The organism is Staphylococcus sp. GDY8P72P (assembly GCF_016890655.1).
In the GTDB taxonomy this organism is placed as follows: domain Bacteria; phylum Bacillota; class Bacilli; order Staphylococcales; family Staphylococcaceae; genus Staphylococcus; species Staphylococcus arlettae.
Map to the genome: position 1 here is coordinate 1 of NZ_JAFEQJ010000024.1, position 50,873 is coordinate 50,873.

Here is a 50,873-nt window from a genome sequence, read left to right on the forward strand (position 1 = left end):
CCGAGAGGTCTCTTTTTTTATGTTGAAAAATATACAAACTAGACCGTAAGGTCTTTATTATAAAAGTAGAAAGTTACGAGGTAAAAAGGTATACAATTGCTGGAGCAATTGCATAAGTAGTACTAATGCATTGCATGCAAAGTACTACTTTAAATGCATTACATGTAAAGTACTACTAATCTTATTTTACAAAGGCATTAATCAATGCATCTGTATGACTTTGGAGTGCTGCTTTTGGTATACCTCCAAATCCAATGATAAATTTGGGTTGTGTCTCTTTTGGATTATATTGGTTCATTGGAACGACCTTTACTTGGTGATCAGACGCTTGTTTTAAGCATTCTTCTAATGTGCTACCGTTAGTAATAGTTAAGGTAAAATGCATTCCTGTTAATGCGCCTTCAATTTGTAATTGGTTTGCATAGGGTTTCAGTCGTTCTAAAATAAATTTGAGCTTATCACTATAAACAGTTCTCATTTTATTAAGGTGACGTTCAAAGCTGCCAGAGTGCATGAAATTCGCTACTAATTGTTGTAAATGCATTGGTACGGTATTACCTTCTTTGTACGGAAGTTGCTGATATCGTGTGAGTAATGGGTTAGGTAGAACGACATATGCAATTCGACAACTCGGATATAAAGATTTCGAGAAAGTACTAATATATATCACTTTATCTTTAGTATCTAGACTTTGTAAGGCCGGAATAGGTTTCCCGGAAAAACGAAACTCAGAATCATAATCATCTTCAATAATATAACGATTGTCATCTTTTTGAGCCCAATGAATCAGTTGGGTTCTTTTTTTTAGGTTCATGACATAACCAGTTGGAAACTGATGGGATGGCGTAACATAGGCAACATGATGCTTACTTTGTTTAAATGCGTCAATATCAATTCCAGTAGGTGTAACAGGAACTTGTAAATAAGGTATTTGTTTTTTATCCAACACTTGCTTAATTGGAGGATAACTAGGTTGTTCTATAATAAATGATTGATCATCTAAGATATCCGTTAATAAATTAATGAGTTGTTCAGTCGATGAACCGATAATAATTTGATTTGGATGGCTGGTCACGCCACGGCTATTAAATAAATAATGTGCTATTTCTTGTCTTAATTCTTTTAAGCCTTGTGAATCACGATGTTGTAGCAAAGCACGTTGATCATCTTCAAAGATATCACGCGCATGTCGTCTAAATTGTTGCATTGGAAAATATTCAGCGTCAATTTCTGCCATATTAAAAGCGTATTTGTGATGTATAGTCTCTTCGTTTTTTTCTTGATTATCGACATGGGGAGGTTGTGGTGTATCATTTTTATAAATAACAGGTAAAGATTCAATATCTGACACATAATAACCAGAACGCGGTTTAGCATAAATAAACCCTTCATCTAATAAAATTTGATAGGCATGTTCGATAGTAGTATTACTGACTGACAAATGTGCACCTAAAGCACGTTTAGAAGGGAATTTATCATCAGCATGATATTGACCTTCAATGATTTGTTGTTTTAAAGTTTCATAAAGATTGAGGTAAAGCGGTTGTTTCGGCATATAACTGACCCCTTAATTTTATTGAGAATTGTACCTTTTTAAATACCAGTTTATCTCTTAAAATGAATTTAATCAACTATGAAAAGGGGTAAGTAATATGTCAAAAATTACTGGATCAGATAGAGTAAAACGAGGGATGGCTGAAATGCAAAAAGGCGGCGTTATTATGGACGTTGTTAATGCAGAACAAGCTAGAATTGCTGAAGAAGCAGGCGCAGTTGCTGTAATGGCTTTAGAACGTGTGCCTTCTGATATTAGAGCTGCTGGTGGCGTAGCACGAATGGCTAATCCAAAAATTGTAGAAGAAGTAATGGAAGCAGTGTCTATCCCTGTAATGGCTAAAGCACGTATTGGTCATATTACAGAAGCACGTGTTTTAGAATCAATGGGCGTAGATTACATTGATGAATCTGAAGTGTTAACACCTGCAGATGAAGAATATCATTTATTAAAAGATCAATTCACAGTACCATTTGTTTGTGGTTGTCGTAACTTAGGAGAAGCAGCTCGCCGTATTGGTGAAGGTTCTGCGATGTTACGTACTAAAGGTGAACCAGGTACTGGTAATATAGTGGAAGCAGTTAGACATATTCGTCAAGTTAATTCAGAAGTAAGTCGTTTAACTGTAATGAATGATGATGAAATCATGACTGAAGCTAAGAATATTGGTGCACCATATGAAGTATTAAAATCAATTAAAGACAATGGACGTTTACCAGTTGTAAACTTTGCAGCGGGTGGTGTAGCAACACCTCAAGATGCTGCTTTAATGATGGAGTTAGGCGCTGATGGTGTCTTTGTTGGTTCAGGTATTTTTAAATCAGAAGACCCTGAAAAATTCGCAAAAGCCATTGTTCAAGCGACAACACATTATCAAGATTATGAATTAATTGGTCGTTTATCAAAAGAGCTAGGTACTGCTATGAAAGGTTTAGATATAAATCAACTTTCTTTAGAAGAACGTATGCAAGAGCGTGGTTGGTAATATGAAAATTGGCGTACTGGCATTACAAGGTGCAGTTAGAGAACATATTCGTCACATCGAACTGAGTGGACATGAAGGTGTAGCCATAAAACGTGTAGATCAATTAGATGAGATAGACGGTTTAATACTACCTGGTGGTGAGTCGACAACATTGCGTCGTCTAATGGACTTGTATGGATTTAAAGAAGCACTACAACAATCAACATTGCCAATGTTTGGTACTTGTGCAGGTTTAATTGTCTTAGCTAACGATATTGTTGGTGAAAGTGGTTATTTAAACAAGTTGAACATTTCAGTACAACGTAATTCATTTGGGCGTCAGGTAGATAGCTTTGAAGCTGAATTGGATATTCGTGGGATTGCTAAAGATATTGAGGGTGTGTTTATTCGAGCACCACATATTGAATCAGTGCAAGCAGGCGTAAACGTACTGTGTACAGTAGGTGAGAAAATTGTAGCGGTACAAGAAGGGCAGTATTTAGGAGTATCTTTCCATCCAGAATTGACGGATGATTACCGAGTAACACAATATTTCATTGACCATATTGTGCAAGGACAACAAACACACCAAGTATGACAAAATGTATTTAAGTCCATACAAAACTTTATATCATAGTGAAATAACATGTTAGAAGAGTATAAATAAAAAAGGACCTAGAACATTGCAATATGTTCTAGGTCCTTACATTTTTTATGCTGCTGAATATTTTTTATAAAGAACAAATGATGTCGTAGCTCCTGCAACTAATACAGATGTTAAAGATGCCACTTGTTTAATTATTTTCTTTTTACGTTTGGATGAAAATTCCAATTCCCTTTGTACTTGAATTTCAAAATCTTCTCGTGAATCAAAATTAATTACGTCATGAGCCATTTTCATGGAACATCTCCCCTTAATATATAATAATCAGTGCAGTATTTGAGTATTGTGTCAATTTAAAGTACTAATTGTAGTGCTTAATAGCTATAAAACAAAAGCGAAAGTACACGAACTATAGCTGTAAGTTAGAGTGTTACATTGTATAAATTGTGTTACTTCCTTTGAATTAAAATTTGATACTGCACTTCTTGTTCATAGGTATGAATAAATGCACCTACTTATTGAATGATACATGTTTAGATGTAAATTTACAAGTGGCAACTTTTTAATATGCTACACCTATTTAAAATGAAAACACACTCAACGATATTAGGCGATGAGTGTGTTTGTTAGGTTTGTTGTTGAAAAAATTGATTTAAGCTATTTTAAATTGTATCACTAAATAAAGAAGCCTGCGATTGCTGATGAAATGAATGAAACTAATGTAGCACCGAATAATAATTTCAAACCAAAGCGGGCTACCATGTCACCTTTTTCGTTATTTAATGATTTAATTGCACCGGAAATAATTCCGATTGAACTGAAGTTGGCGAAAGATACTAAGAAAACTGAAACGATACCTTTAGCATGCTCACTCATACCTTTAACTTCACTTAAACTTTGCATCGCAACAAATTCATTGGATAGTAGTTTTGTTGCCATAACAGAACCAGATTGTACTGCATCGCTCCAAGGAATACCAGCTAAAAATGCAAATGGCGCAAAGATAAAACCGATAATTGTTTGGAAGTCCCAATCAATTTGTCCACCTGACAAGCCTGAGAAGATACCGGCAACAAGTCCGTTAAGTAAAGCGATTATAGCAATGTACCCTATTAACATTGCACCAACGATTACAGCAACTTTAAATCCGTCTAAGATGTATTCTCCCAATACTTCAAAGAATGACTGTTTTGAAGCTTCACTTTCTTGCACAATTAATTTATCCTCTTTTTCATCCACACGATATGGATTGATGATAGAAGCGATAATAAAACCACCGAATAAGTTTAAGACTACTGCAGTAACAACGTATTTAGGTTCGATTAATGCAAAGTACGCACCAATGATAGACGCTGATACTGTAGACATAGCAGAAGCTGTTAATGTATATAAACGTTGTTTAGGTATGTATGCTAATTCTTTTTTTAGTGATATAAAAACTTCTGATTGTCCCAAAATAGCAGCGGCAACTGCGTTGTATGATTCTAATCGTCCCATGCCATTGATTTTAGAAATAAGAAATCCTAAAACATTAATAATCCATGGTAAAATTTTTGTATATTGTAAGATACCAATTAATGCTGAAATAAACACAATAGGTAATAAAACATTAAAGAAGAATGGAGGGTTTTCAGGATCTATATATTCAAATCCTCCAAATACAAAATTTACCCCTTCTGCTGCTTGTGCTAATAGATAATTAAAACCATTTGAAATACCACTAATAACAGTAATACCAAATTTTGTTTTAAGTAAGATAAAAGCAAAAACTAACTGTATCCCAAGTAACAAACCGACATAATTCCAACGTATATTTTTTCTGTCTGAACTAAACACAACGGCTAGTGCTAAAAATACTACGATACCAATTAAGCCAATAATAATATGCATATTGTTTTTCATCCCTTTAATTTTTTCTTAATATCTATAATACAATAAAAGTAATATAAGTAACATGGATTTTTAAAATTTTTAAATCATATTGGTTGAAAAAGGTCAAAGTTGGTCATATAATATAGTCAAAGAAGGTCAAAAAGAGGTGATAATCATGCACAATATGTCTGACATCATAGAGCAATACATTAAAAAATTATTTGAAGACTCCAATGAAGATGCTGTAGAAATTCAGCGCGCACATATAGCGCAACAATTTGATTGTGTACCTTCGCAACTTAATTATGTCATTAAAACACGTTTTACAAATAAACATGGTTATGAAATTGAAAGTAAACGAGGTGGCGGAGGCTATATTCGAATCACAAAAATTGAAAATAATGACGCAAGCGGATATATTAATCATCTACTCCAAATTATTGGTCCTTCAATATCTCAACAACAAGCGTACTATATTGTAGATGGCTTATTAGAAAAAGGTTATATTAGCGATAGAGAAGCTAAAATGATTAATGCAGTAGTAGATAGAGAAACATTAAAAATGGATGTAATAGCACGTGATATTATTAGAGCTAATATTATGAAAAGACTATTACCGATCATAAATTATTATTAAAAGAGCGAGGTGATTACCGTGTTGTGTGAGAATTGTCATTTAAATGAAGCCGAAGTTAAGGTAGCAGTAAAAGGAAAAGACGGTATTCAAGAAAAATGGGTATGTACCACTTGCGCTAAAGGGAACAACCCTTGGACACAAGATAGTCAAGTAGAACAACAAGATGATATAGAAGGTGCCTTTGTTGTAAAACAAATATTACAACACTTAGCAGCTAAACACGGTATCAATTTTGATGAAATTACGATTAAAGAAGCTAAACGTTGTCCAACATGTCAAATGTCTTTACGTGATATCGCACATGTAGGTAAGTTTGGCTGTGCACAATGTTACGAGACATTTAAAGAAGATATTGTAGATATTGTAAGACGTGTGCAAGGGGGTCAATTTGAACACACAGGTAAAACACCTCATTCGTCCCATAAAAAATTAGCGTTAAAAAAACAAATTGAAGAAAAAACCAACCATTTAACACAGTTAATTGAAGAACAAAACTTTGAAGAAGCTGCTATTGTCAGAGATGAAATCAAAGCATTAAAAGCAGACAGAGATAGCGAGGTGACACGTGATGAGTGATAAAGACTTAAATGCACATATGAGTGATTGGATGCGTGAAGGAACTGATTCACCAGTTATTATGTCATCAAGGATTAGATTGGCACGAAATTTAGAAAAACACGTGCACCCGTTAATGTTTCCATCTGAACAAGAAGGTTATAGAGTAGTTAATGAAGTTCAAGATGCGCTTCCCGAGTTAGCTGTACAACATTTAGATCAAATGGATCAACGCAGTAAATTTAAACTCGTTGCGAAACATCTTATTAGCCCTGAATTAATTAAACAACCAGCGGCAGCAGTGTTATTAAATGAAGATGAATCATTAAGTTTAATGGTCAATGAAGAAGATCACTTACGTATTCAAGCAATGGGCAATGATCTATCATTACAATCATTGTTTGAACAAGCTTCACAAATTGATGATCAGTTAGATGCTAAGTTAGACATCAGTTTTGATGAAACTTTAGGTTATTTAACAACATGTCCTACAAACATTGGTACAGGGATGCGTGCTAGCGTGATGCTACACTTACCTGGGTTATCCATTATGAAAAGGATGAACCGCATTGCACAGACTATTAATCGCTTTGGATTTACAATGCGTGGAATATATGGTGAAGGTTCACAAGTATATGGTCACATCTATCAAGTATCTAACCAATTAACGTTAGGTAAAACAGAAGCGGAAATTATCGATAGTTTAACTGAAGTAGTACAACAAATTATTAATGAAGAATTGCAAATTAGAGAACAGTTAAATCGTCATAATTACGTTGAAACACAAGATAGAGTATATCGTTCGTTAGGAATCTTAAAGTATAGTAGACTGATATCAATGGAAGAAGCTTCGTTTAGATTAAGTGAAGTTAAATTAGGGTTAGATTTAGGATATATCACACTTGAAGATTTTAAGTTCAATGAGCTGATGATTGCCATTCAGTCACCATTTTTAATAGATGATGAAGATGAAAAATCAGTGAATGAAAAAAGAGCTGATATCTTGAGAACATATATAAAATAGGAGGTCTCGTTTTATGTTATTTGGTAGATTAACTGAACGTGCGCAGCGCGTATTAGCACATGCACAAGAAGAAGCAATCCGTTTAAATCATTCAAATATAGGTACTGAGCATTTACTGTTAGGTTTAATGAAAGAACCAGAAGGTATTGCGGCCAAAGTGCTAGAATCATTTGAAATTACTGAAGAAAAAGTAGTCGAAGAAGTGGAAAAACTTATCGGACATGGACAAGAACAAATGGGCGCACTACATTATACACCAAGAGCTAAAAAAGTCATCGAATTATCTATGGATGAGGCGCGTAAGTTACACCATAACTTTGTAGGTACTGAGCACATCTTATTAGGACTTATTCGTGAAAATGAAGGTGTTGCAGCGCGTGTATTTGCAAACTTAGATTTAAATATAACTAAAGCACGTGCACAAGTAGTGAAAGCTTTAGGTAGTCCAGAAATGAACAATAAAAATGCACAGGCAAATAAATCTAATAACACGCCAACATTAGATAGTTTAGCACGAGACTTAACTGTCATCGCTAAAGATGGAACATTAGACCCAGTTATAGGAAGAGACCAAGAAATTACACGTGTCATTGAAGTGTTAAGTAGACGTACTAAAAATAATCCAGTACTTATTGGTGAGCCAGGTGTAGGTAAAACTGCAATTGCTGAAGGCTTAGCTCAAGCAATTGTTAACAATGAAGTACCTGAAACATTGAAAAATAAACGTGTCATGTCATTAGACATGGGTACAGTTGTTGCTGGTACAAAATATCGTGGTGAATTTGAAGAACGCTTGAAAAAAGTTATGGAAGAAATTCATCAAGCAGGTAATGTCATTCTATTTATCGATGAGTTACACACACTTGTAGGTGCAGGTGGCGCAGAAGGTGCTATTGATGCATCCAATATCTTGAAACCAGCTTTAGCTAGAGGCGAATTACAGTGTATTGGTGCAACTACATTAGATGAGTATCGTAAAAACATCGAAAAAGATGCAGCGTTAGAACGTCGTTTCCAACCTGTACAAGTAGATGAACCAACTGTTGAAGATACTGTAGAAATCTTAAAAGGATTACGTGATCGTTATGAAGCGCATCACCGCATCAACATTTCTGACCGAGCAGTTGAAGCGGCAGTACAATTAAGTAATCGTTATGTATCAGATCGTTTCTTACCGGATAAAGCGATTGACTTAATAGATGAAGCAAGTTCAAAAGTTCGACTCAAAAGTCATACAACACCACCAAATCTCAAAGAGATTGAACAACATATTGAACAAGTGAAAAATGAAAAGGATGCAGCTGTACATGCACAAGAGTTCGAAAATGCAGCTAATTTACGCGATAAACAAACAAAATTAGAAAAACAATATGAAGAAGCAACAAACAACTGGAAAAATGCCCAAAATGGCGAAAACACATCATTATTAGAAGAAGATATTGCAGAAGTAATTGCTGGTTGGACAGGTATCCCATTAACTAAAATTAATGAAACTGAATCACAACGCTTGCTTAACTTAGAAGATACGTTGCACGACAGAGTTATTGGACAAAAAGAAGCAGTTAATTCTATCAGTAAAGCTGTTAGACGTGCTAGAGCTGGCTTGAAAGATCCTAAACGTCCAATCGGTAGCTTTATTTTCTTAGGACCTACAGGTGTAGGTAAAACAGAATTAGCACGTGCATTAGCTGAGTCAATGTTTGGTGAAGAAGACGCAATGATTCGTGTTGATATGAGTGAATTCATGGAGAAACATGCTGTGAGTCGTTTAGTCGGAGCACCTCCAGGCTATGTTGGTCACGACGATGGTGGACAATTAACAGAAAAAGTTAGACGTAAGCCATATTCTGTTATTTTATTTGATGAAATTGAAAAAGCACATCCAGATGTCTTTAACATTTTATTACAAGTCCTTGATGATGGACATTTAACAGATACTAAAGGTCGTCGCGTAGATTTCCGTAATACTGTAATTATTATGACTTCAAACGTTGGAGCTCAAGAATTACAAGATCAGAAATTCGCTGGCTTTGGCGGTGCAGAAGAAGGACAAGATTATGAAACAATTCGTAAAACAATGTTGAAAGAATTGAAAAATGCCTTCCGTCCAGAATTCTTAAACCGTGTCGATGACATTATCGTCTTCCACAAATTGGATAAAGATGAATTGAAAGAAATTGTAACAATGATGGTTAATAAACTAACAGAACGTCTGTCAGAACAAGATATTAGCATCAGTGTTACTGATACAGCGAAGGAAAAAATTGCTGAAGAAGGCTATGATCCAGAATATGGTGCTAGACCATTAATCAGAGCTATTCAAAAAACGGTCGAAGATAACTTAAGTGAATTAATTTTAGATGGTAACAAAATCGAAGGTAAAGACGTAGTTATTGATCATGATGGTAAAGAATTTAAGTATGATATCAAAGATCGTGTAAATGAAACAGAAGAACAAGAACAAACAGAAACAACAGAATCTTAAGAGAATTCCGTGTGTAAGTTTGAAGGCTGGGACAAATTAATTATGTCTCAGCCTAATTTTATATTGCCAGTAGATGACTAAACATGCGTTTCAAATCATGCGTGTTTCAATTCGAGTCATCATTGTTGAGGTAGGGCGACGAAATCTTTTTAATAAAATTAGATTTCTGTCCTACTTCTTTTTTATGTAAACGTCGATGTAAGACGCTCAATTATAATACTTAGTTAATTCTGCGTTTGCTTACTTTAGTATTCAGCACACTGATTTATCTATAATATAGATACTATTTAGGCATAATAATAGTGTCTCAATTTATGACAGAATATGATAAAGTAGTAAAATGTGTAAGCGTGACATTGAATAGGAAATGTCATATTAATAACTGTTAGCTTTAAGAAATAATCAATGTAGGATTGACTAGTAAGTTAGATACGGTGATATAAGCCCTATGAATCACTTAATATTTTAATTGTTTTTACAGCAACAGAGGTATAGAATAGATTTGTTCAAGTAAAGTTGGAGGTGCAAATTTGGCCAAAAAGAAAGTGATATTTGAATGTATGGCTTGTGGCTATCAGTCTCCGAAATGGATGGGGAAATGTCCAAATTGTGGTGCGTGGAACCAAATGGAAGAGAGTATAGAGCAACAAGCCTCAAGCCCAAAACATGGCGTGAGAAGTAAGGATACTGCATCAAAAGTGCAGAAATTGAATGAAGTTAATAATGAAACGGCACCTAGAATAGAAAGTAAATCAACAGAGTTTAACAGAGTATTGGGTGGTGGCATAGTCAGTGGTTCGTTAGTACTTATTGGTGGTGATCCCGGAATTGGGAAATCAACGCTATTGTTACAAATATGTGCAGCGTTATCACAAAGCTATAATGTACTTTATATTACGGGGGAAGAATCATTAAATCAAACTAAGCTAAGAGCTGAACGTTTAGATGAAGATTCGAGTCAATTAAATGTATTTGCTGAAACGGATTTAGAGATTATTCATGAGACTGTGAAAAAAATGCAACCTGATTTGATTGTAGTAGACTCGATTCAAACGATATTCCACCCTGAAATTAGTTCGGCACCTGGCTCTGTGTCACAAGTAAGAGAAAGTACGCAAAGTTTGATGAATATTGCTAAGCAAATGAATATTGCGACCTTTATTGTAGGGCATGTAACTAAAGAAGGCCAAATTGCTGGACCGCGATTATTGGAACATATGGTAGATACAGTGTTGTATTTTGAAGGTGATGAACATCATGCCTATCGTATTTTACGTGCGGTCAAAAACCGTTTTGGTTCAACCAATGAAATGGGAATTTTTGAAATGAAACAAAGCGGACTAAAAGGTGTCAAAAACCCTTCAGAGATGTTTTTAGAAGAGCGTTCGACGAATGTGCCAGGTTCAACTATTGTATCAACGATGGAAGGGACAAGACCACTATTGATTGAAGTACAAGCATTAGTTACACCAACGACCTTTAATAACCCGAGACGTATGGCGACAGGTATTGATCATAATAGGCTTAGTTTATTGATGGCAGTGTTAGAGAAAAAAGAGAATTTTTTATTACAACAACAAGATGCATATATTAAAGTTGCTGGTGGTGTACGTCTAACAGAACCTGCTGTTGACTTAGGAATTATAATGGCTACGGCTTCTAGTTTTAAAGATTTAGCTGTTGATGGTCTCGATTGTTTCATCGGAGAAGTTGGACTTACTGGTGAAGTACGTCGTGTATCCAGAATCGAACAACGTGTACAAGAAGCTGCAAAGCTTGGTTTTAAAAGGGTTGTTATCCCTGAAACAAATATTGGAGGCTGGACTTTCCCTGATAATATTCAAGTTATCGGTGTTTCTAGCGTTCATGATGCATTAAAATATGCATTGAAACAATAAATATAAATAAGGAAAATGAATAGTACTGCCACCGATATGTAGTCACTATGGAAAGGAAGTATTATTGAATATGATAAGAGTCATTGTAATCTTGTGCTATGTCATATTAGGTGCAAGTTTGGGCGTCTATTTTATACCAGAAATTATAAATGATACAGGACTAAGTCATTATCCACTATTAAAAAATAGTTATTTTACTGGTCTATTAGGCATAGTTATTTTCTTCCTTTTGTTTGGGTGGTTTATACGAAAAATCGCCTTAGGCTTAAGAGAAGTTGAGCAAACGATTATGCGTCAAAGTGCAATTGAAATCTTATTTGCCACAATTGGTCTAATGATAGGACTATTAATTTCAGTTATGATTTCTTTTATTTTCCAAATAATTGGTAATAATGTATTAAATCATTTTGTACCGATTATTATTACTATTATATTAGGTTATCTTGGTTTCCAATTTGGCTTGAAAAAACGAGATGAAATGTTGTTGTTTTTACCTGAAAACATGGCGCGTTCGATGTCTATTAATGCTAGAAATGCAGTACCTAAAATTATTGATACGAGTGCCATTATCGATGGTCGTATTGTTGATATTATAAAATGTGGTTTTATTGACGGTGAAATATTAATACCACAAGGCGTTATAAATGAGTTGCAAATTATTGCTGATGCCAATGATAGTGTGAAACGAGAAAAAGGACAACGTGGATTAGATATATTAAATGAACTTTATGATACGGATCATCCGACACGCATCATCCATCCTACAAAATCACATAGTGATATTGATGCAATGCTCATTAAATTAGCTCAACATTATAGAGGTCATATTATCACGACTGATTTTAATTTGAACAAAGTATGTCATGTGCAAGGGATACAGGCATTAAATGTGAATGACTTATCTGAAGCAATTAAGCCAACTGTCCATCAAGGTGACCGTTTTAACTTATTATTAACGAAAATGGGCAAAGAAAGTGGACAAGCTGTAGGTTACTTAGATGACGGTACGATGGTCGTAGTAGACAATGCCAAAAAGCATATTGGAGAACATATTGATTTAGAAGTGATTAGTTTATTACAAACTTCATCAGGTCGTATTATTTTCGCCAAAAAAATTAGTGCATAATAAATTATAATCTATGTAATGCCATGTAATTGATAGGGTGTTACATAGATTTTTAATACATAGATATAGGCATGGTGTTATCAATTTATACTGTATCGTGCTACAATAGATAGCGAAAAATGCCTTTAGCTATGTATTGGCGAAGTAAGCTATTACTTCGATAATTATCTATAAATTAGAAAAAAGTGATAAGCAAAATATGCTGAGCTATGGTATTATTAATTAGAAAATATAACAAAGCATATTCATAGTTAATGGTGTGGGTATAGGTATAACAAGTATAAGTTGTTACAGCATGTTTCAACTTTTTTGATGTGCCGTCAATACGCACGCATGTTAATTGATAATATTAAAATGGTAAACAGGAGTGAACATAATGAGTGATCGCGTAAGAGTTAGATATGCCCCTAGTCCAACGGGCTATTTGCATATAGGTAACGCTAGAACAGCTTTATTTAACTATTTATTTGCAAAACATTATGATGGAGACTTTATTATTCGTATTGAAGATACAGATAGTAAACGTAATTTAGAAGATGGCGAATCTTCTCAATTTGATAACTTAAAATGGTTAGGCATTGACTGGGATGAATCAGTAGATAAAGATAAAGGCTATGGACCATACCGCCAATCAGAGCGTGCAGAAATTTATAATCCATTAATTCAACAATTATTAGACGAAGACAAAGCATATAAATGTTATATGACTGAAGAAGAATTAGAAGCTGAACGTGAAGAACAGATAGCAAACAATGAAATGCCACGTTACGGTGGAAAACACGCACATTTAACTGAAGAAGAAAGACAACAATTTGAAGCGGAAGGTCGTAAACCATCAATTCGTTTCAGAGTACCTAAAGATACGACATTTAAGTTTGATGATATGGTTAAAGGTGAAATTTCATTTGATTCCAATAATATAGGTGACTGGGTTATTGTGAAGAAAGATGGCGTGCCAACATATAACTTTGCAGTAGCAGTTGATGACCATTACATGGAAATTTCAGATGTTATTCGTGGCGATGACCACATTTCTAATACACCAAAACAAATTATGATTTATGAAACATTTGGTTGGGAAGTACCACGTTTTGCGCACATGTCATTAATAGTTAATGAAGAACGTAAAAAATTAAGTAAGCGCGATGGTAAAATTTTACAATTTATCGAACAATATCGTGATTTAGGTTATTTACCAGAAGCGTTATTTAACTTTATTACTTTGCTAGGTTGGTCACCAGAGGGCGAGGAAGAAATTTATTCTAAAGAAGAATTTATTAAGATTTTTGATGAACAACGTTTATCTAAATCACCTGCCTTCTTTGATAAACACAAATTAGCTTGGGTAAACAACCAATATATGAAGCAAAAAGATACTGAAACAGTATTTGAATTAGCTTTACCTCATTTAATTAAAGCTAACTTATTACCAGAACAACCAACAGAAGCAGACCTAGATTGGGGACGTAAATTAGTAGCGTTATATCAAAAAGAAATGAGTTACGCTGGAGAAATTGTTCCGTTATCTGAAATATTCTTCCGTGATGAGCAAGCACTAGGTGATGATGAACAAGAAATCATTGCTGGAGAACAAGTGCCAGAATTGATGGAACATTTATATAGCAAATTAGAAGCGTTAGAAGTCTTTGAAGCGACAGAAATTAAAAAAACAATTAAAGAAGTACAAAAAGAAACAGGAATTAAAGGTAAGCAATTATTTATGCCGATTCGTGTTGCGGTTACTGGGCAAATGCATGGACCGGAATTACCTAATACAATTGAAGTATTAGGTAAAGATAAAGTGTTAACAAGATTACAACATTACGTAAAATAAATCTGTGGCACTTAGAAACTTGAAATACAGTACGAGAACCCCTATGATAAGAATTGACAATGCAAAGGATTAGTAAGTAGTAAAAGTGTTCAGAGAGTGTACGGGAGCTGCGAGTACATCACTAATACTATGGAATGCACCTTTGTTGCTAACAATTAAATGATGTAAATGAGTGTATATAAGTGCAATTTTGGGATGAAATATCAAAATTAAACTTATATATAAAGAAGAGTGGGACCGTGCCAAAGCACCTCTAGCATATTGTGTTAGAGGTGCTTTTTTAGTAGGGAGGAAAAAATCTTGTTTAAAGTTTTAAAAAGAGTAAAAGATGATATAAATATGGTTTTTGAACAAGACCCAGCAGCAAAAACGACGTTTGAAGTTGTGACATCATACGCAGGTTTACATGCTGTATGGAGTCATCTCATTGCGCACACATTATATAAAAAGGAAAAATATGTTCTTGCAAGATTAATATCACAAATTACGCGGTTTTTTACTGGTATAGAAATACATCCAGGTGCAAAGATAGGGAGACGTTTATTTATTGATCACGGCATGGGAGTAGTAATTGGTGAGACATGTCGAATTGGAGATAATGTAACTATATATCAAGGTGTGACACTAGGCGGAACTGGAAAAGAGAAAGGCAAAAGACATCCAGACATTGGAGATAACGTACTGATTGCAGCGGGAGCTAAAGTACTAGGTAATATTGAAATTCATTCAGATGTAAATATTGGTGCTAATTCTGTAGTACTAACTTCTGTGCCAAGTTTTTCAACTGTAGTAGGTATACCAGGGCATATAGTAAAACAAGATGGTAAACGTATCGGTAAAACATTCGATCATTTAAATTTACCTGACCCGATTTATGAGCAAATGAAAGAGTTAGAGAAACAACTTGAAAAAACAAGAAATGGAGAGATTCAAGATGATTACATTATATAATACATTAACACGCCAAAAGGAGACTTTTGAGCCTCTTGAACCGGGTAAAGTGAAGATGTATGTATGTGGACCTACAGTTTATAACTATATTCATATAGGGAATGCTCGACCAGCAATTAACTATGATGTAGTACGCAGATACCTTGAATACAAAGGTTATGAGGTAGAATATGTATCTAACTTTACCGATGTAGACGATAAACTCATTAAACGTTCAAACGAATTGAACGAATCAGTACAGTCGATTGCTGATCGCTATATTGAAGCATTTTATGAAGATACGTCAGCATTGAATGTTAAGAAAGCAACGTCGAATCCACGTGTTATGAATCATATGGATGACATTATTCAATTTATTCAAGAATTAGTTGATGAAGGTTATGCTTATGTCAGTGGTGGCGATGTTTATTTTAGAACACGTAAGTTTGAAGATTATGGTAAATTAAGTCATCAATCACTCAATGATTTAAAAGTAGGTGCTCGTATTGAGCAAGGTGAACAGAAAGAAGATGCACTTGATTTTACATTGTGGAAACAAGCAAAACCCGGTGAAATTAGTTGGGAGAGTCCATTTGGAGAGGGACGTCCAGGTTGGCATATCGAATGTTCTGTAATGGCATATAAAGAATTAGGTGCCACAATTGATATTCATGCTGGTGGGACAGATTTACAATTCCCACACCATGAAAATGAAATTGCGCAATCAGAAGCACACAACCATGCACCATTTGCGAATTATTGGATGCACAATGGTTTTATTAACATTGATAATGAAAAAATGAGTAAATCGTTAGGTAACTTTGTGTTAGTACATGACATTATTAAAGAAATTGATCCTGACGTATTACGTTTCTTCATGATTAGCGTACATTATCGTAGCCCAATTAATTACAATATGGAACTTGTAAATGCAGCTAGAAGTGGATTAGAGCGTATACGTAATAGTTATAATGCTGTGTTAGAGCGTGCAGCAATTGCTACAGATATAACAGATCAAAGTGACTATTTAGAGCAAATTGATAGCATATTAACACAATTTGAAACTGTAATGAATGATGATTTTAATACCGCGAATGCTATCACGGCATGGTACGATTTAGTTAAATTAGCAAATAAATTTGTATTGGAAAATACCACTTCACTGGCGGTACTAGAACGTTTTAAAGAAGTGTTCCATATCTTTAGCGATGTGTTAGGCGTGCCATTAGAAGGTGCTTCAACTGATGAATTATTAGATGAAGATGTTGAAGCATTAATAGCAGAACGTGATGCTGCTAGAAAAAATAAAGATTTCGCACGCGCAGACGAAATTCGTGATGACTTAAAAGCACAAAATATTATACTTGAAGATACGCCTCAAGGTGTGAGGTTTAAACGTGGCTAATACTAATCCTAAACTTTTGAACCCATTGACATTAGCGTATATGGGAGATGCTGTGTTAGATCAACACATTAGAACCTATATCGTTTTGAAATTACAAAGTAAGCCCAATCGTTTACATCAGGTGGCAAAACAATATGTTTCTGCTAAAAGCCAAGCACAAACACTAGAATATTTGATTGAGAACACTTGGTTTACAGATGAAGAATTAGAAATAGTACGTCGTGGACGCAATGCTAAAAGTTATACTAAAGCTAAAAATACAGATATACAAACATATAAGAAAAGTTCAGGCTTGGAAGCAGTCATTGGCTTTTTATATTTAGACACACAAGAAGAGCGTCTGACAGCATTATTAGAGGCAATTGTAGAAAGTGTAAATGAAAGGGAGTGACATGTTGGAAGATATCGTTATCGTCGGTCGACATGCGGTAAAAGAAGCTATTACCAGTGGCCATACAATTAATAAAATTTTAATTCAAGATGGAATTAGAAAACAACAAATCAATGAGATATTAAAAAAAGCTAAAAACGAGAAAATCATTGTACAAACCGTTCCTAAATCTAAGATAGACGGTTTGTCAGAATTACCACACCAAGGTGTCGCTGCATTAGTAGCGCCTTATGAGTATACTGATTTTAATGACTTTATAGCGCAACAAGACAACAAAGATACTTTAGCCACAGTGTTGATTTTAGATGGGTTAGAAGATCCACATAATTTAGGATCGATTATTCGTACGGCTGACGCTTCGGGTGTAGATGGGATTATTATACCTAAACGTCGTTCCGTTGCTCTAACACAAACAGTTGTAAAAGCAAGTACAGGTGCTATCCAACATGTGCCGATTATGCGCGTGACAAACTTAGCACAAACGATCGAGTCGTTAAAGGAACATGGCTATTGGGTAGCAGGAGCGGAAGCAGATAACGCAACCGATTATCGTGAGTTGGATGCTGGCATGCCACTTGCTTTAGTTATCGGTAGTGAAGGCCAAGGTATGAGTAGATTAGTGAAAGATAAATGTGATTTTTATATCAAGATTCCTATGGTTGGACACGTCAATAGTTTGAATGCATCTGTAGCAGCAAGTTTACTGATGTACGAAGTTTATCGTAAACGGAATCAGATTGGAGATGCATAATGAAGGAAAGGTACTTAATCATAGATGGATATAATATGATTGGCCAATCTAAAACGTTAAGCAAACTCGCACAGGAAAATCTAGAAGAGGCTCGTGAACAATTATTGATTGCTATTGCAAACTTCAGTGCGGTCGTTGCTGATGAAGTCATTTGTGTATTTGATGCTTACGACCAATCTGGTTTGCAATCTGAGTATGAGTATCATGGTGTTAAAACAGTGTTTACGAAAGAAAAGGAAACAGCTGATAGCTACATCGAAAAGTATGTTTACGATTTGTATAATAAACATACGACACATATTACAGTAGTAACGAGTGACATGAGTGAACAACATGCAATCTTTGGCACAGGCGCCTATCGCATCTCATCGAGAGAAATGTGGCGCGATTTAGAAGAAAACGAAACGACTATTTCTAAGTCATTAGATGGCTTCAATGAAACTAAACCAAGAACACGTATCCCATTATCAAATGAGATATTGCAAGAATTCGAAAAAATTAGGCGTGGTAACCACAAGAAAGACTAATTTTGCCCTCTTGCTTTTTAGTGATCTCGCTTTGTATGATATGAATATTCTAACGGAAAGGAACATATCATGAGAGACCATATGACAACTAAAAAGCAATCTGTAGCCCATGCCACTAATGAACATAATCAAACATTAGTAAACCACATCATTGCACAGGTCACACCTAAGATTAAAGCAAGTTTAAATTGCAGCTCAATTACTAAAGATAGTAAAGATGATTTGTTTCAAGACATTATCCTGAAGCTTTTACTCAATATAGCGTATTTTGACTTTAAGCAAGACACACCAATTGAACATTACATCAATAAAATAGTGAAAACAACAAAAGCAGATTACTTTCGACGACGCGCGTTACAAAATGTGCAACGGCAAGCATTAGTGCAAGAGTTTCGTGTGAATTATGAATCACGTACACAACAGCAAAATATTGAAGTGATTATATTACGTAATGAGTTGAAAACAATATTAAATCAGAGCTTCGAACGACTGACCATATTAGAACGTACTATTATGACTGATATGGTAAATGGCTATAAACCGCATTCTATTGCACAGCGTTTTAATATAGAACACAAAGTAGTCTATAACGGGATTCAAAGAGCAAAACGCAAAATTAAGCGTTATTTACTACTCTGGTGGCAATAAAATGTAGTACACTGAATATGGTGATATGACAACACGTGATACATTTTACAATAGTATTGATGTTTGACAATTGCTATATGACTTATGTATAGTAGATTGGTATTATAATGAATAAGGTGAGGTTTATTGAAAAAAGTACCGTTGAATTGTGAAGAATGTGGCAGCCGAAATTACAATTTACCCAAACACAACGATGCAACTACGAGACTTACATTGAAAAAATATTGCCCTAGGTGTAATACACATACACTGCATAAAGAAACAAAATAAATGTTAGTGTATTTCATATTAAGTAGCTGCAAACGCGAACGGATAACATAGTAGTAATGGATGACTCGAGTATAATGAGATGGAGGGTTTATAATGGCTAAAAAAGATGGTTTCTTTCAAGGCGTAAAGCCTGAAATGGAAAAGACAAGTTGGCCAACTAAAGAAGAATTATTTAAGTACACAGTAATTGTGGTTGCTACAGTAATCTTCTTTCTAGCTTTCTTCTATGCCTTAGACTTAGGAATTGGCAGACTTATAGAATTAATTAAATAGTGAGGAGTGACGACATGTCTGAAGAAGTTAGTGCAAAGCATTGGTATGCAGTGCATACTTATTCTGGTTATGAGAATAAAGTTAAAAAGAATTTAGAAAAACGTGTAGAATCTATGAATATGACAGAACAAATTTTTAGAGTTGTCATACCAGAAGAGGAAGAAACACAAGTTAAAGATGGTAAAGCGAAAAAGCTAACTAAAAAAACATTCCCAGGATATGTGTTAGTTGAATTAGTGATGACCGATGAATCTTGGTATGTTGTAAGGAATACGCCAGGTGTAACTGGTTTCGTTGGTTCTGCTGGCGCAGGCTCAAAACCTAATCCTTTATTGCCTGATGAAGTACGTTTCATCTTAAAACAAATGGGCATGAAAGAAAAAACGATAGATGTTGAAGTTGATTTAGGTGAACAAGTACGAGTGAAATCTGGTCCGTTTGCTAACCAAGTTGGTGAAGTACAAGAAATTGAAGCGGATAAATTCAAATTAACAGTTTTAGTAGACATGTTTGGAAGAGAAACTCCGGTAGAAGTAGAATTTGATCAAATAGAAAAATTATAATAATTAAAAGGAAAATTACTATTGATTTCTAATATAGATTGATGGTATAATACTGTGGTCGCGCTTTAGAGCGTTCCATTTCGTCACGAAATGTAGAAGAGTGGGAGGGCAAAACTCAGTCCTGTGACCACATCACGATATCAAGGAGGTGCACATCGTGGCTAAAAAAGTAGAAAAAGTAGTTAAATTACAAATTCCTGCAGGTAAAGCAAACCCAGCACCACCAGTTGGTCCAGCATTAGGTCAAGCAGGTGTGAACATTATGGGATTCTGTAAGGAATTCAACGCACGTACTCAAGAAGATGCAGGTTTAATCATTCCGGTGGAAATCAGTGTTTATGAAGATCGTTCATTTACATTTATTACTAAAACACCACCAGCTCCAGTACTACTTAAAAAAGCAGCTGGCGTTGAAAAAGGTTCAGGCGAACCTAATAAAAACAAAGTTGCTACAGTAACTAAAGATCAAGTACGCGAAATTGCTAACAGCAAAATGCAAGACTTAAACGCTGCAGACGAAGAAGCAGCTATACGTATTATCGAAGGTACTGCACGTAGTATGGGTATCACAGTAGAATAATTATAACAATTAACATGAAACAGATAGACGGATAGTAGCAGATGACAGAGATGACAAACATGATCGCAGTATTCAACATTGTCGTAAATGAAGAAGTAGAACTGTTGAGGAAGTCTCCCAAAGTCCATACACACTTCACTGTTATCTGCTCTTAACTTGCGCAGGCAAGTAAACGTGGGAGGAAATTCCGCTAAAACCACTAAAGGAGGAACAATAAATGGCTAAAAAAAGTAAAAAGTATCAAGAAGCAGCTAGTAAAATAGACCGCCAAAAACATTACGATGTTGAAGAAGCTGTCGCATTAGCTAAAGAAACAAGCATCGCTAACTTTGATGCTTCAGTAGAAGTAGCATTCCGTTTAGGCATTGATACACGTAAAAATGACCAACAAATCCGTGGTGCAGTAGTACTACCAAACGGTACTGGTAAATCACAACGTGTATTAGTATTTGCTAAAGGTGACAAAGCAACAGAAGCAGAAGCAGCAGGCGCTGATTACGTAGGCGAAGGCGACTACGTAAACAAAATCCAACAAGGATGGTTTGACTTCGATGTAGTTGTTGCAACACCAGACATGATGGGTGAAGTTGGTAAATTAGGTCGTGTATTAGGACCTAAAGGTTTAATGCCAAACCCTAAAACAGGTACAGTTACTATGGATGTGAAAAAAGCTGTTGAAGAAATCAAAGCTGGTAAAGTAGAATACCGCGCTGAAAAAGCTGGTATTGTACATGCATCTATTGGTAAAACTTCATTTGATACTGATAAATTAGTTGAAAACTTCAGAGCTTTACAAGATGTATTAGCAAAAGCTAAACCATCTTCAGCTAAAGGGACTTATTTCAAATCTGTTGGTATTACTACAACAATGGGTCCTGGCGTTAAAGTTGATACTTCAGGCTTTAAACTATAATAAATCATATCTAATATAAATAGACTGAAAGTGTTCCTTTCAGTCTATAAATAAATATTGACATATTACAATAAACCAGTTATATTGGTTTATGTGATTATTTTACCTAAGACAGTAGGAGTTATACATTAACTTAAAATTACATCCTGCCGAGGCTAAAATTGACTTGAACGTGAAGAAACTTTCAAGCACTTTTTGCCGTGGGTAGAAAGTGCTTTTTTTATTGAGTGATGCTTTTAACTCTTAAGCTAGAGTATTATTCAAAATTAAAAGCACCAAAATAAATTGTATGGAGGTGTCTAAATGTCTGCTATCATTGAAGCAAAACAACAACAAGTTGATACTATTGCTGAACAACTTAAAAACTCAGTATCTACTGTAATCGTAGACTACCGTGGTTTAAGTGTAGCTGAAGTGACAGAACTACGTTCACAATTACGTGAAGCTGGTGTTGAGTACAAAGTTTACAAAAACACTATGGTTCGTCGTGCTGCTGAAAAAGCTGGTATCGAAGGATTAGATGAATTCTTAGTAGGACCTACAGCTGTTGCAACATCTACTGAAGATGTCGTTGCACCAGCAAAAGTACTTGCAGGATTTGCTAAAGAACACGAAGCATTAGAAATTAAAACAGGTATTATGGAAGGTAGCGTTATCTCAGCTGAAGAAGTTAAAACAGTTGGATCTCTACCATCACACGACGGTCTTGTATCAATGCTATTATCTGTATTACAAGCACCAGTCCGCAACTTCGCATATGCAGTTAAAGCTGTTGGTGAAGAAAAAGAAGAAAGCGCTGAATAATTGCGCATAAAAAAACTTAACTTAATGGAGGAATATTAAAATGGCTAATCAAGAACAAATCATTGAAGCAATTAAAGAAATGTCAGTATTAGAATTAAACGACTTAGTAAAAGCAATTGAAGAAGAATTTGGTGTAACTGCAGCAGCTCCAGTAGCAGCAGCAGGTGCAGCAGGCGGCGCAGATGCAGCTGCTGAACAAACTGAATTTGACGTAGAGTTAACTTCAGCTGGTTCATCTAAAATCAAAGTTGTTAAAGCTGTTAAAGAAGCAACTGGCTTAGGATTAAAAGATGCTAAAGAATTAGTAGACGGAGCTCCTAAAGTAGTTAAAGAAGGCTTATCTAAAGAAGATGCTGAAGAGCTTAAATCACAATTAGAAGAAGTAGGCGCTACAGTAGAATTAAAATAATTCTAGCCTCTTAACTAATGAATAATTTTATATTGCAGGCCGAGAGTTACATTATCAAAGTGATATGTAAGCAACTTGCAGTCTGAGATTTTTGAGAAATGAAAACCCCGTTATCACTATAACGGGGTTTTATCTTTTGATTATCTTTAAAGGTCTACGTTATCATTTGAACTAAGCACTAGCTAAGATAATACATAATCCGCAATTTGTGGATTAAAATGAGGTGTAGTCATGAGCCACTATTATGATGCGAATCCTGAAGTTGAAAGTGATGAAACTGTTTTTACCTACTCCTACGATAATCATAATTTAAAACTAACAACAGATGCAGGTGTCTTTTCGAAAGGGAAGATAGACTTTGGTTCTGACTTGTTAGTTACAACATTTTTGAAAGCAAATCCCCCTGGACCTACGAAAAATATAATTGATGTTGGATGTGGCTATGGGCCCATTGGCTTAATGGTTGCTAAAGTAGCACCACATCATCAGGTTACAATGGTAGATGTGAATCAGCGCGCGTTAGCATTAGCAAAGCGCAACAAACAAAAAAATCACATCGAAAATGTTGAAATTGTAGAAAGTGATGGTTTAACTCAAGTAGAGGACGCTACGTTTGACTTTGTGTTAACCAATCCACCTATTAGAGCAGGAAAAACTGTGGTGCATCAAATACTAACGGACGCCAGTAGTAAGTTGAAACAAGAAGGCGCGCTCTATGTTGTTATTCAGAAAAAACAAGGAATGCCTTCAGCGAATAAGAAAATGCAAGAAGTATTTGAAAACGTAGAAGTAGTAGAAAAAAGTAAAGGCTATTACATTTTGCGAAGTGTAAAGCTTGATTAAAATACTTGATTCTGATATAGTTATAGAATGTAAAAATTTATGTTCAATAAGTGTGTACTTTTACGTATAAAATAACAATGTATATTGCTAATATAGTAAATAGAAAATGGTGTCATAAGGAGTGCTACCGTTTTCTTTTTGTCTTATTATATTTGGTTATTTATCAAAAGTAAACACACAATTTTTGAGGGGTGAATCTGTTTGGCAGGTCAATTTGTCCAATATGGAAGACATCGTAAACGTAGAAATTATGCGAGAATTTCAGAAGTATTAGAATTACCGAACTTAATCGAAATTCAAACGAAATCATATGAGTGGTTCTTAAAAGAAGGGTTACTAGAAATGTTCCGTGATATTTCACCGATTGAAGATTTCACAGGTAATCTGTCTTTAGAGTTTGTAGATTACAGACTTGGTGAACCAAAATATGATTTAGAAGAATCGAAAAACCGTGATACAACGTATGCTGCACCACTTCGAGTGAAAGTACGTCTTATTATTAAAGAGACTGGCGAAGTAAAAGAGCAAGAAGTGTTTATGGGAGACTTCCCATTAATGACAGATACAGGTACATTTGTGATTAACGGTGCAGAACGTGTTATCGTATCACAACTTGTTCGTTCACCATCCGTTTACTTCAACGAAAAACTAGATAAAAATGGTCGTACGAACTATGATGCAACTATCATTCCTAACCGTGGCGCATGGTTAGAGTATGAAACAGATGCAAAAGATGTTGTATATGTACGTATCGACAGAACTAGAAAGCTACCTTTAACTGTGTTATTACGTGCTTTAGGTTTCTCTACAGATCAAGAAATCATCGATCTATTAGGAGATAATGAATATTTACGTAACACACTAGAAAAAGATGGTACTGAAAATACAGACCAAGCTTTACTAGAAATTTATGAACGTTTACGTCCTGGCGAGCCACCTACAGTAGAAAATGCTAAAAGCTTATTATATTCACGTTTCTTTGATCCAAAACGATATGATTTAGCAAGTGTAGGTCGTTATAAAGCAAACAAAAAACTACATTTAAAACATCGTCTGTTTAATCAAAAATTAGCAGAACCGATTGTTAATGCTGAGACAGGTGAAATTGTAGCTGAAGAAGGCACAGTTTTAGATCGTCGTAGCTTAGATGAAATCATGGATGTTTTAGAAGCAAATGCAAATAGTGAAGTATTTGAATTAGAAGGTACAGTAATTGATGAACCAGTTGAAATTCAATCAATCAAAGTATATGTACCAAATGATGAAGAAGAACGTACTACTACAGTAATTGGTAACGCGTTCCCTGATTCAGAAGTTAAATGTATTACACCAGCAGATATTATCGCATCTATGTCATACTTCTTTAACTTATTAAGTGGTATTGGCTTTACTGATGATATTGACCATTTAGGTAATCGTCGTCTACGTTCAGTAGGTGAATTATTACAAAACCAATTCCGTATTGGTTTATCAAGAATGGAACGTGTGGTTAGAGAAAGAATGTCTATTCAAGATACAGACTCAATCACACCACAACAATTAATCAACATTCGTCCAGTTATTGCATCTATCAAAGAATTCTTTGGTAGTTCACAATTATCACAATTCATGGACCAAGCTAACCCATTAGCTGAGTTAACACATAAACGTCGTTTATCAGCATTAGGACCTGGTGGTTTAACACGTGAACGTGCTCAAATGGAAGTACGTGACGTACACTATTCTCACTATGGCCGTATGTGTCCTATCGAAACACCAGAGGGACCAAACATCGGTTTAATTAACTCACTATCAAGTTATGCACGTGTAAATGAATTTGGCTTTATCGAAACGCCGTACCGTAAAGTAGATTTAGCAACAAACTCAATTACAGATCAAATTGATTACCTAACTGCTGATGAAGAGGACAGCTATGTGGTAGCACAAGCCAACTCTAACTTAGATGAAAATGGTAAGTTTTTAGATGACGAAGTTGTTTGTCGTTTCCGCGGTAATAACACAGTTATGGCTAAAGAAAAAATGGACTACATGGACGTATCACCTAAGCAAGTAGTTTCAGCTGCAACGGCATGTATTCCTTTCTTAGAAAACGATGACTCTAACCGTGCATTAATGGGTGCGAACATGCAACGTCAAGCAGTACCGTTGATGAACCCTGAATCACCTTTCGTAGGTACAGGTATGGAACACGTAGCTGCTCGTGACTCTGGTGCTGCAGTTATTGCAAAATACAAAGGTCGCGTTGAGCACGTTGAATCTAATGAAATCCTAGTTCGTCGCTTGATTGAAGAAAATGGTCAAGAATACGAAGGTGAATTAGATCGTTATCCATTATCTAAATTCAAACGTTCTAATACTGGTACTTGTTATAACCAACGTCCAATTATTGCAAAAGGTAATGTTGTGACAAAAGGTGAAATCCTAGCTGACGGTCCTTCAATGGAATTAGGTGAAATGGCCTTAGGTAGAAACGTAGTTGTTGGTTTCATGACTTGGGACGGTTATAACTACGAGGATGCTGTAATCATGAGTGAACGTCTTGTTAAAGATGACGTTTACACTTCAATCCATATTGAAGAATATGAATCTGAAGCACGTGATACTAAATTAGGACCTGAAGAAATTACGAGAGACATTCCAAACGTTTCGGATAACGCACTGAAAAACTTAGATGATCGCGGTATTGTCTATGTTGGTGCCGAAGTTAACGACGGTGATATTTTAGTTGGTAAAGTAACGCCAAAAGGTGTCACAGAATTAACTGCTGAAGAGCGTTTGTTACATGCAATCTTTGGTGAAAAAGCACGAGAAGTTCGTGATACTTCATTACGTGTACCTCATGGTGCAGGCGGTATCGTGCTAGATGTTAAAGTCTTCAATCGTGAAGAAGGAGACGACACACTTGCGCCAGGCGTAAATCAATTGGTACGTGTTTATATCGTTCAAAAACGTAAAATACACGTTGGTGATAAAATGTGTGGACGTCACGGTAACAAAGGTGTAATTTCGAAAATTGTTCCTGAAGAGGATATGCCTTATTTACCAGACGGTACGCCAATCGATATCATGTTAAATCCATTAGGTGTGCCATCACGTATGAACATTGGACAAGTACTTGAATTACATTTAGGTATGGCTGCGAAAAACTTAGGTATTCATGTTGCATCACCAGTATTTGATGGTGCCAACGATGATGATGTTTGGTCAACTATTGAAGAAGCAGGCATGGCTAGAGACGGTAAAACTGTACTTTATGATGGTCGTACTGGTGAACCATTCGATAATCGTATTTCAGTTGGTGTAATGTACATGCTTAAACTTGCGCACATGGTTGATGACAAGTTACATGCGCGTTCAACTGGACCATATTCACTTGTTACACAACAACCACTTGGTGGTAAAGCACAATTTGGTGGACAACGTTTCGGTGAAATGGAGGTATGGGCACTTGAAGCATATGGTGCTGCTTATACATTACAAGAAATCTTAACTTATAAATCCGATGATACAGTAGGTCGTGTGAAAACATACGAAGCTATTGTTAAAGGTGAAAATATCACTAGACCAAGTGTTCCAGAATCATTCCGCGTATTGATGAAAGAATTACAAAGTTTAGGTTTAGACGTTAAAATTATGGATGAACACGATAATGAAATCGACATGCATGATACAGAAGATGAAGAAGCAACAGAGCGTAAAGTTGACTTACAACAACAAGGCGCGCCAGAGTCACAAAAAGAAATCACTGACTAATTGTATTTAAGACTAAATAAAGAATAAATTCACAGGTTGTCGTACATAGCGCGTTTATCGTGCTATGTATACGCAACTTGACACTTTTATTATTCATTTTGTTGATATAAGCCAATCAATCAATTTGCACAGTTAATCTAAATTGAAGGAGGTAGGCTCCTTGATTGATGTAAATAATTTCCATTATATGAAAATAGGACTTGCTTCACCTGAAAAAATCAGATCTTGGTCTTTTGGTGAAGTCAAAAAGCCAGAAACAATAAACTATCGTACACTTAAACCAGAAAAAGATGGTCTTTTCTGTGAAAGAATTTTTGGACCTACAAAAGACTGGGAATGTAGTTGTGGTAAATACAAACGTGTGCGTTATAAAGGCATGGTTTGTGACAGATGTGGTGTGGAAGTAACTAAATCTAAAGTGCGTCGTGAACGCATGGGACACATTGAATTAGCAGCACCAGTATCACATATTTGGTATTTCAAAGGTATCCCAAGTCGTATGGGCCTTTTATTAGATATGTCACCAAGAGCATTAGAAGAAGTTATTTACTTCGCGTCTTATGTGGTAGTTAACCCAGGACCAACAGGTTTAGAGAAGAAAACATTACTTTCTGAAGCAGAATACAGAGAGTATTATGATAAATTCCCAGGCCAATTTAGCGCTAAAATGGGTGCTGAAGGTATTAAAGATTTATTAGCAGAAATAAATTTAGATGATGAATTAAAACACTTACGTGATGAGCTTGAATCAGCTACAGGGCAAAGATTGACTCGTGCTATTAAACGTTTAGAAGTTGTTGAATCATTTAGACATTCTGGTAATAATCCTGCTTGGATGATTTTAGACGTATTACCAATTATTCCACCAGAGATCAGACCAATGGTTCAATTAGATGGTGGACGTTTTGCTACAAGTGATTTAAACGATTTATATCGTCGTGTTATTAACCGTAATAACCGTTTAAAACGTTTATTAGACTTAGGTGCTCCTGGCATCATCGTACAAAACGAAAAACGTATGTTACAAGAAGCAGTAGATGCTTTAATTGATAATGGTCGTCGTGGCCGTCCAGTTACTGGTCCAGGTAACCGTCCATTAAAATCATTGTCACATATGTTAAAAGGTAAACAAGGTCGTTTCCGTCAAAACTTATTAGGTAAACGTGTTGACTATTCAGGCCGTTCTGTTATTGCAGTAGGACCTAGCTTGAAGATGTACCAATGTGGACTACCTAAAGAAATGGCATTAGAATTATTCAAACCATTCATTATGAAAGAATTAGTACAACGTGAAATTGCAACGAATATTAAAAATGCCAAAAGTAAAATTGAACGCATGGACGATGAAGTATGGGATGTTTTAGAAGATGTTATCGTAGAACACCCAGTATTACTTAACCGTGCGCCTACACTTCACAGATTAGGTATCCAAGCCTTTGAACCAACATTAGTTGAAGGTCGTGCGATTCGTTTACATCCACTTGTAACGACGGCTTATAACGCTGACTTTGATGGTGACCAAATGGCTGTTCACGTACCTTTATCTAAAGAAGCACAAGCTGAAGCACGTATGTTAATGTTAGCTGCACAAAATATCTTAAACCCTAAAGATGGTAAACCAGTTGTAACACCATCACAGGATATGGTATTAGGTAACTATTATTTAACATTAGAACGTGCAGATGCTGTGAATACAGGTACAATTTACAACGATACTAACGAAGTATTAAAAGCGTATGCTAATGGTTATGTGCACTTACACACACGTATTGGTGTGCACGCACAATCATTTAATAATCCAACATTTACAGAAGAACAAAATCGTAAGATCTTGACAACATCTGTAGGTAAAGTGATATTTAATGAGATTATTCCTGATTCATTCGCCTATATTAATGAACCTTCACAAGCTAATTTAGAAGATAAAACACCAGATAAGTACTTTGTTTCTGCAACTGAACTAGGTGAAGGCGGATTACAAGAATACTTCAAAGATCAACCACTTGTTGATCCATTCAACAAAAAATTCTTAGGTAATATCATTGCCGAAGTGTTCAATCGCTTTAGCATCACTGACACATCAATGATGCTTGATAGAATGAAAGACTTAGGATTTAAGTTCTCTTCTAAAGCGGGTATTACTGTTGGTGTATCTGATATTGTGGTATTACCAGACAAGCAAGATATTTTAGATGAACATGAAGAATTAGTTGAACGTATTACAAAACAATTTAATCGTGGTTTAATTACTGAAGATGAGCGTTATAACCGAGTAGTCGAAATTTGGACAGACGCCAAAGATAAGATTCAAGGTGAATTAATGCAGTCATTAGATAAAACAAACCCTATCTTCATGATGAGTGACTCTGGTGCCCGTGGTAACGCATCTAACTTTACACAGTTAGCAGGTATGCGTGGACTCATGGCTGCGCCATCCGGTAAAATTATTGAGTTACCAATTACATCATCATTCCGTGAAGGTCTAACAGTATTAGAGTACTTTATTTCTACTCACGGTGCGCGTAAAGGTCTTGCCGATACAGCACTGAAAACTGCCGATTCAGGTTACCTTACTCGTCGTCTTGTTGATGTGGCTCAAGATGTTATTGTCCGTGAAGAAGATTGTGGTACAGACCGTGGTTTACTTGTTTCAGACATCAAAGAAGGTACTGAAATGATTGAACCATTCATCGAGCGTATCGAAGGTCGTTATTCTAAAGAAACAATTCGTCACCCTGAAACAGATGCAATTATCATCCGTCCAGACGAATTGATTACTGCAGATATCGCTAAACAAATTACAGATGCTGGTATTGAAGAAATGTATATCCGTTCAGCATTTACATGTAATACACGTCATGGTGTATGTGAAAAATGTTACGGCAAAAACCTTGCTACAGGTGAAAAAGTCGAAGTTGGTGAAGCAGTTGGTACAATTGCAGCCCAATCAATCGGTGAACCTGGTACACAGCTTACAATGCGTACATTCCACACAGGTGGGGTAGCAGGTAGCGATATCACTCAAGGTCTTCCTCGTATCCAAGAAATCTTTGAAGCGCGTAATCCAAAAGGACAAGCGGTAATCACTGATATCGAAGGTACAGTAGAAGACATTAAACTAGCGAAAGACCGTCAACAAGAAATTGTCATTAAAGGTAATAATGAAACTAGATCTTACCTTGCTTCAGGTACTTCAAGATTGAAAGTCGAAGTTGGACAAGCAGTAGAGCGTGGAGAAGTATTAACTGAAGGTTCAATTGAACCGAAAAACTTCTTATCTGTTGCTGGCTTGAACGCAACTGAAAGCTACTTACTAAAAGAAGTACAAAAAGTTTACCGTATGCAAGGTGTTGAAATCGACGATAAACACGTTGAGGTTATGGTAAGACAAATGTTACGTAAAGTACGTATCATTGAAGCAGGCGATACGAAACTATTACCTGGCTCATTAGTAGACATTCACAACTTTACTGATGCTAACCGTGAAGCGTTCAAAGAACGTAAACGTCCAGCAACAGCTAAACCAGTATTATTAGGTATTACGAAAGCATCTCTTGAAACTGAAAGCTTCTTATCTGCGGCTTCATTCCAAGAAACAACTCGTGTCCTAACAGATGCTGCAATTAAAGGTAAACGTGATAACTTACTTGGCTTAAAAGAAAATGTTATTATCGGTAAATTGATTCCAGCAGGTACAGGTATGAGACGTTATAGAGACGTTAAATACGACAAAGCTGCTCCGGAACAAGAAATAGAAGAAGCTATTATTACTGAATAATAGGGTGTATAAAACACAGTGACCGATGTTAAGTCGGTCACTTGTTTTTTTGATATTTAAGGCTATTTATAGTTGACGCGGCACCACGTAGATGTTACTATTATTAAGGTTGATGCAAGCAGAACTTTGGAGGATATTTTATGTCTAATGAAAAAGTTGCACGCTTTAACAAACAACACTATGTTATTGGTCAGAGACAGACGCTGAAAGCACTGAGCAACGATCAAGTTACATCATTGATTATCGCTGAAGACGTAGAAGTTTATGTACTTTCTCGCGTGTTAAGCCAAATCAATCTACAAACAATGCCTATATCATTTTTTGCGAGCAAACAAGCTTTAGGAGAATGTGTAGGGATTAATGTTAATGCTTCTATTGTTGCATTACTAAAATGAGATTAGTGAGAAGATATTCTTACTAAATTTTATTTAACCTAAAAATGAACCACCTGGATGTGTGGGATTAAAAAAGAAGAGAGGAGGACATTTTAAATGCCAACTATTAACCAATTGGTGCGTAAACCAAGACAAAGTAAAGGTAAAAAATCTGATTCACCAGCTTTAAACAGAGGTTTTAACAGTAAAAAGAAAAAATTTACTGACTTAAATTCACCTCAAAAACGTGGTGTTTGTACTCGTGTGGGTACAATGACACCTAAAAAACCTAACTCTGCGTTACGTAAATATGCACGTGTGCGTTTATCAAATAACATTGAAGTAAATGCATACATCCCTGGTATCGGCCATAACTTACAAGAACACAGTGTTGTACTTGTACGTGGTGGACGTGTAAAAGACTTACCTGGTGTGCGTTATCATATCGTACGTGGTGCGCTTGATACTTCAGGCGTTGATGGACGTAGAAAAGGTCGTTCATTATACGGAACTAAGAAACCTAAAAAATAAGTTTAAAATTTCGTAAATTTTACTTATAAAATCTCAAAATATATTATAATAGGAAGGGAGGACTTACATTATGCCTCGTAAAGGATCAGTCCCAAAAAGAGACGTATTACCAGATCCAATTCATAACTCAAAATTAGTTACAAAATTGATCAACAAAATTATGTTAGATGGTAAACGTGGAACAGCTCAAGGAATTCTTTATAATGCTTTCGAACTAGTTCAAGAACGTAGTGGTAGAGATGCATTAGAAGTATTTGAAGAAGCTATTGAAAATATCATGCCAGTATTAGAAGTTAAAGCTCGTCGTGTTGGTGGTTCTAACTATCAAGTACCTGTAGAAGTTCGTCCAGAACGTCGTACTACATTAGGATTACGTTGGTTAGTAAACTATGCTCGTCTTCGTGGTGAAAAAACTATGGAAGAGCGTTTAGCTAACGAAATCTTAGATGCAGCTAACAATTCAGGTGGCGCAGTTAAGAAACGTGAAGATACACACAAGATGGCTGAAGCAAACAAAGCGTTCGCTCACTATCGCTGGTAAGATGGTAGTTTTTACCCTGAGTATGTTCCAATTTGATAGTTTACTATCTGTGGCTCGTGCTTAGGGCATCGCCATATTTATAGTATTTATTCGCAGTAATACTGGAAGGAGAAAAAATACATGGCTAGAGATTTTACTTTACAAAGAACTCGTAATATCGGTATCATGGCTCACATTGACGCTGGTAAAACAACTACGACAGAACGTATTCTTTACTATACTGGCCGAATCCATAAAATCGGTGAAACACATGAAGGTGCTTCACAAATGGACTGGATGGAGCAAGAACAAGATCGTGGTATCACTATCACTTCAGCTGCAACAACAGCACAGTGGGATGATCACCGTGTAAATATCATTGATACACCAGGACACGTAGACTTCACAGTTGAGGTTGAACGTTCTTTACGTGTACTTGATGGTGCGGTAACAGTACTTGATGCGCAATCAGGTGTTGAACCACAAACTGAAACAGTTTGGCGTCAGGCAACAACTTATGGTGTACCTCGTATTGTATTCGTAAACAAAATGGACAAGTTAGGTGCAAACTTTGAATATTCTGTTAGCACTATACATGATCGTTTACAAGCGAATGCGCAACCTATCCAATTACCAATTGGTGCGGAGGACGAGTTCGAAGCAATCATTGACCTAGTAGAAATGAAATGTTTCAAATACAACAATGACTTAGGAACTGAAATTGAAGAAATCGAAATTCCTGAAGATCAAAAAGACAGAGCAGAAGAAGCACGTGCTAACTTAATCGAAGCCGTTGCTGAAACTAATGAAGACATCATGGAAAAATATCTTGGTGATGAAGAAATCACTATTGATGAATTGAAAGCTGCTATCCGTAAAGCTACTACTGATGTAGAATTCTACCCAGTACTTGTTGGTACAGCATTCAAAAACAAAGGTGTTCAATTAATGCTTAACGCTGTTATTGACTACCTACCATCACCATTAGATGTTAAACCAATCATTGGTCACCGCGCTGACAATCCTGACGAAGAAGTTATTGCTAAAGCGGATGACGATGCAGAATTTGCTGCATTAGCATTCAAAGTAATGACAGACCCTTACGTTGGTAAATTAACATTCTTCCGTGTGTACTCAGGTACGTTAACATCAGGTTCATATGTTAAAAACTCAACGAAAAATAAACGTGAACGTGTAGGTCGTTTATTACAAATGCACGCTAACTCTCGTCAAGAATTAAACACTGTATACTCAGGCGATATCGCTGCTGCGGTAGGTCTTAAAGATACAGGTACTGGTGATACTTTATGTGGTGAGAAAAATGACATCATCTTGGAATCAATGGACTTCCCAGAGCCAGTTATTCACTTATCAGTAGAACCAAAATCTAAAGCAGACCAAGATAAAATGACTACTGCTTTAGTTAAATTACAAGAAGAAGATCCAACTTTCCATGCTCACACAGATGAAGAAACTGGACAAGTTATCATCGGTGGTATGGGTGAACTTCACTTAGATATCTTAGTAGACCGTATGAAGAAAGAATTTAACGTTGAATGTAATGTTGGTGCGCCAATGGTTTCTTACCGTGAAACATTCAAGCAATCAGCACAAGTTCAAGGTAAATTTGCTCGTCAATCAGGTGGACGTGGACAATATGGTGACGTTCAAATCGAATTTACGCCTAACGAAACTGGCGCAGGTTTCGAATTTGAAAATGCCATTGTTGGTGGTGTAGTTCCTCGTGAATACATTCCATCTGTTGAAGCTGGTCTTAAAGATTCAATGGAAAATGGTGTATTAGCTGGATATCCATTAATTGATGTTAAAGCTAAATTATTTGATGGTTCATACCACGATGTCGATTCATCTGAAATGGCCTTCAAAATTGCTGCATCATTAGCACTTAAAGAAGCTGCTAAAAAATGTGATCCAGTTATCTTAGAACCAATGATGAAAGTAACAATCGAAATGCCTGAAGAGTACATGGGTGACATCATGGGTGACGTAACATCTCGTCGTGGACGTGTAGATGGTATGGAACCACGCGGTAACGCACAAGTTGTTAACGCATTTGTACCACTTTCAGAAATGTTCGGTTATGCAACATCATTACGTTCAAACACTCAAGGTCGCGGTACTTATACTATGTACTTTGACCACTATGCAGAAGTTCCAAAATCAATCTCTGAAGAGATTATCAAGAAAAACAGTGGAAACCAAGCTGAATAATTAAACTTGTGTTGTACGACAAACGTCGGTAAAATACAAAATAAGCTTAATTATAAGCCATCCAATTGTTTGAATTGATTTTTTGGTCTAAATGCATTATAAAGGAACTATGTTCCTTTGCATTAACTAGTTATCTGTCTTCTCATGATGGTGAGAAACTGTCATGAGAGATAATTATTAAATATATTTTCTAAGAGAATAGGAGAGATTTTATAATGGCTAAAGAAAAATTTGATCGCTCAAAAGAACATGCCAATATTGGTACTATCGGTCACGTTGACCATGGTAAAACAACATTAACAGCTGCTATCGCAACTGTATTAGCAAAAAATGGTGACGCTGTAGCTCAATCATATGACATGATTGACAACGCTCCAGAAGAAAAAGAACGTGGTATTACAATCAATACTTCACACATCGAATATCAAACTGAAAAACGTCACTATGCTCACGTTGACTGCCCAGGACACGCTGACTATGTTAAAAACATGATCACTGGTGCTGCTCAAATGGACGGCGGTATCTTAGTAGTATCTGCTGCTGACGGCCCAATGCCACAAACTCGTGAACACATCTTATTATCACGTAACGTTGGTGTTCCAGCATTAGTAGTATTCTTAAACAAAGTTGACATGGTTGACGATGAAGAATTATTAGAATTAGTAGAAATGGAAGTTCGTGACTTATTAAGCGAATATGACTTCCCAGGTGACGATGTACCTGTAATCGCTGGTTCTGCTCTTAAAGCTCTAGAAGGCGACGCTGACTACGAGCAAAAAATCTTAGACTTAATGCAATCAGTTGATGATTTCATCCCAACTCCAGAACGTGACTCTGACAAACCATTCATGATGCCAGTTGAGGACGTATTCTCAATCACTGGTCGTGGTACTGTTGCTACAGGCCGTGTTGAACGTGGACAAATCAAAGTCGGCGAAGAAGTTGAAATCATTGGTATGCAAGAAGATTCAAGCAAAACAACTGTTACTGGTGTAGAAATGTTCCGTAAGTTATTAGACTACGCTGAAGCTGGTGACAACATTGGTGCTTTATTACGTGGTGTTGCTCGTGAAGACATCCAACGTGGTCAAGTATTAGCTGCTCCTGGATCAATTACACCACATACTAAATTCAAAGCTGAAGTTTATGTATTATCTAAAGACGAAGGTGGACGTCATACTCCATTCTTCAGTAACTACCGCCCACAATTCTATTTCCGTACTACTGACGTAACTGGTGTTGTTAACTTACCAGAAGGTACTGAAATGGTTATGCCTGGCGATAATGTTGAAATGGACGTTGAGTTAATTTCTCCAATCGCTATCGAAGACGGTACTCGTTTCTCAATTCGTGAAGGTGGACGTACTGTAGGATCAGGCGTTGTTACTGTAATCGAAAAATAATTTAAACTTTATCTAATATAGATGTAGTTTGAAGCCTCCATTATTGGAGGCTTTTTTTGTATTCAAAAAAGATAGGTAGCATTGTTGTACCTATCTTCTGAAGTATTATTTAGTTATAATGACTTGCTCTAGTTCTAAAATTTTTAAAAAGGTGCTGACTGCATATTTCATCGCAGATTCGTCAATATCAAAATACGGACTGTGATGTGGCGCAGTTGTGCCTTTGGTTTCGTCTCCACAACCAGTGAGGAAAAAAGCACCCGGACGTACGCGTTGATAATGAGAAAAATCTTCTCCGACCATCATCAATTCAGCATTATTAAAGCGGAAATTTAATTGATCTGCAGCAGCTTGTACGACATCATAAGCTTGTGGATGATTATGCACTGGTAAATACCCTTTAATATAATCAAAGGTATACGTGATGTCGTTCGCGACTGCTAAACCTTCTAATATTTTTTCCAATCGTTCAATAACATGTTGCTGTATTTCTGTATCAAAAGTGCGTACTGTGCCACGACAATAAGCAGCGTCAGGGATAACATTGTCAGCATCGCCAGCTTTAATCATTCCAAAACTCACTACGGCTTGTTTAACCGGGTCTATCGTACGTGAAACGATTTTTTGTGCGCTTAAAATAAATTCAGCCATAACGACTACAGGATCTATTGTTTCGTGTGGTTTAGCGCCATGACCACCTTGTCCTTGAATCTTAATATTAAATTCATCAGGTGAAGCCATCATCGCGCCATTGCGTGAATAGATAGCACCAGTAGGATAGCCACTCCATAAATGGTTTCCATATATACGATCTACATCTTGTAAACAGCCAGCATCAATCATTTCTTGAGAACCACCAGGCATTATTTCTTCACCATATTGGAAAATCAGTACGACATCTCCATTTAGGTTATTGCGGTGTTCATCTATAAGTTCAGCCACACCTAATAAAATAGCTGTATGGCCATCATGTCCACATGCATGCATTTTTCCAGGATGCTTTGATTTAAAGTCTAAATTCGTTAATTCATCTATGGGTAAAGCGTCAAAATCGGCACGTAAAGCGATTGCTGGACCATCACCTTTGCCTGAAAATCTTGCAACGATACCATTACGGCCAACAGGTGATTGTATATCGCACGATAATTGGCTTAATTGATTTAAAATAAAATCATACGTATGTTCTTCTTCGAATGATAACTCAGGATATTGATGGAGATATCTGCGAATTTGAATCATTCTATTTTCTTTCATATTTGCTAGTTGATACCAATCAAACAATTTCAACCCTTCTTCCTATTCTATTTTCATATGACTTCAGTATAACATTTTCCTTCTAAAGCCTATAGAGCACGAGTTAAAATATTATCTTTAGAATTAATTTTCAATGCCGTATTTAGTACTTTTAACTTAAATCAAAATGCGATATGATGGGGTTAAGTACATAGACAACTCAAAGGGGGAATCACAGTGGTACAATCACTGAATGACTTTTTAACAGAGAATATTAATTATTTAAAAGATAATGGACTCTACAACGAAATAGACACAATTGAAGGTGCGAATGGCGCTGAAATTAAAATTAATGGTAAAAACTATATTAATCTATCATCAAACAACTATTTAGGACTAGCGACAGATGAAGACTTAAAAACAGCAGCTAAAAATGCTATTGATACGCATGGTGTGGGTGCAGGTGCAGTACGTTCAATCAATGGGACATTAGATTTACATGATGAATTAGAGCAAACATTGGCGCAATTTAAAGGAACAGAAGCAGCTATTGCTTATCAATCTGGCTTTAATTGTAATATGGCTGCGATATCTGCAGTAATGAATAAAAATGACGCTATTTTATCAGATGAATTAAACCATGCTTCTATTATTGATGGTTGCCGTTTATCAAAAGCTAAAATTATCCGCGTGAATCATTCTGATATGGAAGACTTACGTGCCAAAGCAAAAGAAGCAGTGGAATCAAGACAATATAATAAAGTAATGTATATTACAGATGGCGTCTTTAGTATGGATGGAGATGTTGCAAAATTACCAGAAATCGTAGAAATCGCTGAAGAATTTGGATTGTTAACTTATGTTGATGATGCACATGGTTCAGGTGTTATGGGTAACGGCGCTGGTACTGTAAAACATTTCGGTTTACAAGACAAAATTGATTTCCAAATCGGCACATTATCAAAAGCAATTGGTGTTGTAGGCGGTTATGTGGCAGGTACTCAATCATTAATCGATTGGTTAAAAGTACAATCAAGACCTTTCTTATTCTCTACTTCATTAGCTCCTGGAGATACAAAAGCGATCACAGAAGCTGTTAAAAAATTAATGGCTTCAACTGAATTACATGATAAATTATGGGAAAATGGCAATTATTTAAAAGCAGGTTTAAAAGAATTAGGCTTTGATATTGGTCAATCAGAAACGCCGATTACACCAGTCATTATTGGTGATGAACAGAAAACACAAGATTTCAGTAATAAACTGAAAGAAGAAGGTGTTTATGTAAAATCAATCGTATTCCCAACTGTACCAAGAGGCACAGGACGTGTACGTAATATGCCAACTGCAGCACATACTAAAGAGATGTTAGATGATGCCATTGCAGCATTTGAAAAAGTTGGAAAAGAATTAAATATTATTGAATAGATTAATTGAGCATATTTCATAGAAATTTTTGCTGTAATAAATGAATAATGACTATAAGAAGAAGCTAGAACAGACAATTGTTCTAGCTTCTTTGTTATCATGTGACTAATGGGCATGTCGTTTAGTAATGGAATCTTTGGCAGTATTAGTATCGTCACGTTGTTTTGCATCTTGTTGTGCTTTAGCTTCTTTTGCCTCTTTAGTTTGTAGAAATGGTATAGTACACCACACGACATGCAATAAAATCGTAAATATAATGAGGACGATTGGTATGAAAATTTGAATGATACTGATATCAACAATAAAAGAAATGATAATAAATGCTGTGATGGATGGTAACGCACAGACAATTACTAACGTAAGTAACACAAATTGTAATACTTGTGTAGCGACTGAGTTAAATAAGTCTAACACTAAGATAAAGATATAAAATAGTGTAATGAGTACAAGCAATACAACAATCCAACCTTCAGATAAGCCACTTTGACTCTCGATGTAAGATTGATATGGTGTTAGTGTTGGTAAAATAAAAATCAGCATCGTTGCCAACCAAGCTAAAATTCCAAAGAATGTGAATAAAATATTAGACAGATGTTTATTCATTGTAACAACCTCCTTAAATGCTTGGTTCTAGCATGTTATAACAAAGAAAATATCAATGTTTATAAGTGTAAAATTACTTATTATCAGTATACCCATCTCGAAAAAAAGTAAGCATGGCGGAATTTTTTACTAACAAATTAGAAAGTAGTATGATAGGGTCAACTAGCTTAATTAACGGTGTGCAATATACAGAAAATTGTGGTTTTTTATTTTAAAAGGGGAATAACTAAATGAAATACAATTTAAGGTTGCATTTTCAGACACAACGTCTTATCATTAGACCGTTGGAAAAAAATGACTATCATTCATGGTATAACGGTTATAGTAACAGTAAGCTAGCACAATATAAATATGATAAGGGACAACTTGATTTATTAGAGAAGACCGAATCATGGTTTTACACACTTGTGCGTAACCAACAAGAAGCGATAAAAGAAGATGATATTTATTATTTTGCTATCTTTGATAAACCTGGGCAACATATCGGAATGATAGATTTGAAAACATTAAGTAGAGACAATTTTCAATGGGCAGAATTAGGCTACTTTATTCACAACCAATTTTGGAGACGTGGCTATGCCTATGAAGCACTAGTTGAAATCGTGGCACAAGCACAACAGATATTACATTTTCATAGAATAGAAGCACATGTCAATCTTGATAATGAACCATCACAAAAGCTATTAGAAAAAGTGGGCTTCCATTTTGAGTGTATACGTAAGGGATTTATATTTGAAAATGGTCAATGGACGGATCATTTTGTTTATTATTTAAACACACATAATAATGATATAAGTAGTTAGAAGGAGGCACATCAGCATGGCTGAATTTAGAGAGTTGGCAATGTCAGATGAATCTTTATATTGTAATTATATGAAGGAATGGATAGATAATGATGAGCAAATCGTTCCATCGATTACAAGTATTACAAAATATAGTTGTTTCGAAGAATTAGTGCATGAACTAGCACATAATAAAACACGCGATGAAACAGTGGATAACACAACATTCTTCTTAATTGATGATGAAGAAATTATCGGTGCAGTTAATATTAGACATCATTTAAATGATTCATTGAAAAAAGTCGGTGGTCACGTTAGTTACGGCATACGCAAAAAATATCGTGGTAAAGGTTACGGTAATAAAATCTTGAAGAAAGCTTTAGATTATTTATCACGTATTGGCGTACAAGAAGCCTTAATTACTTGCAATGCAGATAATGAAATTTCATTGTCAGTCATTGAGCATAACGGTGGCGAAGAAATCGAACCATATACAAAAGAAGATGGTACAACAACACGACGTTTCTTATTCGACATTGCATAATAAATTTACAACAAAATAAGAATTACACATTTTTTTGGAAGCACTTTTTTATTAAGTGCTTCCTTTTTTTTGCTTATTTTAAAATTTACCACAGCTTGAAAGTATATTCAGGTAAAATTTTAATGCAACATATTTGTAAATTACAATATGGTTCGCAATAAAAATTGTGAGCAAATATTGATATTACAAAATGGATGGCATTTAATCAATTGTAAAACATGATTAATGGAGGTAAATATGGAAAAAACATTAGATTTGATGAAGTTAAAAGACATAATAAAGAAAAACTTAAAGTTCTTATGTTTAGTGCCACTTTTATTTTTAATTAGTAGTGCAATGATTACTTTTTTTATTATGGTTCCCAAATATGAAGCTTCTACCCAAGTCTTGGTTAATCAAAAAGAAAGTGATGGTCAGCAATTTAATCCGCAACAAGTACAAAGCAATATTCAATTAGTAAATACATATAATGAAATTATTAAAAGTCCTCGTATTTTAGAGGCCTCTGCCAGAAAACTAAGCAAAAAATATAGTGCGGACGATATTGCTGCAATGTTAACTGTGTCAAATCAGGCTGAAACGCAATTATTAAACATTAATATACAAAGTGAAAATAAGAAGGAAACGGAAAAAATTGCTAATACTATTGCACAGGTATTTAGTGATGAAGTGACTGACATTATGAATATAGATAATGTGTCAATTTTATCTAAAGCTAATGGGACCGCCATACAAGTTGCACCTAAACCACTTGTAAATTTATTTATCGGATGGACATCGGGATTATTAGTAGCGCTGTTTGCTGTTGTACTAAAAGAATTATTTGATAAACGTATAAAAACAGAAGTAGATGTAGCAACGGAATTGGACTTACCAGTTCTAGGCGCTATACAAAAATTCAAATAAGGAAGGTTGCTCAGCTATGGCTAAAAAGAATAAAAATATAACACCCCTGTACACATATGATCAACCCAAATCAACGATTAGTGAAAAGTTTAGAGGAATAAGGTCGAATATTATGTTTTCGAATGCAAATGCTGAAATTACAGATATCATAGTTGCCTCAGAAAAAACTGCAGCAGGAAAAAGTACGATTGCAGCAAATATTGCAATTACATATGCGCAAGCAGGTTATAAAACATTACTTATAGACGGTGATATGCGTAAACCGACGCAACATTATGTTTTTGATGTAACGAACAATAATGGATTATCAAACTATATGTTAGGTAGGGCAATGTATCAAGATGCTGTCAAAGAGACGTTCGTTGCAAATTTGTTTGTACTAACTTCTGGTCCGATACCACCGAATCCATCTGAGTTAATTGGTTCAGAAAAATTTAAAACAGTATACCAGCAACTAAAGCAAGAGTTTGATTTTATTGTGATCGATACACCACCGGTAACGAGTGTGACTGATGCTCAACTATACGCTATCAATGTGGCGAATTGCATTTTAGTCATTGATAGCGAAAAGAATGATAAAAATGAAGTGAAAAAAGCTAAAGAATTAATTGAAATATCAGGAGCAAAAGTTATTGGTGTTGTATTAAATAAAATGCCGAAAGATAAATCGTCAAATTACTATTATTATTACGGAGATGATAGTAATGATTGATTTTCATAATCACGTGTTAATTGATGTTGATGATGGACCACAAAATATTGAAGCAGCGAGTAAACTGCTACAACAAGCACGTACAGAAGGAGTAACTGAAATAATAGTGACGCCTCATCATTTACATCCTAAATATTCAACGACTATGCACTGTGTTGAAGAAAAGTTGTTGGAATTACAAAATCATGAAGAAGTAAAACAATTGAACATTAACTTTTATGCGGGACAGGAAATTCGATTGACAGATCAAATTATTACTGAGCTAGAACAAGGAACTATTAAAGGAATTAATGATTCACGTTATTTATTAATTGAATTTCCATCGAACGAAGTGCCGTATTATACGCATAAGCTATTTTATGAATTACAAAATAAAGGATATATACCAATCATTGCACATCCAGAAAGAAATAAAGAAATGAGTCAAAATCTTGATGTATTATTTGAGCTAATTAACATGGGAGCTTTAAGTCAATTGACTTCTGGATCGTTAGTAGGTGTTTTTGGTAAAAACGTTAAAAAGTTAGCATTTCAAATGATAGATAACAATTTAGTACATTTTGTAGGTTCCGATGCACATCATGCCATACATCGTCCATTTTTGATGCGTAGCTTATTTCAGGACCGTAAGGTGAAGCAGTATCATGGTGAATTAACTAATTTTTTAACAAATGCACAAAAGGTGGTTAGGGATGTACACATATCCAAATTTAAGCCAACTCAGGGATATAAAGAGAAAAAATGGTTTGGACTAACTTAGTAAATTGAATGAGGGATTATAGTGACGCACATTTCTGCAAGATTACGGTTATTAATATTAATTATGATTGATTCAATAATAGTAACTTTCTCAGTCTTTGTAAGTTATTTTATCTTACAGCCATATTTTGAAAGTTATTCTATTAAATTATTAATGTTATCAGCGCTGTCGTTGTTAATATCGCATCACATTTTTGCCTTGGCTTTTAACTTATATCATCGGGCATGGGAGTATGCTAGTGTGGGTGAACTCTTGTTAGTTGTGAAAGCGGTAACTTCATCTATTGTGAGCACAATGATTATCGTAGCAATCTTAACAGCGCAAAGTCCATTTATTAGGTTGTATTTTATTACATGGATGATGCATTTAATATTTATTGGTGGTTCTCGTTTATGTTGGAGAGTATCAAGTAAACACTTTGGTGGCAAAGCATATAATAAAAAACCTACATTAGTTGTCGGTGCTGGCCAAGGAGGTTCGATGTTGATTCGTCAAATGTTGAAAAGTGTTGAGATGAAATTAGAACCAGTATTGGCAGTAGACGATGATCCGAAAAAGTACAAAATAGCAATTACTGAAGGAGTTAAAGTACAGGGAACGATAGCTGATATTCCGGAGTTAGTAAAGAAATTTAACATCAAAAAAATTATTATAGCAATACCTACAGTTAATCAAAAGAGATTAAAAGAAATTAATAATATCTGCAATATTGAAGGTGTTGAGTTATTAAGAATGCCTAATATTGAGGAAGTTATGGCAGGAGAAATTGAAGTTAATCAACTGAAAAAGGTAGAAGTTGAAGATTTACTTGGGAGGGACCCAGTAGAACTAAATATGCAAATGATATCACAGGAGTTAACGCATAAAACGATATTAGTTACCGGTGCAGGTGGTTCTATAGGCTCAGAAATTTGTCGCCAAGTTTGTAAATTTAGCCCGAACAAAGTCGTGTTGTTAGGACATGGTGAAAATAGTATTTATTTAATACACCAAGAATTGTCCAAACAGTATGCAGGGGAAATTGAGTTTGAACCTGTAATAGCCGATGTGCAAAATAGAGTGCGATTATTTGAAGTGATGAATTACTACAAACCGTATGCCGTGTATCATGCAGCAGCACACAAACACGTTCCACTGATGGAATATAATTCACAAGAAGCATTACGTAATAATGTACTAGGAACGAAAAATACTGCAGAAGCAGCGAAACATGCAGCTGTGAAAAAGTTTGTCATGATTTCTACAGATAAAGCAGTAAACCCACCGAACGTTATGGGAGCGACAAAGCGAGTTGCAGAGATGGTTATACAAAGTTTGAACGACAAAACATCACAAACAGACTTTGTCGCTGTCCGTTTCGGTAATGTGTTAGGTTCGCGAGGTTCAGTAATTCCATTATTTAAGCAACAAATAGAAGCGGGTGGCCCGGTTACTGTAACGCATCCAGAAATGACGCGGTATTTTATGACGATACCAGAAGCATCAAGATTAGTATTACAAGCTGGTGCCTTAGCACAAGGCGGAGAAGTTTTCGTACTCGATATGGGAAAACCAGTAAAAATAGTAGATTTAGCGCGTAATCTTATTAGGTTAAGCGGTAAAAAAGAAGAAGATATCGGTATTGAATTTTCTGGTATAAGACCAGGAGAAAAGCTATACGAAGAGTTACTGAATGAGGGTGAAATACATCCAGAACAAGTATATGAAAAAATCTATCGAGGTAAAGTGAAATTCTTCTCTCGAGTAGAAGTAGACGAAATCATAAATGATTTAGTAAATAACTTTTCTAAAGAAAAAATTATCCAGATTGCTAATGAATAGGAGAATTAATATGTTTAAAGATAAAGTGCTATTAATCACTGGTGGAACAGGGTCATTTGGTAATGCCGTTATGGATAGATTTCTTGAAACAGATATAAAAGAAATTAGAGTGTTTTCAAGAGATGAAAAAAAGCAAGACGATATGAGGAAAAAATACAACAACTCTAAACTAAAATTTTATATAGGTGACGTGAGAGATTCACGTAGTGTTGAAACTGCTATGAGAAATGTAGATTTTGTATTTCATGCAGCAGCTTTAAAACAAGTGCCTTCTTGTGAATTTTTCCCAATAGAAGCTGTTAAAACAAATATACTCGGTACTGAAAATGTACTACAAAATGCTATTCGTCATAATGTAAAAAAAGTAATTTGTTTATCTACAGATAAAGCTGCCTATCCGATTAATGCAATGGGCATTTCTAAATCAATGATGGAAAAAATATTTGTAGCTAAATCTAGAAATGTGGATAGTGAGCAAACATTAATTTGTGGTACTAGGTACGGTAATGTGATGGCTTCAAGAGGCTCAGTCATTCCTCTCTTCATAGAAAAAATTAAAGCTGGAGAACCATTAACAATAACAGATCCAAATATGACAAGGTTTTTAATGACTTTAGAAGAAGCCGTTGAATTAGTGATTTATGCATTTGAGCACGCACAAAATGGAGACATTATGGTTCAAAAAGCACCGAGCTCAACAGTTGGAGACCTTGCGACAGCACTTTTACAATTATTTGAAGCATATAATGACCTCAAAATAATCGGTACAAGACATGGTGAGAAAAAGTCTGAAACATTATTAACTCGCGAGGAATACGCTCAATGTGAAGATTTAGGAAATTATTTCAGAGTGCCAGCAGATTCAAGAGATTTGAATTACAGTAATTATTTTGAAGATGGTAGTAAAAGTATTACTGCATCTTATGAATATAATTCTGATAATACGACAATATTAACAGTTGAAGAAATTAAGGAGAAATTGCTGACTTTAAAATATGTTCGTACTGAATTAAGCAAATACCATAAAAGACAGGAGCGTTTACATTGAAAATTGTTATAACTGGCTCAAATGGCTTTGTCGGAAAAAACCTAAAAGAAGATTTGAAAGCAACAACAGATTATGAAATTTTTGAAGTGCACAGACAAACTTCCTCAGATGAATTAAAACAGTATTTACTGGTAGCTGATTCAGTTGTGCATTTAGCAGGCGTAAATAGGCCTCAAAATGATACGGAATTTAAAATAGGTAATGTAGAGTTTTTACAACAAATACTTGAAATCTTAAAAGATAACCCTAAGCAACCAAAAATTATTTTTGCTTCATCAATTCAAGCTGAAATTGATACACCATATGGTAATAGTAAACGTGAAAGTGAGCATCTACTTATTAATTTTGCAGTACAAAATGGCAATGAAAGTTTAATTTATCGCTTGCCTAATTTATTTGGTAAATGGTGCAAACCGAATTACAACTCAGTTATTGCTACGTTTTGCCATAATATTGCTCGAAATAAAGAAATACAAGTTAATGATGAGGATGTTGAACTTAAATTAAACTATATTGATGACGTTATTAAAGAATTTAAAAATGCAATTGCAGGACGACCGACTATTAAAAATGACAGACCCGAAGTACCTAATGTATTTGAAGAAAAATTAGGTACAGTAGCTAAACTATTATATCGATTTAAAGAAATGAATATAAATAAATCACTCCCAAATATTGAAAATCCATTTGAACGAGCATTGCATAGTACATTTTTAAGTTACTTACCTAAAGATAAATTTAGTTATCCTTTAAAAATGAATGTTGATGATAGAGGATCATTTACAGAGATTTTTAAAACTATAGATAGAGGTCAAGTTTCGGTTAATATTTCAAAACCTGGCATTGTGAAAGGAAACCATTGGCATCATACAAAAAATGAAAAATTTTTAGTTGTTTCTGGTCATGGTGTTATTCGTTTTAGAAAAGTTGGAGATGACAAAATTATTGAATATCCTGTTACTAGCGAAAAACTTGAAGTAGTTGATATTCCAGTAGGTTATACACACAATATTGAAAACTTAGGTGACACAGATATGGTTACAATCATGTGGGTAAATGAAATCTTTGACCCACATAATCCAGATACATATTTCTTGGAGGTCTAAATAAGTGAAAAAATTAAAATTAATGACTGTTGTTGGTACAAGGCCTGAAATTATTCGGTTATCAGCAACTATAAAATCATGCGATAAGTATTTCAATCACGTATTAGTACATACGGGTCAAAATTATGACTATACGCTGAATCAAGTGTTTTTTGAGGATTTAGAATTAAGAAAACCAGACTACTTTCTTGAAGTGGTAGGAAGTCATTTAGGTGAAACAATGGGTAACATTTTAGCAAAATCATATGAAGTTTTAGCTGAAGAAATGCCAGATGCACTGTTAATTTTAGGAGATACCAATAGTTGTTTAGCAGCGTTATCAGCGAAAAGACTTAAAATTCCAGTATTTCATATGGAAGCAGGAAACAGATGTTTTGATCAAAATGTACCAGAGGAAATTAATCGGAAAATTGTCGACCATGTCAGTGATGTTAACTTACCTTACACAGAACATAGTAGACGCTATTTACTTGATGAAGGTATCCAAAAACAAAATATTTTTGTGACAGGGTCTCCTATGAAAGAAGTATTAGATGAACATTTAACTAAAATTGAGGGAAGTAGCATTCTTTCAAACTTAAAGTTAACACCGCAAAATTATATTTTAGTGTCAGCGCATCGTGAAGAAAATATTGATAATGAGCAAAACTTCTTATCATTGATGAGTGCGATTAACGCAATTGCAGAGAACTATCAAATGCCAGTTATTTATTCAACGCATCCAAGAAGTTGGAAAAAAATTGAAGAAAGAAACTTCAAATTTCATCCATTGGTTAGTCAATTAAAACCATTTGGTTTCTTTGATTATAATGCATTGCAGAAAAATGCATTTGTCGTATTATCCGATAGCGGTACATTGTCTGAAGAATCAGCTATTTTAAAATTCCCAGGTGTCTTAATCCGTACATCAACTGAAAGACCGGAAGTACTTGATAAAGGGACAGTTATTGTTGGTGGCATTTCATATGCCAATCTTGTGCAATCTGTAGAATTAGCGAAATTAATGCAAGAAAATGACGAGCCAATGGTTGACGCAATCGACTATCAAGATAGCAATGTTTCAACAAAGGTCGTTAAAATTATTCAAAGTTATAAAGATATTATTAATCGCAATACTTGGAGGAAATCATGTTAAATAAAGTATTTACTTTAATAAAATCATCATCTTCTAAGGAAAAAAATGTGAAGATAAATAGATTAGCTTATGTCACTAATTCAACTTTTGAAGGTAATAATTTTATAGATAGGTTTTGTAAAGTCAGAAATTCTACTATCGGTAAATATAGTTATATTGGTTTTGGTAGTGATTTTAATAACGTTAAAATAGGCAATTACTGTTCAATTTCATCTGATGTAAAGATGGGTTTAGGTAAGCATCCAGTAGATTTTTTTAGTAGCTCTCCAGTCTTTTATTCAAACAATAACCCTTTTGCTTCAAAAGAAGTTTATTTGAACTTTGATGAGAGTCCGAAGAAAACTGTTGTTGGACATGATGTATGGATTGGTGCTAATGCAATCGTACTAGATGGTGTTCAAATAGGTACTGGAGCAATCATAGCAACAGGAGCAGTTGTAACGAAAGATGTTGCTCCTTATGAAATTGTAGGTGGAATACCAGCTAAAGCTATAAAAAAAAGATTTGATAATGCCACTATTCAGCAGTTACTTGAAAGTAAATGGTGGTTAATGGAGCCAAAAGAACTTAAAGCAAATAACTTTTCGCTAAAAAACTTGGAATTACAACAGAATAGGAAGAGATAAATGAAAATTTTAAATATTGTATCTAGCAATATTGTTCAAGATCCAAGAATTTTGAAGCAAATGGAGACGATTAAAACTATTACTAATACTCATTTAATGGTCGGAATGAACAATAATAATGTTACAGAAGAACGTTTAAAAAACATAAACTTTAACTTTAAACTTCTTGGTGATAAACAAGATACTACTTCAATTTTAAGTAAGTTGTCTAAACGCATTAAATTTGCCAAAGGTGTAATAAGACAAATTAAAAGATATAAACCAGATGTAATTCATGCAAACGATTTTGATGTACTGCTAATGGTTTATTTTAGCGGTTATAAAAATGCAAAAATCGTCTTTGATGCCCATGAAATATATGCTAAGAACGCATTTATCAATAAGTACAGAGTTATATCTAAAATTGTTGAACTTATTGAAAAACATATTATAAATAAAAGGGTGAATGCATTTGTTACTGTGAGTCATGCAGCTAAATCATATTATTTAAAAAAAGGTTATAAAAAAACGCCGCATGTGATTACCAATGCACCGTTTCTCGATGAATCATTGACTTTAACTAAAAGTAGTGAAATTAATGAAGTTGTTTATCAAGGTCAGATTGTTGCAAATCGTGGTTATGAGGAGTTTGTTAAAGCTGCTACAATTCAGCATGAACAACCAGTTAATTATGTGATTAGAGGATTTGGCCTACAAGAAGACGAAATTAGAAAACTTATTAAAGTAGAAAATGCTAACGTAAAATTAGCTAAACCTGTAGAAGTAAAAGAGTTAGTTCAAAAACTAAGTGAAAGTGATATTGGTGTAGTTCTTACTAAACCTGTTTCAATAAATTTTAAATATACAGTGTCTAATAAAATTTTTGAATGTATACATGCTGGATTGCCAGTAATATTATCTCCAGTTAAAGAACATTACTACTTAAATGAAAAATATGAATTTGGAATTGTAATAGACAAAGTAACACCTCAAAACATTGCTGAAGCCGTGCAAACATTATTAAATAATAAAATTTTATACAACAAATTAAGATGTAATGCTATTAAGGCATCTAATGAGCTGAATTGGCAAAATGAAAGTGAAAAATTAAAAAGAATATATTTAAGTAATTAATAGTGTGGTAGCAAAATGAATAAATCAAAAGACTTTATCTATAGTGTGTTATCTAACGTAATGATCATGGTTTTAATGCAGTTTTTACTTCTACCTATTTATTCAAAATCACATTCTACAATAGAATTTGGGAACTTCATTTTACTTTTAACATTAGTTAATATGATTTCACCTATCATAGGGAACACATTGAATAACATAAGATTAATAAATAAAAATAAAGATCAAATAATTGAATCGGAATACTTATTTTTAATATTTATGGGATCTGTAATAGTAATGTGTGTAACGGGTCTTTATTCTCTAGTGAATCAGTTTGCATTCATAGATATTATGTTTTCTAGTTTGTGGTCAGCATTTTTATTAATAAGATGTTATTTATTTGTATATTACAGATTAGATTTTCGATTTAAATCACTATTTTATATAAGTTTAGTAGCAAGTGCAATTATGATAATAGGCGGCGTAAGTATGTATTTATTGCATACATCTGTGTTCGTAATATTATTTTTGAGTGAATTTTTAATGAGTATATTAATGATATTTGAATATAAGAACGTATTAAAAAAAACAAATATTAAAATGGATAAAGTCCGTATAATTG

The 50,873-nt window shown here is 34.9% G+C and carries 47 protein-coding genes, 1 pseudogene and 1 other annotated feature; of the genes and pseudogenes, 43 read left to right on the forward strand and 5 right to left on the reverse strand.

Annotation, left to right across the window (positions count from 1 at the left end; translation table 11 throughout):
* Positions 1-181 precede the first annotated feature (181 nt).
* Entirely contained in the window at positions 182-1,555 is a 1,374-nt protein-coding gene (pdxR, locus tag JVU85_RS10425; RefSeq protein ID WP_002509394.1) for a MocR-like pyridoxine biosynthesis transcription factor PdxR, read from the reverse strand.
* A 97-nt stretch (positions 1,556-1,652) separates the two neighbouring features.
* Here pdxR and pdxS point away from each other — a divergent pair, with 97 nt between their 5' ends.
* Positions 1,653-2,540: a pyridoxal 5'-phosphate synthase lyase subunit PdxS gene (pdxS, locus tag JVU85_RS10430; protein ID WP_002509395.1), complete on the forward strand. Its 888-nt coding sequence runs from the start codon at positions 1,653-1,655 to the stop codon at positions 2,538-2,540.
* Position 2,541: 1 nt separating this feature from the next.
* Positions 2,542-3,117 carry a pyridoxal 5'-phosphate synthase glutaminase subunit PdxT gene (gene pdxT / locus JVU85_RS10435; protein WP_103388474.1) on the forward strand — a complete coding sequence of 192 codons (576 nt, stop codon included), beginning with the start codon at positions 2,542-2,544 and terminating at the stop codon, positions 3,115-3,117.
* Positions 3,118-3,231: 114 nt separating this feature from the next.
* On the opposite strand, the gene JVU85_RS10440 is transcribed toward pdxT, so the two are convergent.
* Positions 3,232-3,420, reverse strand: coding sequence for a hypothetical protein (locus tag JVU85_RS10440; RefSeq protein ID WP_002509397.1), 189 nt, complete (start codon positions 3,418-3,420; stop codon positions 3,232-3,234).
* A 378-nt stretch (positions 3,421-3,798) separates the two neighbouring features.
* Entirely contained in the window at positions 3,799-5,013 is a 1,215-nt protein-coding gene (locus JVU85_RS10445; RefSeq protein ID WP_002509398.1) for a NupC/NupG family nucleoside CNT transporter, read from the reverse strand.
* A 157-nt stretch (positions 5,014-5,170) separates the two neighbouring features.
* Between JVU85_RS10445 and JVU85_RS10450 the strand changes: the two genes are divergently transcribed.
* From JVU85_RS10450 to tuf, 28 genes are all read left to right on the forward strand, one after another.
* On the forward strand, positions 5,171-5,632 hold the full coding sequence (locus JVU85_RS10450; protein ID WP_142019899.1) for a CtsR family transcriptional regulator: 462 nt from the start codon (positions 5,171-5,173) through the stop codon (positions 5,630-5,632).
* An 18-nt stretch (positions 5,633-5,650) separates the two neighbouring features.
* Positions 5,651-6,208, forward strand: coding sequence for a UvrB/UvrC motif-containing protein (locus JVU85_RS10455; protein WP_204172516.1), 558 nt, complete (start codon positions 5,651-5,653; stop codon positions 6,206-6,208).
* Positions 6,201-7,211 (forward strand): protein arginine kinase, encoded by a 1,011-nt coding sequence (locus JVU85_RS10460; protein WP_204172518.1) that lies wholly within the window; start codon positions 6,201-6,203, stop codon positions 7,209-7,211. Before JVU85_RS10455 ends, JVU85_RS10460 begins: the two co-directional genes overlap by 8 nt.
* Positions 7,212-7,224: 13 nt before the next feature.
* Positions 7,225-9,696, forward strand: coding sequence for an ATP-dependent Clp protease ATP-binding subunit (locus JVU85_RS10465; RefSeq protein ID WP_204172519.1), 2,472 nt, complete (start codon positions 7,225-7,227; stop codon positions 9,694-9,696).
* Between the two features lie 530 nt (positions 9,697-10,226).
* The gene (gene radA / locus JVU85_RS10470) at positions 10,227-11,594 is read left to right on the forward strand and encodes a DNA repair protein RadA (protein ID WP_204172520.1); all 1,368 of its coding nucleotides are present in this window, start codon (positions 10,227-10,229) and stop codon (positions 11,592-11,594) included.
* Positions 11,595-11,658: 64 nt separating this feature from the next.
* Positions 11,659-12,720 carry a PIN/TRAM domain-containing protein gene (locus JVU85_RS10475; protein WP_103388468.1) on the forward strand — a complete coding sequence of 354 codons (1,062 nt, stop codon included), beginning with the start codon at positions 11,659-11,661 and terminating at the stop codon, positions 12,718-12,720.
* A gap of 376 nt (positions 12,721-13,096) precedes the next feature.
* Positions 13,097-14,554 carry a glutamate--tRNA ligase gene (gene gltX / locus JVU85_RS10480; protein ID WP_002509405.1) on the forward strand — a complete coding sequence of 486 codons (1,458 nt, stop codon included), beginning with the start codon at positions 13,097-13,099 and terminating at the stop codon, positions 14,552-14,554.
* Positions 14,555-14,854: 300 nt separating this feature from the next.
* A complete protein-coding gene (gene cysE, locus JVU85_RS10485; RefSeq protein WP_002509406.1) occupies positions 14,855-15,505 on the forward strand; it encodes a serine O-acetyltransferase in 651 nt (216 codons plus the stop codon).
* Positions 15,489-16,889: a cysteine--tRNA ligase gene (gene cysS, locus JVU85_RS10490; RefSeq protein WP_002509407.1), complete on the forward strand. Its 1,401-nt coding sequence runs from the start codon at positions 15,489-15,491 to the stop codon at positions 16,887-16,889. The genes cysE and cysS overlap by 17 nt, the downstream gene beginning before the upstream one ends.
* Positions 16,890-16,929: 40 nt before the next feature.
* Positions 16,930-17,280: a Mini-ribonuclease 3 gene (locus JVU85_RS10495; RefSeq protein ID WP_082435643.1), complete on the forward strand. Its 351-nt coding sequence runs from the start codon at positions 16,930-16,932 to the stop codon at positions 17,278-17,280.
* 4 nt (positions 17,281-17,284) lie between these two features.
* Positions 17,285-18,031, forward strand: coding sequence for a 23S rRNA (guanosine(2251)-2'-O)-methyltransferase RlmB (gene rlmB / locus JVU85_RS10500; protein WP_204172534.1), 747 nt, complete (start codon positions 17,285-17,287; stop codon positions 18,029-18,031).
* Positions 18,031-18,558, forward strand: coding sequence for an NYN domain-containing protein (locus JVU85_RS10505; protein ID WP_002509410.1), 528 nt, complete (start codon positions 18,031-18,033; stop codon positions 18,556-18,558). The genes rlmB and JVU85_RS10505 overlap by 1 nt, the downstream gene beginning before the upstream one ends.
* A gap of 81 nt (positions 18,559-18,639) precedes the next feature.
* Positions 18,640-19,206 (forward strand): sigma-70 family RNA polymerase sigma factor, encoded by a 567-nt coding sequence (locus JVU85_RS10510; RefSeq protein WP_204172521.1) that lies wholly within the window; start codon positions 18,640-18,642, stop codon positions 19,204-19,206.
* 126 nt (positions 19,207-19,332) lie between these two features.
* Positions 19,333-19,476 (forward strand): 50S ribosomal protein L33, encoded by a 144-nt coding sequence (rpmG, locus tag JVU85_RS10515; protein ID WP_002509412.1) that lies wholly within the window; start codon positions 19,333-19,335, stop codon positions 19,474-19,476.
* A 93-nt stretch (positions 19,477-19,569) separates the two neighbouring features.
* Positions 19,570-19,749: a preprotein translocase subunit SecE gene (gene secE, locus JVU85_RS10520; protein WP_204172522.1), complete on the forward strand. Its 180-nt coding sequence runs from the start codon at positions 19,570-19,572 to the stop codon at positions 19,747-19,749.
* Between the two features lie 14 nt (positions 19,750-19,763).
* Positions 19,764-20,312, forward strand: a complete 549-nt coding sequence (gene nusG / locus JVU85_RS10525) for a transcription termination/antitermination protein NusG (RefSeq protein WP_002509414.1) — start codon at positions 19,764-19,766, stop codon at positions 20,310-20,312.
* Between the two features lie 157 nt (positions 20,313-20,469).
* Complete coding sequence (gene rplK, locus JVU85_RS10530; protein WP_002509415.1) at positions 20,470-20,892, forward strand: 50S ribosomal protein L11; 423 nt, start codon at positions 20,470-20,472, stop codon at positions 20,890-20,892.
* A 217-nt stretch (positions 20,893-21,109) separates the two neighbouring features.
* Positions 21,110-21,805, forward strand: coding sequence for a 50S ribosomal protein L1 (gene rplA / locus JVU85_RS10535; RefSeq protein ID WP_002509416.1), 696 nt, complete (start codon positions 21,110-21,112; stop codon positions 21,803-21,805).
* 87 nt (positions 21,806-21,892) lie between these two features.
* Positions 21,893-22,035, forward strand: a sequence feature (ribosomal protein L10 leader region).
* Positions 22,036-22,108: 73 nt separating this feature from the next.
* Positions 22,109-22,609 carry a 50S ribosomal protein L10 gene (gene rplJ / locus JVU85_RS10540; protein WP_002509417.1) on the forward strand — a complete coding sequence of 167 codons (501 nt, stop codon included), beginning with the start codon at positions 22,109-22,111 and terminating at the stop codon, positions 22,607-22,609.
* A 40-nt stretch (positions 22,610-22,649) separates the two neighbouring features.
* On the forward strand, positions 22,650-23,018 hold the full coding sequence (gene rplL / locus JVU85_RS10545; RefSeq protein ID WP_002509418.1) for a 50S ribosomal protein L7/L12: 369 nt from the start codon (positions 22,650-22,652) through the stop codon (positions 23,016-23,018).
* A 231-nt stretch (positions 23,019-23,249) separates the two neighbouring features.
* Complete coding sequence (locus JVU85_RS10550; RefSeq protein WP_204172523.1) at positions 23,250-23,861, forward strand: class I SAM-dependent methyltransferase; 612 nt, start codon at positions 23,250-23,252, stop codon at positions 23,859-23,861.
* A 201-nt stretch (positions 23,862-24,062) separates the two neighbouring features.
* On the forward strand, positions 24,063-27,614 hold the full coding sequence (gene rpoB, locus JVU85_RS10555) for a DNA-directed RNA polymerase subunit beta (protein WP_103388464.1): 3,552 nt from the start codon (positions 24,063-24,065) through the stop codon (positions 27,612-27,614).
* Between the two features lie 187 nt (positions 27,615-27,801).
* The gene (rpoC, locus tag JVU85_RS10560; protein ID WP_167868140.1) at positions 27,802-31,392 is read left to right on the forward strand and encodes a DNA-directed RNA polymerase subunit beta'; all 3,591 of its coding nucleotides are present in this window, start codon (positions 27,802-27,804) and stop codon (positions 31,390-31,392) included.
* Between the two features lie 140 nt (positions 31,393-31,532).
* Positions 31,533-31,787 carry a ribosomal L7Ae/L30e/S12e/Gadd45 family protein gene (locus JVU85_RS10565; protein ID WP_002509423.1) on the forward strand — a complete coding sequence of 85 codons (255 nt, stop codon included), beginning with the start codon at positions 31,533-31,535 and terminating at the stop codon, positions 31,785-31,787.
* 96 nt (positions 31,788-31,883) lie between these two features.
* Positions 31,884-32,297 carry a 30S ribosomal protein S12 gene (rpsL, locus tag JVU85_RS10570; protein WP_002509424.1) on the forward strand — a complete coding sequence of 138 codons (414 nt, stop codon included), beginning with the start codon at positions 31,884-31,886 and terminating at the stop codon, positions 32,295-32,297.
* A 70-nt stretch (positions 32,298-32,367) separates the two neighbouring features.
* Positions 32,368-32,838: a 30S ribosomal protein S7 gene (rpsG, locus tag JVU85_RS10575; protein ID WP_002509425.1), complete on the forward strand. Its 471-nt coding sequence runs from the start codon at positions 32,368-32,370 to the stop codon at positions 32,836-32,838.
* Positions 32,839-32,958: 120 nt separating this feature from the next.
* Positions 32,959-35,049: an elongation factor G gene (gene fusA / locus JVU85_RS10580; RefSeq protein WP_021459830.1), complete on the forward strand. Its 2,091-nt coding sequence runs from the start codon at positions 32,959-32,961 to the stop codon at positions 35,047-35,049.
* 215 nt (positions 35,050-35,264) lie between these two features.
* A complete protein-coding gene (gene tuf / locus JVU85_RS10585) occupies positions 35,265-36,452 on the forward strand; it encodes an elongation factor Tu (RefSeq protein ID WP_002509426.1) in 1,188 nt (395 codons plus the stop codon).
* 105 nt (positions 36,453-36,557) lie between these two features.
* On the opposite strand, the gene JVU85_RS10590 is transcribed toward tuf, so the two are convergent.
* Positions 36,558-37,733 (reverse strand): M20 family metallopeptidase, encoded by a 1,176-nt coding sequence (locus JVU85_RS10590; RefSeq protein ID WP_103388462.1) that lies wholly within the window; start codon positions 37,731-37,733, stop codon positions 36,558-36,560.
* Positions 37,734-37,922: 189 nt separating this feature from the next.
* Between JVU85_RS10590 and JVU85_RS10595 the strand changes: the two genes are divergently transcribed.
* Positions 37,923-39,113 carry a glycine C-acetyltransferase gene (locus tag JVU85_RS10595; protein WP_204172524.1) on the forward strand — a complete coding sequence of 397 codons (1,191 nt, stop codon included), beginning with the start codon at positions 37,923-37,925 and terminating at the stop codon, positions 39,111-39,113.
* Between the two features lie 105 nt (positions 39,114-39,218).
* Here JVU85_RS10595 and JVU85_RS10600 read toward each other — a convergent pair whose 3' ends face one another.
* Complete coding sequence (locus JVU85_RS10600) at positions 39,219-39,716, reverse strand: hypothetical protein (protein WP_002509429.1); 498 nt, start codon at positions 39,714-39,716, stop codon at positions 39,219-39,221.
* A gap of 230 nt (positions 39,717-39,946) precedes the next feature.
* Between JVU85_RS10600 and JVU85_RS10605 the strand changes: the two genes are divergently transcribed.
* From JVU85_RS10605 to JVU85_RS10660, 12 genes and pseudogenes are all read left to right on the forward strand, one after another.
* Positions 39,947-40,519, forward strand: a complete 573-nt coding sequence (locus tag JVU85_RS10605; protein ID WP_204172525.1) for a GNAT family N-acetyltransferase — start codon at positions 39,947-39,949, stop codon at positions 40,517-40,519.
* A 16-nt stretch (positions 40,520-40,535) separates the two neighbouring features.
* Positions 40,536-41,042 carry a GNAT family N-acetyltransferase gene (locus tag JVU85_RS10610; RefSeq protein ID WP_002509431.1) on the forward strand — a complete coding sequence of 169 codons (507 nt, stop codon included), beginning with the start codon at positions 40,536-40,538 and terminating at the stop codon, positions 41,040-41,042.
* A 237-nt stretch (positions 41,043-41,279) separates the two neighbouring features.
* Entirely contained in the window at positions 41,280-41,948 is a 669-nt protein-coding gene (locus JVU85_RS10615; protein ID WP_021459836.1) for a Wzz/FepE/Etk N-terminal domain-containing protein, read from the forward strand.
* 16 nt (positions 41,949-41,964) lie between these two features.
* Positions 41,965-42,660, forward strand: coding sequence for a polysaccharide biosynthesis tyrosine autokinase (locus tag JVU85_RS10620; protein WP_002509433.1), 696 nt, complete (start codon positions 41,965-41,967; stop codon positions 42,658-42,660).
* Positions 42,653-43,420, forward strand: coding sequence for a tyrosine-protein phosphatase (locus tag JVU85_RS10625; RefSeq protein ID WP_002509434.1), 768 nt, complete (start codon positions 42,653-42,655; stop codon positions 43,418-43,420). The genes JVU85_RS10620 and JVU85_RS10625 overlap by 8 nt, the downstream gene beginning before the upstream one ends.
* 63 nt (positions 43,421-43,483) lie before the next feature.
* Positions 43,484-45,241: a polysaccharide biosynthesis protein gene (locus JVU85_RS10630; RefSeq protein ID WP_239441202.1), complete on the forward strand. Its 1,758-nt coding sequence runs from the start codon at positions 43,484-43,486 to the stop codon at positions 45,239-45,241.
* Between the two features lie 10 nt (positions 45,242-45,251).
* The gene (locus tag JVU85_RS10635) at positions 45,252-46,289 is read left to right on the forward strand and encodes a nucleoside-diphosphate sugar epimerase/dehydratase (protein WP_204172526.1); all 1,038 of its coding nucleotides are present in this window, start codon (positions 45,252-45,254) and stop codon (positions 46,287-46,289) included.
* On the forward strand, positions 46,286-47,395 hold the full coding sequence (locus tag JVU85_RS10640; protein WP_204172528.1) for a polysaccharide biosynthesis C-terminal domain-containing protein: 1,110 nt from the start codon (positions 46,286-46,288) through the stop codon (positions 47,393-47,395). The genes JVU85_RS10635 and JVU85_RS10640 overlap by 4 nt, the downstream gene beginning before the upstream one ends.
* A gap of 4 nt (positions 47,396-47,399) precedes the next feature.
* The gene (gene wecB / locus JVU85_RS10645) at positions 47,400-48,530 is read left to right on the forward strand and encodes a non-hydrolyzing UDP-N-acetylglucosamine 2-epimerase (protein WP_002509438.1); all 1,131 of its coding nucleotides are present in this window, start codon (positions 47,400-47,402) and stop codon (positions 48,528-48,530) included.
* Complete coding sequence (locus JVU85_RS10650) at positions 48,524-49,156, forward strand: CatB-related O-acetyltransferase (RefSeq protein ID WP_204172530.1); 633 nt, start codon at positions 48,524-48,526, stop codon at positions 49,154-49,156. Before wecB ends, JVU85_RS10650 begins: the two co-directional genes overlap by 7 nt.
* The gene (locus tag JVU85_RS10655) at positions 49,157-50,269 is read left to right on the forward strand and encodes a glycosyltransferase (protein ID WP_204172532.1); all 1,113 of its coding nucleotides are present in this window, start codon (positions 49,157-49,159) and stop codon (positions 50,267-50,269) included.
* Positions 50,270-50,284: 15 nt separating this feature from the next.
* Positions 50,285-50,873, forward strand: a pseudogene (locus JVU85_RS10660) (lipopolysaccharide biosynthesis protein); the annotation flags it as partial.

What these genes read in the sequence shown, in the direction of transcription:
- JVU85_RS10450 (WP_142019899.1), top strand. Translation starts at nt 5,171, where the DNA reads ATGCACAATATGTCTGACATCATAGAGCAATACATTAAAAAATTATTT.
- JVU85_RS10550 (WP_204172523.1), top strand. Translation starts at nt 23,250, where the DNA reads ATGAGCCACTATTATGATGCGAATCCTGAAGTTGAAAGTGATGAAACT.
- pdxR (WP_002509394.1), bottom strand. Translation starts at nt 1,555, where the DNA reads ATGCCGAAACAACCGCTTTACCTCAATCTTTATGAAACTTTAAAACAA.
- gltX (WP_002509405.1), top strand. Translation starts at nt 13,097, where the DNA reads ATGAGTGATCGCGTAAGAGTTAGATATGCCCCTAGTCCAACGGGCTAT.
- JVU85_RS10440 (WP_002509397.1), bottom strand. Translation starts at nt 3,420, where the DNA reads ATGAAAATGGCTCATGACGTAATTAATTTTGATTCACGAGAAGATTTT.
- nusG (WP_002509414.1), top strand. Translation starts at nt 19,764, where the DNA reads ATGTCTGAAGAAGTTAGTGCAAAGCATTGGTATGCAGTGCATACTTAT.
- rpsG (WP_002509425.1), top strand. Translation starts at nt 32,368, where the DNA reads ATGCCTCGTAAAGGATCAGTCCCAAAAAGAGACGTATTACCAGATCCA.
- rpsL (WP_002509424.1), top strand. Translation starts at nt 31,884, where the DNA reads ATGCCAACTATTAACCAATTGGTGCGTAAACCAAGACAAAGTAAAGGT.
- JVU85_RS10445 (WP_002509398.1), bottom strand. Translation starts at nt 5,013, where the DNA reads ATGCATATTATTATTGGCTTAATTGGTATCGTAGTATTTTTAGCACTA.
- JVU85_RS10615 (WP_021459836.1), top strand. Translation starts at nt 41,280, where the DNA reads ATGGAAAAAACATTAGATTTGATGAAGTTAAAAGACATAATAAAGAAA.
- JVU85_RS10510 (WP_204172521.1), top strand. Translation starts at nt 18,640, where the DNA reads ATGACAACTAAAAAGCAATCTGTAGCCCATGCCACTAATGAACATAAT.
- JVU85_RS10600 (WP_002509429.1), bottom strand. Translation starts at nt 39,716, where the DNA reads ATGAATAAACATCTGTCTAATATTTTATTCACATTCTTTGGAATTTTA.
- JVU85_RS10630 (WP_239441202.1), top strand. Translation starts at nt 43,484, where the DNA reads ATGATTGATTCAATAATAGTAACTTTCTCAGTCTTTGTAAGTTATTTT.
- JVU85_RS10655 (WP_204172532.1), top strand. Translation starts at nt 49,157, where the DNA reads ATGAAAATTTTAAATATTGTATCTAGCAATATTGTTCAAGATCCAAGA.
- JVU85_RS10610 (WP_002509431.1), top strand. Translation starts at nt 40,536, where the DNA reads ATGGCTGAATTTAGAGAGTTGGCAATGTCAGATGAATCTTTATATTGT.
- JVU85_RS10465 (WP_204172519.1), top strand. Translation starts at nt 7,225, where the DNA reads ATGTTATTTGGTAGATTAACTGAACGTGCGCAGCGCGTATTAGCACAT.
- tuf (WP_002509426.1), top strand. Translation starts at nt 35,265, where the DNA reads ATGGCTAAAGAAAAATTTGATCGCTCAAAAGAACATGCCAATATTGGT.
- pdxS (WP_002509395.1), top strand. Translation starts at nt 1,653, where the DNA reads ATGTCAAAAATTACTGGATCAGATAGAGTAAAACGAGGGATGGCTGAA.
- rplA (WP_002509416.1), top strand. Translation starts at nt 21,110, where the DNA reads ATGGCTAAAAAAAGTAAAAAGTATCAAGAAGCAGCTAGTAAAATAGAC.
- JVU85_RS10460 (WP_204172518.1), top strand. Translation starts at nt 6,201, where the DNA reads ATGAGTGATAAAGACTTAAATGCACATATGAGTGATTGGATGCGTGAA.
- JVU85_RS10620 (WP_002509433.1), top strand. Translation starts at nt 41,965, where the DNA reads ATGGCTAAAAAGAATAAAAATATAACACCCCTGTACACATATGATCAA.
- rplL (WP_002509418.1), top strand. Translation starts at nt 22,650, where the DNA reads ATGGCTAATCAAGAACAAATCATTGAAGCAATTAAAGAAATGTCAGTA.
- JVU85_RS10650 (WP_204172530.1), top strand. Translation starts at nt 48,524, where the DNA reads ATGTTAAATAAAGTATTTACTTTAATAAAATCATCATCTTCTAAGGAA.
- JVU85_RS10565 (WP_002509423.1), top strand. Translation starts at nt 31,533, where the DNA reads ATGTCTAATGAAAAAGTTGCACGCTTTAACAAACAACACTATGTTATT.
- fusA (WP_021459830.1), top strand. Translation starts at nt 32,959, where the DNA reads ATGGCTAGAGATTTTACTTTACAAAGAACTCGTAATATCGGTATCATG.
- cysS (WP_002509407.1), top strand. Translation starts at nt 15,489, where the DNA reads ATGATTACATTATATAATACATTAACACGCCAAAAGGAGACTTTTGAG.
- secE (WP_204172522.1), top strand. Translation starts at nt 19,570, where the DNA reads ATGGCTAAAAAAGATGGTTTCTTTCAAGGCGTAAAGCCTGAAATGGAA.
- JVU85_RS10495 (WP_082435643.1), top strand. Translation starts at nt 16,930, where the DNA reads ATGGGAGATGCTGTGTTAGATCAACACATTAGAACCTATATCGTTTTG.
- rplJ (WP_002509417.1), top strand. Translation starts at nt 22,109, where the DNA reads ATGTCTGCTATCATTGAAGCAAAACAACAACAAGTTGATACTATTGCT.
- JVU85_RS10605 (WP_204172525.1), top strand. Translation starts at nt 39,947, where the DNA reads ATGAAATACAATTTAAGGTTGCATTTTCAGACACAACGTCTTATCATT.
- JVU85_RS10625 (WP_002509434.1), top strand. Translation starts at nt 42,653, where the DNA reads ATGATTGATTTTCATAATCACGTGTTAATTGATGTTGATGATGGACCA.
- pdxT (WP_103388474.1), top strand. Translation starts at nt 2,542, where the DNA reads ATGAAAATTGGCGTACTGGCATTACAAGGTGCAGTTAGAGAACATATT.
- JVU85_RS10635 (WP_204172526.1), top strand. Translation starts at nt 45,252, where the DNA reads ATGTTTAAAGATAAAGTGCTATTAATCACTGGTGGAACAGGGTCATTT.
- JVU85_RS10505 (WP_002509410.1), top strand. Translation starts at nt 18,031, where the DNA reads ATGAAGGAAAGGTACTTAATCATAGATGGATATAATATGATTGGCCAA.
- rpoC (WP_167868140.1), top strand. Translation starts at nt 27,802, where the DNA reads ATGAAAATAGGACTTGCTTCACCTGAAAAAATCAGATCTTGGTCTTTT.